Source organism: Rhizobium fabae (assembly GCF_003985135.1).
Classification (GTDB): domain Bacteria; phylum Pseudomonadota; class Alphaproteobacteria; order Rhizobiales; family Rhizobiaceae; genus Rhizobium; species Rhizobium pisi.
The window spans coordinates 166901-221198 of the sequence record NZ_ML133650.1 but is presented as its reverse complement, the minus strand read 5'-3'; the positions used below and the strand labels follow the sequence as shown (position 1 = coordinate 221198).

At 61.7% G+C, this 54298-nt stretch carries 57 protein-coding genes and 1 pseudogene (2 of these 58 cut by a window edge); 34 read left to right on the top strand and 24 right to left on the bottom strand.

Translation table 11 applies throughout. The annotated features are described in order from the left end of the window. Nucleotides 1–24: the 5' end (the start) of an NUDIX hydrolase gene (locus tag EFB14_RS14560; protein WP_126826317.1), read on the bottom strand. It extends 513 nt beyond the left edge of the window; only the first 24 of its 537 coding nucleotides appear in the window; its start codon is at nt 22–24; the stop codon falls past the left edge of the window. A gap of 95 nt (nt 25–119) precedes the next feature. Between EFB14_RS14560 and EFB14_RS14555 the strand changes: the two genes are divergently transcribed. Together EFB14_RS14555 and EFB14_RS14550 are read left to right on the top strand one after the other, a co-directional pair. Continuing rightward, nucleotides 120–764 carry a DUF47 domain-containing protein gene (locus EFB14_RS14555; protein WP_125846383.1) on the top strand — a complete coding sequence of 215 codons (645 nt, stop codon included), beginning with the start codon at nt 120–122 and terminating at the stop codon, nt 762–764. After that, nucleotides 764–1768: an inorganic phosphate transporter gene (locus EFB14_RS14550; RefSeq protein ID WP_126826314.1), complete on the top strand. Its 1005-nt coding sequence runs from the start codon at nt 764–766 to the stop codon at nt 1766–1768. Before EFB14_RS14555 ends, EFB14_RS14550 begins: the two co-directional genes overlap by 1 nt. A gap of 45 nt (nt 1769–1813) precedes the next feature. Here EFB14_RS14550 and EFB14_RS14545 read toward each other — a convergent pair whose 3' ends face one another. After that, nucleotides 1814–2479, bottom strand: a complete 666-nt coding sequence (locus tag EFB14_RS14545) for a glutathione S-transferase family protein (RefSeq protein WP_125846344.1) — start codon at nt 2477–2479, stop codon at nt 1814–1816. A 153-nt stretch (nt 2480–2632) separates the two neighbouring features. Beyond that, a complete protein-coding gene (locus EFB14_RS14540) occupies nt 2633–4003 on the bottom strand; it encodes a TIGR03808 family TAT-translocated repetitive protein (protein ID WP_126826311.1) in 1371 nt (456 codons plus the stop codon). A 246-nt stretch (nt 4004–4249) separates the two neighbouring features. Here EFB14_RS14540 and EFB14_RS14535 point away from each other — a divergent pair, with 246 nt between their 5' ends. Beyond that, nucleotides 4250–6547 (top strand): sensor domain-containing protein, encoded by a 2298-nt coding sequence (locus EFB14_RS14535; protein WP_126826308.1) that lies wholly within the window; start codon nt 4250–4252, stop codon nt 6545–6547. 3 nt (nt 6548–6550) lie between these two features. On the opposite strand, the gene EFB14_RS14530 is transcribed toward EFB14_RS14535, so the two are convergent. Beyond that, on the bottom strand, nt 6551–7522 hold the full coding sequence (locus EFB14_RS14530) for a glycerophosphodiester phosphodiesterase family protein (protein ID WP_126826305.1): 972 nt from the start codon (nt 7520–7522) through the stop codon (nt 6551–6553). 122 nt (nt 7523–7644) lie between these two features. Between EFB14_RS14530 and EFB14_RS14525 the strand changes: the two genes are divergently transcribed. The 11 genes from EFB14_RS14525 to EFB14_RS14475 all read left to right on the top strand — a co-directional run bounded on the left by EFB14_RS14525 (nt 7645) and on the right by EFB14_RS14475 (nt 17488). After that, nucleotides 7645–8475, top strand: coding sequence for an alpha/beta fold hydrolase (locus EFB14_RS14525; RefSeq protein ID WP_126826301.1), 831 nt, complete (start codon nt 7645–7647; stop codon nt 8473–8475). Nucleotides 8476–8684: 209 nt separating this feature from the next. After that, the gene (locus EFB14_RS14520; protein WP_126826298.1) at nt 8685–10043 is read left to right on the top strand and encodes a tetratricopeptide repeat protein; all 1359 of its coding nucleotides are present in this window, start codon (nt 8685–8687) and stop codon (nt 10041–10043) included. A 183-nt stretch (nt 10044–10226) separates the two neighbouring features. Continuing rightward, nucleotides 10227–11237 (top strand): ligase-associated DNA damage response exonuclease, encoded by a 1011-nt coding sequence (locus EFB14_RS14515; protein WP_126826295.1) that lies wholly within the window; start codon nt 10227–10229, stop codon nt 11235–11237. 46 nt (nt 11238–11283) lie between these two features. Further along, on the top strand, nt 11284–12906 hold the full coding sequence (locus tag EFB14_RS14510; protein ID WP_126826292.1) for a cisplatin damage response ATP-dependent DNA ligase: 1623 nt from the start codon (nt 11284–11286) through the stop codon (nt 12904–12906). 178 nt (nt 12907–13084) lie between these two features. Continuing rightward, complete coding sequence (locus EFB14_RS14505) at nt 13085–14008, top strand: alpha/beta hydrolase family protein (RefSeq protein ID WP_125846336.1); 924 nt, start codon at nt 13085–13087, stop codon at nt 14006–14008. 174 nt (nt 14009–14182) lie between these two features. Further along, a complete protein-coding gene (locus EFB14_RS14500; protein ID WP_125846335.1) occupies nt 14183–14989 on the top strand; it encodes a L,D-transpeptidase in 807 nt (268 codons plus the stop codon). 177 nt (nt 14990–15166) lie between these two features. After that, nucleotides 15167–15901: a L,D-transpeptidase family protein gene (locus tag EFB14_RS14495; protein ID WP_125846334.1), complete on the top strand. Its 735-nt coding sequence runs from the start codon at nt 15167–15169 to the stop codon at nt 15899–15901. 294 nt (nt 15902–16195) lie between these two features. After that, nucleotides 16196–16405, top strand: a complete 210-nt coding sequence (locus EFB14_RS14490; protein ID WP_008529019.1) for a cold-shock protein — start codon at nt 16196–16198, stop codon at nt 16403–16405. Nucleotides 16406–16564: 159 nt separating this feature from the next. Then, the gene (locus tag EFB14_RS14485; RefSeq protein ID WP_126826289.1) at nt 16565–16849 is read left to right on the top strand and encodes a cold-shock protein; all 285 of its coding nucleotides are present in this window, start codon (nt 16565–16567) and stop codon (nt 16847–16849) included. Between the two features lie 53 nt (nt 16850–16902). Then, on the top strand, nt 16903–17139 hold the full coding sequence (gene rpsU, locus EFB14_RS14480; protein ID WP_003569533.1) for a 30S ribosomal protein S21: 237 nt from the start codon (nt 16903–16905) through the stop codon (nt 17137–17139). Nucleotides 17140–17254: 115 nt separating this feature from the next. After that, a complete protein-coding gene (locus EFB14_RS14475; protein ID WP_125846332.1) occupies nt 17255–17488 on the top strand; it encodes a hypothetical protein in 234 nt (77 codons plus the stop codon). A 12-nt stretch (nt 17489–17500) separates the two neighbouring features. Here the strand turns inward: EFB14_RS14475 and EFB14_RS14470 are convergent, their stop codons facing one another. Further along, nucleotides 17501–17989, bottom strand: a complete 489-nt coding sequence (locus EFB14_RS14470; protein ID WP_125846331.1) for a MarR family winged helix-turn-helix transcriptional regulator — start codon at nt 17987–17989, stop codon at nt 17501–17503. 125 nt (nt 17990–18114) lie between these two features. Here EFB14_RS14470 and EFB14_RS14465 point away from each other — a divergent pair, with 125 nt between their 5' ends. Then, a complete protein-coding gene (locus tag EFB14_RS14465; protein WP_003546481.1) occupies nt 18115–18537 on the top strand; it encodes an organic hydroperoxide resistance protein in 423 nt (140 codons plus the stop codon). Between the two features lie 61 nt (nt 18538–18598). Here EFB14_RS14465 and EFB14_RS14460 read toward each other — a convergent pair whose 3' ends face one another. Further along, nucleotides 18599–19123 carry a MarR family winged helix-turn-helix transcriptional regulator gene (locus EFB14_RS14460; RefSeq protein WP_126826286.1) on the bottom strand — a complete coding sequence of 175 codons (525 nt, stop codon included), beginning with the start codon at nt 19121–19123 and terminating at the stop codon, nt 18599–18601. An 88-nt stretch (nt 19124–19211) separates the two neighbouring features. On the opposite strand from EFB14_RS14460, the gene EFB14_RS14455 reads away from it, so the two are divergent. From EFB14_RS14455 to EFB14_RS14445, 3 genes are read left to right on the top strand one after another with little or no spacing between them, the layout of a single operon-like run. Beyond that, the gene (locus EFB14_RS14455) at nt 19212–19940 is read left to right on the top strand and encodes a DUF899 domain-containing protein (RefSeq protein WP_125846329.1); all 729 of its coding nucleotides are present in this window, start codon (nt 19212–19214) and stop codon (nt 19938–19940) included. Between the two features lie 50 nt (nt 19941–19990). After that, nucleotides 19991–20458 carry a DUF1579 domain-containing protein gene (locus EFB14_RS14450; RefSeq protein WP_125846328.1) on the top strand — a complete coding sequence of 156 codons (468 nt, stop codon included), beginning with the start codon at nt 19991–19993 and terminating at the stop codon, nt 20456–20458. A gap of 51 nt (nt 20459–20509) precedes the next feature. Then, on the top strand, nt 20510–21289 hold the full coding sequence (locus tag EFB14_RS14445) for a VOC family protein (RefSeq protein ID WP_126826647.1): 780 nt from the start codon (nt 20510–20512) through the stop codon (nt 21287–21289). Nucleotides 21290–21363: 74 nt separating this feature from the next. Here EFB14_RS14445 and EFB14_RS14440 read toward each other — a convergent pair whose 3' ends face one another. Then, nucleotides 21364–22884, bottom strand: coding sequence for an ABC-F family ATP-binding cassette domain-containing protein (locus EFB14_RS14440; protein WP_126826284.1), 1521 nt, complete (start codon nt 22882–22884; stop codon nt 21364–21366). Between the two features lie 171 nt (nt 22885–23055). Next, nucleotides 23056–23280, bottom strand: coding sequence for a hypothetical protein (locus EFB14_RS14435; RefSeq protein WP_125846325.1), 225 nt, complete (start codon nt 23278–23280; stop codon nt 23056–23058). Between EFB14_RS14435 and EFB14_RS14430 the strand changes: the two genes are divergently transcribed. Continuing rightward, a complete protein-coding gene (locus tag EFB14_RS14430) occupies nt 23273–23770 on the top strand; it encodes a metal-dependent hydrolase (protein WP_125846324.1) in 498 nt (165 codons plus the stop codon). The two genes, EFB14_RS14435 and EFB14_RS14430, sit on opposite strands and share 8 nt — an antisense overlap. Before the next feature lie 7 nt (nt 23771–23777). Here EFB14_RS14430 and EFB14_RS14425 read toward each other — a convergent pair whose 3' ends face one another. Together EFB14_RS14425 and EFB14_RS14420 are read right to left on the bottom strand one after the other, a co-directional pair. Beyond that, nucleotides 23778–25373: an ABC-F family ATP-binding cassette domain-containing protein gene (locus tag EFB14_RS14425; RefSeq protein WP_125846323.1), complete on the bottom strand. Its 1596-nt coding sequence runs from the start codon at nt 25371–25373 to the stop codon at nt 23778–23780. 207 nt (nt 25374–25580) lie between these two features. Then, nucleotides 25581–27146, bottom strand: a complete 1566-nt coding sequence (locus EFB14_RS14420) for a helicase HerA-like C-terminal domain-containing protein (RefSeq protein ID WP_125846322.1) — start codon at nt 27144–27146, stop codon at nt 25581–25583. Nucleotides 27147–27373: 227 nt separating this feature from the next. On the opposite strand from EFB14_RS14420, the gene EFB14_RS14415 reads away from it, so the two are divergent. Beyond that, a complete protein-coding gene (locus EFB14_RS14415; RefSeq protein ID WP_125846321.1) occupies nt 27374–27766 on the top strand; it encodes a hypothetical protein in 393 nt (130 codons plus the stop codon). A gap of 128 nt (nt 27767–27894) precedes the next feature. Here EFB14_RS14415 and EFB14_RS14410 read toward each other — a convergent pair whose 3' ends face one another. Continuing rightward, nucleotides 27895–28209 (bottom strand): type II toxin-antitoxin system RelE/ParE family toxin, encoded by a 315-nt coding sequence (locus EFB14_RS14410; protein WP_125846320.1) that lies wholly within the window; start codon nt 28207–28209, stop codon nt 27895–27897. A gap of 3 nt (nt 28210–28212) precedes the next feature. Continuing rightward, nucleotides 28213–28479, bottom strand: coding sequence for a type II toxin-antitoxin system ParD family antitoxin (locus EFB14_RS14405; protein WP_125846319.1), 267 nt, complete (start codon nt 28477–28479; stop codon nt 28213–28215). Nucleotides 28480–28814: 335 nt separating this feature from the next. On the opposite strand from EFB14_RS14405, the gene EFB14_RS14400 reads away from it, so the two are divergent. Beyond that, nucleotides 28815–29108, top strand: a complete 294-nt coding sequence (locus tag EFB14_RS14400; protein ID WP_125846318.1) for a hypothetical protein — start codon at nt 28815–28817, stop codon at nt 29106–29108. An 18-nt stretch (nt 29109–29126) separates the two neighbouring features. Here EFB14_RS14400 and zwf read toward each other — a convergent pair whose 3' ends face one another. The 3 genes from zwf to EFB14_RS14385 all read right to left on the bottom strand — a co-directional run bounded on the left by zwf (nt 29127) and on the right by EFB14_RS14385 (nt 32805). Next, nucleotides 29127–30635: a glucose-6-phosphate dehydrogenase gene (gene zwf, locus EFB14_RS14395; protein WP_126826281.1), complete on the bottom strand. Its 1509-nt coding sequence runs from the start codon at nt 30633–30635 to the stop codon at nt 29127–29129. Nucleotides 30636–30741: 106 nt separating this feature from the next. Next, a complete protein-coding gene (gene tam, locus EFB14_RS14390; RefSeq protein WP_126826278.1) occupies nt 30742–31512 on the bottom strand; it encodes a trans-aconitate 2-methyltransferase in 771 nt (256 codons plus the stop codon). Nucleotides 31513–31530: 18 nt separating this feature from the next. Further along, nucleotides 31531–32805: a hemolysin family protein gene (locus EFB14_RS14385; RefSeq protein ID WP_125846315.1), complete on the bottom strand. Its 1275-nt coding sequence runs from the start codon at nt 32803–32805 to the stop codon at nt 31531–31533. 559 nt (nt 32806–33364) lie between these two features. On the opposite strand from EFB14_RS14385, the pseudogene EFB14_RS14380 reads away from it, so the two are divergent. Then, nucleotides 33365–34188, top strand: a pseudogene (locus EFB14_RS14380) (oxidoreductase). A 12-nt stretch (nt 34189–34200) separates the two neighbouring features. Further along, a complete protein-coding gene (locus tag EFB14_RS14375; RefSeq protein WP_126826275.1) occupies nt 34201–35247 on the top strand; it encodes an AraC family transcriptional regulator in 1047 nt (348 codons plus the stop codon). 5 nt (nt 35248–35252) lie between these two features. Here EFB14_RS14375 and EFB14_RS14370 read toward each other — a convergent pair whose 3' ends face one another. Beyond that, nucleotides 35253–35717 (bottom strand): cupin domain-containing protein, encoded by a 465-nt coding sequence (locus EFB14_RS14370; RefSeq protein ID WP_125846313.1) that lies wholly within the window; start codon nt 35715–35717, stop codon nt 35253–35255. 420 nt (nt 35718–36137) lie between these two features. On the opposite strand from EFB14_RS14370, the gene EFB14_RS14360 reads away from it, so the two are divergent. Further along, nucleotides 36138–36956 (top strand): sugar phosphate isomerase/epimerase family protein, encoded by an 819-nt coding sequence (locus tag EFB14_RS14360; protein WP_125846312.1) that lies wholly within the window; start codon nt 36138–36140, stop codon nt 36954–36956. 39 nt (nt 36957–36995) lie between these two features. On the opposite strand, the gene EFB14_RS14355 is transcribed toward EFB14_RS14360, so the two are convergent. Continuing rightward, nucleotides 36996–38039 (bottom strand): zinc-dependent alcohol dehydrogenase family protein, encoded by a 1044-nt coding sequence (locus EFB14_RS14355; RefSeq protein ID WP_126826272.1) that lies wholly within the window; start codon nt 38037–38039, stop codon nt 36996–36998. A gap of 334 nt (nt 38040–38373) precedes the next feature. Here EFB14_RS14355 and EFB14_RS14350 point away from each other — a divergent pair, with 334 nt between their 5' ends. Next, nucleotides 38374–39261, top strand: coding sequence for a branched-chain amino acid aminotransferase (locus EFB14_RS14350; protein ID WP_126826268.1), 888 nt, complete (start codon nt 38374–38376; stop codon nt 39259–39261). Between the two features lie 314 nt (nt 39262–39575). On the opposite strand, the gene EFB14_RS14345 is transcribed toward EFB14_RS14350, so the two are convergent. Beyond that, complete coding sequence (locus EFB14_RS14345) at nt 39576–40478, bottom strand: LysR family transcriptional regulator (protein WP_125846309.1); 903 nt, start codon at nt 40476–40478, stop codon at nt 39576–39578. 138 nt (nt 40479–40616) lie between these two features. On the opposite strand from EFB14_RS14345, the gene EFB14_RS14340 reads away from it, so the two are divergent. The 4 genes from EFB14_RS14340 to nadE all read left to right on the top strand — a co-directional run bounded on the left by EFB14_RS14340 (nt 40617) and on the right by nadE (nt 45769). Continuing rightward, nucleotides 40617–41858, top strand: a complete 1242-nt coding sequence (locus EFB14_RS14340) for an HlyD family secretion protein (protein WP_126826265.1) — start codon at nt 40617–40619, stop codon at nt 41856–41858. Nucleotides 41859–41932: 74 nt separating this feature from the next. Then, nucleotides 41933–43552 (top strand): MDR family MFS transporter, encoded by a 1620-nt coding sequence (locus EFB14_RS14335; protein WP_126826262.1) that lies wholly within the window; start codon nt 41933–41935, stop codon nt 43550–43552. A gap of 30 nt (nt 43553–43582) precedes the next feature. Continuing rightward, complete coding sequence (locus EFB14_RS14330) at nt 43583–44788, top strand: adenylate/guanylate cyclase domain-containing protein (RefSeq protein WP_126826259.1); 1206 nt, start codon at nt 43583–43585, stop codon at nt 44786–44788. A 147-nt stretch (nt 44789–44935) separates the two neighbouring features. Next, on the top strand, nt 44936–45769 hold the full coding sequence (nadE, locus tag EFB14_RS14325; protein ID WP_125846305.1) for an ammonia-dependent NAD(+) synthetase: 834 nt from the start codon (nt 44936–44938) through the stop codon (nt 45767–45769). A gap of 12 nt (nt 45770–45781) precedes the next feature. Here nadE and EFB14_RS14320 read toward each other — a convergent pair whose 3' ends face one another. Then, on the bottom strand, nt 45782–46453 hold the full coding sequence (locus EFB14_RS14320) for a glutathione S-transferase N-terminal domain-containing protein (RefSeq protein ID WP_126826256.1): 672 nt from the start codon (nt 46451–46453) through the stop codon (nt 45782–45784). A 116-nt stretch (nt 46454–46569) separates the two neighbouring features. Between EFB14_RS14320 and EFB14_RS14315 the strand changes: the two genes are divergently transcribed. Beyond that, nucleotides 46570–47184, top strand: coding sequence for a TetR/AcrR family transcriptional regulator (locus EFB14_RS14315; RefSeq protein ID WP_125846303.1), 615 nt, complete (start codon nt 46570–46572; stop codon nt 47182–47184). 21 nt (nt 47185–47205) lie between these two features. Here the strand turns inward: EFB14_RS14315 and EFB14_RS14310 are convergent, their stop codons facing one another. Beyond that, nucleotides 47206–48465 carry a multidrug efflux MFS transporter gene (locus EFB14_RS14310; RefSeq protein WP_126826252.1) on the bottom strand — a complete coding sequence of 420 codons (1260 nt, stop codon included), beginning with the start codon at nt 48463–48465 and terminating at the stop codon, nt 47206–47208. 326 nt (nt 48466–48791) lie between these two features. Between EFB14_RS14310 and EFB14_RS14305 the strand changes: the two genes are divergently transcribed. Next, nucleotides 48792–49136: a nuclear transport factor 2 family protein gene (locus EFB14_RS14305; protein ID WP_125846301.1), complete on the top strand. Its 345-nt coding sequence runs from the start codon at nt 48792–48794 to the stop codon at nt 49134–49136. A gap of 19 nt (nt 49137–49155) precedes the next feature. On the opposite strand, the gene EFB14_RS14300 is transcribed toward EFB14_RS14305, so the two are convergent. The 3 genes from EFB14_RS14300 to EFB14_RS14290 all read right to left on the bottom strand — a co-directional run bounded on the left by EFB14_RS14300 (nt 49156) and on the right by EFB14_RS14290 (nt 51111). Further along, nucleotides 49156–49884: a sulfite exporter TauE/SafE family protein gene (locus EFB14_RS14300; RefSeq protein WP_126826249.1), complete on the bottom strand. Its 729-nt coding sequence runs from the start codon at nt 49882–49884 to the stop codon at nt 49156–49158. Between the two features lie 50 nt (nt 49885–49934). Next, on the bottom strand, nt 49935–50588 hold the full coding sequence (locus EFB14_RS14295; RefSeq protein WP_126826246.1) for a class I SAM-dependent methyltransferase: 654 nt from the start codon (nt 50586–50588) through the stop codon (nt 49935–49937). A 196-nt stretch (nt 50589–50784) separates the two neighbouring features. Then, the gene (locus EFB14_RS14290; RefSeq protein WP_125846299.1) at nt 50785–51111 is read right to left on the bottom strand and encodes a hypothetical protein; all 327 of its coding nucleotides are present in this window, start codon (nt 51109–51111) and stop codon (nt 50785–50787) included. Nucleotides 51112–51323: 212 nt separating this feature from the next. Between EFB14_RS14290 and EFB14_RS14285 the strand changes: the two genes are divergently transcribed. Further along, a complete protein-coding gene (locus EFB14_RS14285; protein WP_125846298.1) occupies nt 51324–51926 on the top strand; it encodes a superoxide dismutase in 603 nt (200 codons plus the stop codon). Between the two features lie 139 nt (nt 51927–52065). Further along, on the top strand, nt 52066–52911 hold the full coding sequence (locus EFB14_RS14280; protein ID WP_126826244.1) for a metallophosphoesterase: 846 nt from the start codon (nt 52066–52068) through the stop codon (nt 52909–52911). Nucleotides 52912–52932: 21 nt separating this feature from the next. Here the strand turns inward: EFB14_RS14280 and EFB14_RS14275 are convergent, their stop codons facing one another. Continuing rightward, a complete protein-coding gene (locus tag EFB14_RS14275) occupies nt 52933–53628 on the bottom strand; it encodes a helix-turn-helix transcriptional regulator (RefSeq protein ID WP_126826241.1) in 696 nt (231 codons plus the stop codon). A 129-nt stretch (nt 53629–53757) separates the two neighbouring features. On the opposite strand from EFB14_RS14275, the gene EFB14_RS14270 reads away from it, so the two are divergent. Continuing rightward, on the top strand, nt 53758–54298 hold the 5' portion of the coding sequence (locus tag EFB14_RS14270; RefSeq protein ID WP_126826238.1) for a LysE family translocator. Its footprint extends 95 nt past the window's final position; 541 of the gene's 636 nt are visible here — the first part of the coding sequence; its start codon is at nt 53758–53760; the stop codon falls past the right edge of the window.

The window sequence follows — 54298 nt, the reverse complement described above, 5'->3', positions numbered from 1 at the left end:
CGGGCTTTTTTTCGTAGACTTCATAGTGATTGGCTTGTCGAATTTGCTTGTTGCTTCAATTGCCTGAGCGTGTTTATGACAGATTTATGACAGTTAGCCACGCTGAAGGGTCCGTTGGCATGATGAGTATTTTTCGCAAGCTGATGCCACGGGAGGACAGGTTCTTTGAAATGTTTTCCAAGCACTCCAAGACTGTGGTTGCCGCAGCGCACGCCCTTGACCAACTCCTGAAAGGCAATGACGTCCAGAAAAACTGCGAACGTATCGTCACATTGGAAGACGAGGCCGATGATGTGACGCGCGAGGTTCTTCTTGCCGTTCGGCGAAGCTTCATCACGCCCTTCGACCGCGGCGACATCAAGGATCTCATTCAGTCAATGGATGATGCGATCGACATGATGCATAAGACAGTCAAGACGATCCGCCTGTTCGAGCAAGTGAGCTTCGATCCGCTCATGCAGCAGATGGGCGGCGAAATCGTCAAGGCAGCGAACCTCATCGCGGAAGCGATCCCTCTCCTCGACAGATTGGGCGCCAATGCGCATCGTCTTGCGGCCATCGCGGAGGAAGTCACCCGGGTGGAGGGACGTTCCGACGAACTCCACGACCAGGGCCTGAAGGATCTGTTTTTACGTCATGGTGCCAGCGGCAATGCGATGGCCTACATGATCGGAAGTCAACTCTACGGAGAGCTGGAGAAAGTCGTCGACCGCTTCGAGGACGTCGCCAACGAAATCAGCGGCATTCTCATCGAGAACGTCTGATGGAAGCCTCCCTCGCTCTGCCGCTGCTCGTCGGCCTGGTTGTTGTCGCCCTGTTCTTTGACTTTCTCAATGGCCTGCATGATGCGGCCAATTCCATTGCGACGATCGTGTCGACCCGCGTCCTGCGGCCGCAATATGCGGTCGTCTGGGCGGCATTCTTCAATTTCATCGCATTTCTATTCTTCGGCCTGCATGTGGCCGAGACGCTGGGGACCGGCATCATCGATCCTGCGATCGTTTCGCCCCAAGTGATCTTTGCCGCACTCATGGGCGCTATCATCTGGAATATTCTCACCTGGATTTTCGGGATTCCATCCAGCTCGTCACATGCACTTGTCGGCGGGCTGGTGGGCGCCGGTTTGGCAAAGGTGGGCTTCAGCTCGATCGTCTGGAGTGGTCTCCTGAAGACTGTCGGCGCCATTTTCCTTTCTCCGGCCATCGGCTTCCTGCTTGCTCTGGTATTGGTGCTCGTCGTCTCCTGGTCCTTCGTCCGGCAAACGCCGTTTGCGGTGGATCAGACATTTCGCATCATGCAGTTTGTGTCCGCCTCGCTCTATTCGCTAGGCCACGGCGGAAACGATGCGCAGAAGACGATGGGCATCATCGCAGTGCTTTTGTTCAGCCAGGGATATCTCGGCTCGACATTCTATGTGCCTTTCTGGGTGGTCCTTTCCTGCCAGTCGGCAATGGCTCTCGGCACGCTGTTTGGCGGATGGCGGATCGTTCATACCATGGGGTCGAAGATCACTCGACTCAACCCCATGCAAGGATTCTGCGCCGAGACGGGCGGAGCATTGACACTATTCGCGGCGACTTGGCTCGGTATTCCCGTCTCGACGACCCATACCATCACCGGAGCAATCGTCGGAGTGGGCGCAGCCCGGCGCATTTCAGCCGTGCGCTGGGGATTAGCCGGCAACATCGTGATCGCCTGGATCGTAACGATGCCGGCGGCAGCAGTGATATCCGCGACGTTCTACGGCCTTGCATCTCTGCTGCAATAGAATCGGGTAAGGAGGCAGGGGTTTTTCGGCACCATGCTCTAACCCTCAGACCTCGATCGGCTCCTTGCTGCGTGTTGCCTGCATTGCCTTGTAGGCCGGGCGGGACTGGCAGCGTTCGATCCAGGCCTTGATGTTCGGATGCGCTTGGAAAAGCGCGTCCTCGCTCTGGGCGTAGCGCAGCACCTCCGCGAGGTTGAGATCGGCAACGGTCAAGCGGTCACCGACGATCCATTGCCGGCCGGCAAGGTGGCTCTCGAGGACCGCGAGCGGCCTGCGCAGCGAGCGGCAGGCGACCGCGATCGTTTGTTTGCCGTCTTCGCTGTTTTCAAGCCCGTTGTCATAGGTCAGAACGATTTTTACCGTATGGGGCTCGACCTCTGCAGCCGCCCAGACTGTCCACATCGTCAACAAACCGTCTTCTTCGACGGTTTTTCCGGAAAGCGGCCCTCCATATTTGCGTGCAAGGTAGAGATTGATCGCCAGCGACTCGTGCATGACGAGGTCGCCGTCCTTGATGCTGGGAATCTGCCCCATCGGATTGACGGCAATGAAATCCGGTGAGTGCGTGTTGAGCAGTGCATCCGGCGCCAGTGGATTTGCAAGCCGCCTTGCCTGCAGCACCGGCACCGACTGGAATTCGAGCCCAAGCTCCTCCGCCATCCAGTAGACGCGTGATGCGCGCGATCGATAGACTCCGTAGATTGTCAGCATGGACGTATCCCCTTAATGTGTCGGAGAGACCGTAAACGCCGGATCGCGCTCGGAAAAGTCCTTGCCGCTGATGGTACGATGAAAGCTTTTGATGCAAGCAACTCCAGCAAAAGTGCGCGACGGTTTTGCGTCCGGAAGTGCGCGAATGCAAAGTCAGGAGACGCGGTTTCGTTCGACGGTGAGCTGCGCATAAGGCGCGCCGCCGCCCGCCATCTCGCCGGACACTTTCTTTTCCCACTGGAATCCGAGAACCGCCCCTTCGGCAGTTTCCTGGAACACATTGTCGGTAATGACGGCAGTCCCGGCGCCATCGGCGACCGAGACGGCGCAGCCGACGGGCGCCTTACGCACCACATTGCCGCTGACGACGACGTTTCTAAGGTAGGGCCCCCAGCCGATCTGCAGCCCCCAGCGCGGTGCGCCCTCGATCACATTGCTTGATATCAGCGTGTCGGCCTCTGCCGCGATACCGATGCCGAAACCGACCTCGTGCTTGTAGGGGCCGCGCAGCGTCAGGTTGCGCACGACGTTGCCGGTGACGCTCGCCAGCCGGCCGCCCTCGTCGAAATTGGCGATCGAAATGCCGTTCGCGGCCCCGTCGATGAGATTGGCGGAAACGACGGCGCCCTCGAAGGCGAATTCGACATAGATCGCCGTCTCGCCGGAACGCCGGCATTGATTGCTGCTGATCTGGATATCCGAGGCCGAATTGGCGCGGATCGCCGTGAAGGCGCAATCGGAGATGTGGTTATTCACAACCATGACGCCGTCGGCGCGAAAGATATTGACGCCGTTGCCGTTTTCGCCGGTGCCGCCATCATTGGCGCGGATGTTGGAGATGCGGTTTCCTGAGACGACAGTGCCATCCTCCGCCTTCTTCCAGCGATGGACAAGGATGCCGCCATTGCCGCAATCCGACACGGTATTTCCCGATATCGAAAGGTTTGCCGATTCCACCGCGTAAAGCCCGGATTGGGCCGCACCCGAAATGCGGCTGCGCTCGATCCGCCCGCCGCAGCGCTCGAGCTGCAGCCCGTGCTTGCGGCTGCCGCCGATTTCGCAATTGTCGATGAGCACCTCGTCGACGCCGGTGAATTGCAGAAGCCCGCCGGCATAGTCGCCCAGCCAACGATTGCCGCCGTCGATGACGAGATTAGAAAGCTCGATGCGTCGTACGTTTTCGGCGGCAAAGAGATGGCCTTCGCCGGTATAGACGATGCGTGAAGCCCCCGGCACGCCTGAAATGCGCGTATTGTCGGGCAGGGTGAGATTGGAGATCCGGTAGGTGCCTGGCGGCAGAAAAACCGGCACATTTTCGCGCGCGGCCTGCTCGATCATCTGTTGCAGGTTTCGTGTCTTGCGGTCGCCGCTTTCAGGAACGGCGCGATAATCCACGGCGTCGATCGCGCCGCGCAAACCGGGCTCCGCGGCAGCCGTCAGGGGTGCGGCGAGCGCGCGTGGCGCCGTCCATCCCGCAACCGCCGAGGCGGCAAAGAACAGAAGCATGTCGCGGCGTGAAGGCATCCCAGGATCTCTTGTCATAGCGCACCCGTAGCAGGAAACATGCCAATCCGGCATGTATTGTTTTGGTACAGGCGGTCGGAATCGCAGTTGCCGCAGCAGACGAGGGCAGGATATCGCCGCGGATTTTGTCGTCTTGTTCACTCTTTCATTTAAGCAAGCCGAAGGAAATGCGGACTACTCTCATAAGAGAGTTTCAATGATGACTATTGCGGGATGCGGCCTTCGGCCGCCGGGGAGAATGGCATCATGCCGGAATTGAGTGCCAGGCGACGGGAACCGACCGACGCCCTGACGGCCGAAACGCGCCGTATCGTCGCCGCAACGGAGGCAATGATGGCATCGACCGCCCACCATCTGTCCGAGGGCATCGAGAACCTCCGGCTCAAGGCGATCGTCCATGAACTCCCTGATTTCCTCTTCGTCAAGGATCGCGACAGCCGCTTCGTCTTCGCCAACGCCGTCACCGCAAGTAGCCTCGGCCTGGAAAGCGCTGCCCAGATCACCGGCAAGCGCGATTTCGATCTGTTCGACTTCGAGACGGCGCGCCGCCACTTCGACATCGAGCAGCAGATCATGGCGACGGGCGAAGCTCGCATTGACATGGAGGAATCATACGTCCTTCCCGGCAGCAAGAGGCAGATATGTCGGCTGACCTCGAAGATACCGCTGCGCAATGACCGCGGCGAGGTCGTCGGCCTGATCGGCGTTTCCCGCGATATCACCGAGCGCAAGCTGCAGGAGGATCTTTATCGCGGCCAGGCGAAACTGCTCGAAATGATCGCCCGCAACGAGCCGTTGCCGATGATCCTCGAGGCGCTCGTGCTGATGATCGAGGCGCAGCTGACAGGCATTGACGGATCGGTGCTGCTGCTCGACAGCGAGGGCACCAGGCTCTATCACGGCGCCGCTCCCAATCTGCCCGGCGGCTATAGCCGTCTGATCGACGGCGTCACGATCGGTCCCAAGGTCGGCTCCTGCGGAACCGCCGCGTGGCGTGGCCAGACTGTCATCGTCGAGGACGTGACGGTCGATCCGTTGTGGGAGGATTTCCGCGCGCTGGTCGCGCCCTTCGGCTTCCGCTCCTGCTGGTCGACGCCGATCATGACCTCGCAGAACAACGTGCTCGGCACGTTTGCTCTCTATTCCAGGGAAGTCCGCCGTCCCAGCGAGCGCGAGATGACGCTGGTGGCACTTGCCACTCACATCGCCGGCATCGCCATCGAGCGCAAACGCGTCGACGACCGCATCCATTTCATGGCCCATCATGACGATCTGACGGGCCTGCCGAACCGCGCCTTCCTGAAGGAACGGCTGGCCAATATCCTCGACCAGGCCCGCCGCCATAATCGCAAGGTGACCGTCGCCTATATCGATCTCGACAATTTCAAGGACGTCAACGATGGCCGCGGCCATGCCGCCGGCGACGAGGTGCTGAAAGAGGTCGCCGCCCGCATGGCCAACAGCGTCAGGGCGTCCGATATGGTAGTGCGTCTCGGCGGCGACGAATTCCTCGTGGTGCTTGTCCACCAGTCGAGCCACGATGCCGGCATCACGCGTCGCCTTCGCGAGCTGCAGAAGGCGATCAACCGGCCGATCCGCGGTGAGGATGGCGAGATCACCGTCACCGCGAGCATCGGCGTTGCCGCCTTCCCCTTCGATGGCGTAACCTCGCAAGAGCTTCTCGCCAATGCCGACCGGGCCATGTACCGCGCCAAGGAGGGTGGCCGCAACACATTGCAGCATCACGAGGGCGGCGGCACGCCCGTCGGAATGCCGCTCGGCGAGCAGGAGGAACTACATCAGGCGATCACCGGCGACCAGCTCTTCCTGCAATACCAGCCGCAGGTCGATGTCGCCACAGGCCGCATCACCGGGCTCGAGGCGCTGGTGCGCTGGAACCATCCGGCCAAGGGCAGGGTGCCGCCGGTCAATTTCATTCCGCTTGCCGAAGAGACCGGCCTGATCGTGCCCCTCGGTCTCTGGGTGCTGAACGAGGCCTGCCGCCAGGCGCGCCACTGGCAGGATATGGGCCTGACGCCGCTGACGATTGCCGTTAACGTCTCCGCCAAACAGTTCGCCGATCCGGATTTCGCAACCCATGTCGCCGAGGCGCTGGAGCGGCATCGGCTGCAGTCCCGCTGGCTTGAGCTCGAGGTCACCGAAAGCGTGGTGATGCAGGATGCCGAACGCGCGCTTGCCATGATGGAAACGCTGCGTGCGCTTGGTGTGCGCCTGTCGATCGACGATTTCGGCTCGGGCTATTCCAGCCTTGCGGCGCTGAAGACCTTCCCCTTCGACCGCCTGAAGATGGATCGCTCGCTGGTCGAGGCCCTGCCGGGTGACAAGACCGCCGTCGCCATCGTCTCGGCCGTCATTTCCCTGGCACAGACGCTGAAGCTTTCGGTTCTCGCCGAGGGCGTGGAGACCGACGCGCAGCTGGATTTCCTGCGCGAGGCCAGTTGCGATGAGGCGCAAGGCTACCGCTTCTCCAGGCCTGTTTCTCCTGACGAGATCGCCGTGCTGCTGAAGGCCGGCAGTCTCTGAGCTTCATTTCACAAGCCGGCCGATCGCGTCGATCTCGTTCGTCCATATGCCGGCCGCATAATTCTCAGGCAGCCTCGCCAATTGCGAGGGATCGTCAATGCCGGTGGAAAAATCGGCACCGCGGTAAGGGCCGAGCACGAAGACCTCGGTTCCGGCATCTTCCATCCGGTTGAGGAAACGGTCCGGCCAGCCCCAGAGCCACGGGGCGATGTTGATCGGCACCAACATCATCGCATGTTTGCAGGCGTCGGGCAGCAGGCCGGTCCAGCCATAGCCGATATAGCCGAACAGAGAGCCCTTCAGGCTCTTGCGCGAGGCGGTCCTGATATCGGGCGTGAGCCGACGGATGACCTCGATCGGCTCGTCGCCGCCATAGACGATGATTTTTGCCCGTCGCTCGGTGGAAAGGCTGTTGAGCACGGCGGCAAGTTTTTCGCCCTCGGAAGGATCGCGGCTCTTGACGTTGATGAGGAAGCGCCGGTCCGGAAAGGTCGAGAGCGCCTCGGCAAGCGTCGGCATCATGCCGATGCCGCGGCCGCGAAAGGGAAAGGTCTTGCCGCCATCGGCGGTGTAGCCGTAGCCGATATCGAGCGCTCGCATGTCAGCCATCGAATGCTCGCGTGTGACGCCGTGCCCGTCGGTGCGGCAGTCGAGCGTCCAGTCGTGAAAGACGGCGAACTCGCCGTCCGTTGTCGGATGCACGTCGATCTCGACGATATCGGCGCCGGCGGCAAAGCCGGCCTGCATCGACCGGATGGTGTTTTCGAGATAGTCGTGTTTCGGCGCCAGCATGCGGCTCGCCGTGCAGGTGTCGTTCTTCAGATCGGTTTCGTCGAACCGCTGGGCGATGCCGCGATGGGCAAGCAGCACCGGCTTTCCCGGCCGATGTTCGGCAAGCAGGCTGGTATTGTTGAGATAGATGCCGGCGGCAGCGACGGCAATCACGGCGGCACAATAGAAAAGCTTCCTGCCCAAGATTTATCCCCCTCTGGTTGCATCGAATGATGCAAGGGCTAGAAAGCGATTCCGGTTGTTCTTGGGCTGTTTTCCGGCTTTTCTATGCTATCGGGTCATTTGCCGCACGGGGCTGTCATCGCATGGAAACACACGACGACGAACTCATCCACTTCGAGGCCCATGGCGCCGCTCCTTTGCCGCCCGCAACGATCGAAAGTCATGTCGAGCGCGACGGCGCCCGCATCTGGTATTCGAGCTATGGCGCCGGTCCTGCCGTCATCCTGCTGCATGGCGGCCTCGGTCACAGCGGCAACTGGGGCTATCAGGTGCCCGCGCTGTTGCGGAGCGGTCGTCGCGTCGTGCTGATCGACAGTCGCGGTCATGGCCGCAGTAGCCGCGATGCCCGTCCCTATAGCTATGAATTGATGGCAGCCGATGTGCTTGCCGTCATGGACGAACTGCGCCTCGACAAGGCGGCGATCGTCGGCTGGAGCGATGGCGCCTGCATTGCCCTGATCCTCGCGATGACGGTGCCGTCCCGTGTCGAAGGGGTCTTCTTTTTTGCCTGCAACATGGATCCGAGCGGCACGCTGGAATTTCATACGACCCCGGTGATCGACCGATGCTTCAGTCGACACGCCGCGGATTACGCTGCCTTGTCCGCCACGCCGGACGATTTTCATCCCTTCGTCGAGGCGGTCAGCCTGATGATGCGGACGGAGCCGAATTATGATGCGGCTGACCTCGGCCTGATCCACGTGCCGGTCGCAATCGTGTTCGGCGAGCATGACGAATTCATCAAGCCTGACCATGCCGAATATCTTGCCCGCAGCATTCCGGACGCACAGATGATTTATCTCCACGGTGTGAGCCATTTTGCGCCGCTGCAGCGGCCGGCCGAGTTCAATGCCGCGGTGGTCAACTTCCTCGACGGCATCGGAACACGAAAAAATGAAGGCTTGCGGCGTTGAGCCGCGGCAGCGGAATTTCTTAAGAATTCAGTAACTTTTTTGGAACGGCAAACGTAGGGTCTGCGGGAAGGATTCGTTTTGTCGTCCGCTCACGGAAACCTTCGAGCCGCCGCCCACTCATGTCAGTCCCAGGCATGGCAGGTTGCGCCCGAAGGCGTGTGCTCGTCCGCGGCTCCTCCGCTTGTCTCGAGAAGGCCCAGGGAGCCGGAATGATCAGCATTGATATGGAAGAGAGAATTTCGATCGCGCGCAAATCGCTGAGCGACGCGATGAGTTTTCAGGCGTCGGGCGATTTCGAAAACGCCGAAAAAGCCTATGTCAGAGTCCTGCACAAGGACTATCGCACGATAGACATCCTGCCGCTGCTGGCGGGCGTTGTCGCAAAGAGAGGCGATGCTGAAACCGCTCTCTACTACTGGAACAAGCTGCTCGGCCTCAATCCCGCCCATCTCGTCGCGCTCATGGAAAAGGGCGCGCTGCTGCGCCAGCTCGGCCGGTCGGCGGAAGCGGTCGGCTGCTATGAGATGGCACGTGGCCTGTCGCCCGAAAATCCTGTCGTGCGGAACAACCTTGCCGTTGCACTGGCCGACTCCGGCCGGCAGTCGGAGGCGCTGGCCGAATTTCGTCATGTTCTGCGGTTGCAGCCGGACAATATCAATGCCTGGCACCAGATAAGACGCATCTCCTCCGCGATCGTGCCCTTCTGGCACATCGCCATGATGAACGACACCAGACGCAACGACGCCTTCGAAGCGGCGATCCGCCGGGCCTTAGAGCTGCGCGGCGCCGATGCGCATATTCTCGATATCGGCGCCGGAAGCGGCCTGCTGTCTATGATGGCGGCGCGCGCCGGCGCCACCAATATCGCGACCTGCGAGAGCGTGCCGGCCATCGCCCAGACAGCGGAAAGGATCATTGCCGCCAATGGCTACCGCGAGCAGATCGACATCTTCGAAAAACCCTCGACCGAACTTTCTGTCGGCAAGGACATGAAAGCCCGTGCCGACATCCTGATTTCCGAGATCCTTTCAAGCGATCTTCTGGCCGAAGATGTGCTGAACACTTTCGAGGACGCCCATGCGCGGCTGATCCGCGAGGATGCCATCGTCATTCCGCGCGCTGCCTCCGCCATGGGCTGCCTCGTCGCCAGCGAAACACTCTCCAACTATGCCCATGTCGGCGAGGTCTCCGGTTTCGACATGTCGCAATTCAATGCGCTTGCCCCGTTGCGTCTGCCCGTTCACGGCACGATGACCGAATGGACCAGGCTTTCCGACGATTTCGAGATCGCTGCAGTCGACCTCACCGCCCGCAAACATGCCGCAGCGCTGCGCAAAGTATCGGTGCCGGTTCACGCGGATGGCACTGCGGTCGGGGTCGTCCAATGGATGAAGGTCGATCTGATCGAGGGCGTGGTTTTCGACAACCACCCCGACGGCTATCATGATGGCGGCTGGCTTCAGGTTCTTCACACCTTCCCGCAGCCGGTGGACGTCCGGGCCGGTACCTCACTTGATATGGTGGTTGGCCACGACAGAACGAGCCTGCTGATGACGCCGATAGTCTGAGCAACGGGCTTTTGTCGCAGCGCGGGAAGATCATCATGGCCGTCTTGAAAGGCAGCCATGGTCGATTCCACTCGGCCTGTGTCACGATGGCGACGAGCTTGCGCAGTCGTCGTGCTGGCGCTTTCTGTGGTCCCCTTCCTCAGGCCTCTGGCCACGCGTCCAATTCCCGCTATCTCTAGCTTCATGAGACCTGACGCGCTGCTTTATCCCGCCCCCGAAGGGCTCTATTGTCCCGAGGGCGGCTTTTATGTCGATCCGGTGCGACCGGTTGAGCAGGCGCTCGTCACCCACGGCCATTCGGATCATGCCCGGCCGGGCCATGTGAATGTGCTCGCCACCCGCCAGACGCTCGATATCATGCGCCTGCGCTACGGCGACGGCTTTTGCGCCAGTGAGCAGGCGGCGGCCTTCGGCGAGGAACTGCTGGTCAACGGCGTCAAGGTGAGTTTTCATCCCGCCGGCCACGTGCTCGGCTCCGCTCAGATCGCCATAGAGAAGAACGGCACCCGCATCGTCGTCTCCGGCGACTACAAGCGCCGCCCAGACCCGACCTGCGAGGCCTATGTGCCGGTTCCCTGCGATGTCTTCATCACCGAGGCGACCTTCGGCCTGCCGGTCTTCCATCATCCTGATCCGATGGATGAGACCGGCAAACTGCTGGCATCGTTGCGGCAATTTCCCGAGCGCACCCATCTCGTCGGCGCCTATGCGCTCGGCAAGGCCCAGCGCGTCATCCGGCTGCTGCGCGATGCCGGTTATGCCGAGCCGATCTATATCCACGGCGCTATGGAAAAACTCTGCGACTATTATGTCGGGCAGGGCATCGATCTCGGCGAGCTGCTGCCGGCAACGATCGAAAGCCGCGACAAATCCGCCTTCAAGGGCGCGGTCGTCGTCGGCCCGTCATCGGCCTTCGCCGATCGCTGGGCGAGGCGCTTCAACGAGCCGCTGCCGGCTTTCGCCTCCGGCTGGATGATGGTGCGACAGCGCGCCAAACAGCTCGGCGTCGAACTGCCGCTCGTCATATCGGATCATTGCGACTGGCCGGAACTGACGGAAACGATTCGAGAGTTGCACCCGGCCGAGGTTTGGGTGACGCATGGCCGCGAGGAGGCGCTGGTGCGGTGGTGCGAACTGCAGGGCATCAAGGCGAAGCCGCTGCATCTGGTGGGTTATGAGGACGAGGGGGATTGAGAGTGGAATTCTTTGCTGAAAACCCCTCCCCAGTCAGGAGGCCAACATGAAAGCCTTCGCCGACCTCCTTGATCGTCTGGTCTTGACTCCCAGCCGCAACGGCAAGCTCAAGCTGCTCACCGATTATTTCCGCGACACGCCGGACCCAGACCGCGGCTATGGCCTTGCCGCTATCGCCGGCACGCTGGAGGTACGCAACGTCAAACCCGCCATGCTGCGCGAACTGGTGCTGGAGCGCATGGATGAAGTGTTGTTTCGCTATTCCTACGATTATGTCGGCGATCTCGCCGAAACCATCTCGCTCGTCTGGGACAATGAGAGGGACGTAGACCGCTCGGCCTTTGCCCAGCCGCGCCTCGGCGAGGTCGTTACCCGCATGAATGCGCTCGGCCGCACCGAAGTGCGCGGCTTCGTGCGCGATCTGCTCGACCGGCTGGATTCGTCCGGCCGTTTCGCCTTCATCAAGCTTGCGACCGGCGCGCTGCGCATCGGCGTTTCCGCCCGTCTCGCCAAGCAGGCGCTGGCCGACCTCGGCGGGCGTGATGTCACCGAGATCGAAACCCTGTGGCATGGCCTGCAGCCGCCTTACGAGACATTGTTCGAATGGCTGGCAGGCGGCGAAAGACCGGTGCTGGCGACACCGGCGATCTTCCATTCCGTCATGCTTGCCAATCCGGTGGAGGAGGGGGATCTCGATGGTCTCGATCCGGCCGCCTATGCCGCCGAATGGAAGTGGGACGGTATCCGCGTCCAGCTCTCCCGCTCCGGTGACCGGCGCAAGATCTATTCCCGCTCCGGTGACGATATCTCCGGCGCCTTCCCTGATGTTCTCGAAGCGATCGATTTTTCAGGCGTCGTCGACGGCGAGTTGCTGGTCGGCGGCACCGCCCGCTCCAATAGCCCGACCCGCACCTTCTCCGACCTGCAGCAGCGCCTGAACCGCAAGACGGTGACGGCGAAGATGCTGGACGACTACCCGGCCTTCATCCGCGCCTACGACCTGCTCTTCGACGCAGAAGAGGATGTTCGCGGCCGCACCTATGTCGATCGCCGCGACCGGCTGGCCGAGATCATCGACCGCGCCCCCCACGACCGTTTCGACCTCTCGCCGCTCGTGCCTTTCTCCTCATGGGAGGAACTCGACGCCCTGCGCGCGGCCCCGCCCGACCCTGTCATCGAGGGCGTGATGATCAAGCGCCGCGACAGCATCTACCAGGCCGGCCGGATGAAAGGCCCCTGGTTCAAATGGAAGCGCAACCCCTATAATGTCGACGCAGTGCTGATGTATGCCCAGCGCGGCCACGGCAAGCGCTCCAGCTACTATTCCGATTTCACCTTCGGCGTCTGGGCCGATGACGAGGACGGCGAACAGCTGGTGCCCGTCGGCAAGGCCTATTTCGGTTTCACCGATGCCGAACTCGAGCTGCTCGACAAATTCGTGCGCAACAACACCACCGAGCGCTTCGGGCCGGTGCGCGCCGTGCGCGCCGACAAGGATTTCGGCTTCGTCGTTGAAGTGGCCTTCGAGGGCATCAATCGCTCGACCCGGCATAAATCGGGCGTGGCCATGCGCTTCCCCCGCATCGCCCGCCTTCGTCCCGACAAGCCCTCCTACGAGGCCGATCGGCTGCGCACGTTGATCGCCATGATCGACGCCAAGGCCGAGTGACCCCTGCGCAACAATGACGCAGGGCGATATTTTCAACAGGACGTGTATTGGCGGCAACGGTCTTCCGGTGCAGATTTTTCTGAGCATGACGCCGAAAAGTGTAAGCGGTTTTCGGATGACATCATGTTCTAACTGTTTAATTTAGATGGGCCGGGGGAGATGATTTGGGTGCTGCGCAATGAGCTCGCATGAACGAAATTCCTTTTTCCGCCAACGCCGCACCGTGCTGGCGGGTCTTGCCGGTGCACTCGTCCTGCCGCGCATGGCGGCGGCTTTCGATGTTCCGGACGAGCCGCGGCTTGCCAAGCACGATTACGTCAAGGTCCGCAGCCATTTCCGCACGAAGCTGCTGAAGAAGGGGCCGGCGCCCGACAAGTACGAACTGCTGAATGCGCCTGCAGACGCCGACAAGATCTTCTATCGCTCCGGCTATGGCGGCGAGCTGGAGCTTGCGGCCTGGGTCTCGAGATACAAGCGCGAGCGCACCTCCAAGCCCGCCGTGCTCTTTCTCCACGGTGGCAATGCCATGGGCATCGGCCACTGGCAGCTGTTGAAGCCCTATATGGATGCCGGTTACGTCGTGATGATGCCGTCGCTGCGCGGCGAAAACGGCCAGATGGGCAATTTCTCCGGCTTCTACGATGAGGTCGACGACGTTCTTGCCGCCAGCGAGCGTCTGGCGCATTTGCCGGGTGTCGATCCCCAGCGTCTCTTCATCGCCGGCCACAGCATCGGCGGCACGCTGACCATGCTGACGGCGATGAGCACCCACAAGTTCCGCGCCGCTGCGCCGATTTCGGGCAATCCCGATGCCTTCCGCTTCTTCAACCGCTATCCCGAGGACATCCGCTTCGACGACAGCAACACCCATGAATTCGAGGTGCGCTCGGCCTTGTGTTACGCCCACAGCTTCAAATGCCCGGTCCGCGTGGTCCACGGCACCGAAGAGGCCCATTTCAACGACCGCGCCGAACTACTTGCCCGCCGTGCCCGTGCCGCCGGCGCCCATATCGAGACCGAAACCGTTGCCGGCAATCACACTTCGGCGCTGCCGGCCGAGATCGAACAGAGCATCCGCTTCTTCCATGGGGTGGCGGCCTGAGTTTGGCCGCTGCCGGCAACGCCGGCCGAATGTGACGTCGGATAAACCCGAACCGGCCGGTTCACGGTTTCCTGATTTTGGTTTTTCCACCCCAACGCCAGCCTCGCGCCAGCCGCGGATGCCATCGTCCCGGCAGATATCGCTGTCTTGCCGATCGTTGATAAGGGTGGTTCCATGAATTTTCTGCGCCGGGTCTTCCCGATTGCCGGGCTCGTGATCGTTGTCGCGTCGCTGAGCGGCTGCAACATCCTCATTCCCGATGTCGCTGCCGATTCGCCCGCCCGCTTCGTGCAGGAAACCTCGCCGGTCTTCTATCAGCCGCCCGGTGTCGATCCGCGCCGGGTGCGGCCCATTCCCGATCAGCCGGTGCCGCAGACGCGCGAGCTTTACAAGACGCAGTTCCATCAGACCTTCGGCCTGCCGGTCACCAATCCGGTGCACATGGCGATGTATGGTGAGCTGCGCGACGAGGATTTCACCCTGCCGTCGATCCCCGTCAGTCGCGTGCAGCCGCAATTCCTGCGCCAGGAGGTCGATTATCAGACGACCGAGCGCCCCGGCACCGTGATCGTCGATACCAAGGCCCGTTTCCTGTATTTGGTCGAGGGTAACGGCAAGGCGATGCGCTATGGCGTCGGTCTCGGCCGCGATGGCTATGCATGGTCGGGCCGCGGCGTCATCCAGTGGAAACAGAAATGGCCGCGCTGGACGCCGCCGGTCGAGATGGTCTCGCGCCAGCCTGAGGTTCGCCCCTTTGCGGCGGAAAACGGCGGCATGAATCCGGGGCTGCAGAACCCGCTCGGCGCGCGCGCCATGTATATCTTCAAGGGCGGGCAGGATACGCTCTACCGCATCCACGGTACGCCCGACTGGCAGTCGATCGGCAAGGCCACCTCGTCGGGCTGCGTGCGCATGCTGAACCAGGATGTCATTGATCTCTACGACCGCGTTCCCGCCAAGGCCGTGATCGTTGTGATGTAGCGCTGCAACAGCGCTGCCCATATCGTCCGCTCCCGGCGGGACACGTCTGCGTGAAGCTATGGTTTATTTGGCGCAAGCCGATAGATTTTCTGATGTTGTTATCGGCATTGGACGAATCGTCGGCTTATAAGGCGCCTCGTTCGGCTTCCCGCATCAAAAGGAAATCAGTCCCGCGTCATGAGCTTCGATAGACATCTTTCCCGCCGCAGCTTTCTTTCCTTTTCGGCACTGACCGCCGCCTCCGCGCTCGGCGGCTGCGCCTCATCGGCCAATACGGTGACGTCGGGCGATTCGACGATCATCTACCGCTCGCCTGTGCGCCTGTTCCAGTCCATGGGAACGTCGAGCGTGCCCAGCGACGCAGAGCTTGCCGTCATCTATGGTCCCGTCGAGGACGGCGGCTTTCTCATTCCCGCCGTTCCCTACGAGCAGATCGACCCCCGCTATTATCGCCAGCGCGTCGTCGATCCGACCGGACAGCGCCCCGGCACCATCGTCGTCGATACGCCGTCGCGCTTCCTCTATCTTGTCGAAAATGACGGCATGGCGATGCGCTATGGCGTCGGCATCGGCCGTGAGGGTTTCGCCTGGCAGGGATCGGGCGTTATCCAGTGGCGCCAGAAATGGCCGCGCTGGAAGCCGCCGAACGAGATGGTCGCCCGCCAGCCTGAACTCGTCAAATATTCGATCGACAACGGCGGCATGGAGCCGGGCCTGAAAAACCCGCTCGGCGCCCGCGCGCTTTACATCTTCTCGAATGGAGAGGATACGCTCTACCGCCTGCACGGCAATCCCGACTGGCGCTCGATCGGCAAGGCCGTCTCATCGGGCTGTGTCAGACTGCTGAACCAGGATATTATCGATCTCTACGATCGCGTTCCCACGAAGGCGCCGATCGTCGTCTGGCAGTAATCGTCGCCGAGGCGGCTGCAAGCGGGCCGCCTCGCATCAATCTCAGGCGAGCTTCGCTTTGTCGGGCAGGCGTTTGCCTTGCCCCTGAGCAAAACGTTTCGCGTTTCCGTGCCCGGAAAAGTTTTATTTTCAAAATACCATTGCTTAATTCGATAAATATCCTACATGGTGCGTATCGAATTGCTTGTGACCTTTGTCCATGCGCTGAAGCGCTTCGTCAGATCTCCTCTCAACATCGATATTGCCCGCGGATATTTTCGCCGGGCTCCCTCCAACGGTTAAAAGGAAATCGTTATGAATTCAGGCGTCGTCAAGTGGTTCAATGGCACCAAAGGTTTTGGCTTCATTCAGCCCGATGATGGTTCCACGGACGTTTTTGTCCATATTTCGGCGGTTGAGCGCGCAGGTATGCGCGATCTCGCAGAAGGTCAGAAGATTCGCTACGATATCGTTCGCGACAAGCGTTCCGGCAAGAATTCGGCGGACAATCTTCAGGCCGCATGATTTGTCATTCGCCTGCGCTGACCATCTATTGGCGGCGAGCTGACCACGGACGTACTGGCAGCGGGCTGAGTGACGGGAAGAGGTCGGGTTTCAGCCCGGCCTTTTTGTTTTCGTTGCTTGGCTTTTCTTGATTGATCGAGTCGTCGAAGGGGCGCTGAAATGAGCAGAGCAAGCTATAAAGTCGGCGACATGATCGTGCTGAAATCCGGTCTCACCCGCACGGCGAAGACCGACAAGCGATGCCGGATTGCCAGCATACTGCCCAACGACCACGGGCATGTGCAATATCGCGTTCAATTCGCGGCGGAGAATTTCGAGCGTCGCATCACCGAAGCCGACATCGATGCCGGGGAATCTCCATCGAGCGCTTCCCCCGAGGCGGCGGCCAGGACCGATAGCGCCGAACCCTGGCTGAAGTTTTCTAGCATCAGGATCGGGAAGTAGACTCGCCTTATTATTGATAGTGCGGCCTCGCCGCCGACAGGAAGGATATCGTTTTGCAGGTACTCGTCAGGGATAACAACGTCGATCAGGCGCTCCGCGTGCTCAAGAAAAAGATGCAGCGGGAAGGCCTGTTCCGGGAAATGAAGGCGCGCAGCGCCTTCGAAAAGCCGTCCGAGAAGCGCGCGCGTGAAAAGGCCGAGGCCATCCGCCGCCAGCGCAAGCTCGCCCGCAAGAAGCTGCAGCGCGAAGGTCTGCTGCCGGCACCGAAGAAGGTTCTCCGCGCCCGCTAATCCCGCCGTGGAATCACGGCGTCAGCCATGGAGCCATGATTCCATTTGTGGGATTATGGCTTTTCAGCCGCCGCGGAGCTGTGGCTTGAGAACGCCATCACCTGAGAGAGGGCACATGACAGCCACCAAGGGAGAATTCTTCAATCCCGCCAAACTTTCGCCTCGCGACAAGGCGGAAGCGACCGATCATACGGCGCGCGCCATCATCGAGGCTGAGGCTTCGGCGCGCGACAAGAAGACGGAGAAGCTGAGAGCGCTGCGTCTGCAGCAGGCGGCCGAGGCCGGGCCTGAAGCGGCGCCTGCAAAGAAGCGTCGGTCGCCGGCCAAGTCCCCCGCACGGCGGCCCTGATCTCGGCGGCGGTCAACCGCCGCCCACGCCGGCCCGGCTGAGATTGCCCCGCAGCCGATGCAGCATGCCGCGCAGTTCGGCCATTTCCTCGAGCGTGCAGCCTGCGGCCTCACCGATTGCCGTCATGATCGTATTGATCTCCCCCTTCATCGCCTGACCTTTCGGTGTCAGCGAAACGATCACTTGCCGTTCGTCACGCAGGTCGCGCAGGCGCTTGATGAGCCCGCTCTGTTCCAGCCGTTTCAAGAGCGGCGACAGCGTGCCGGAATCGAGATCCAGCTGTTCGCCGATCGTCTTCACCGGCAACTCACTGCGCTCCCACAGCACCAGCATCACCAGATATTGCGGATAGGTAAGGCCGACTCTTTCCAGAATTGGTTTGTAGGCGCGGGTGAAGGCATGCGCCGTCGCATAGACCGCAAAGCACAGCTGCTTCTCGAGCCGCTTTTCCTCCTCCGGTATCTCCATCGTCTTTGTCGTCTGCGCTTTCATATCCATCATCCCCGAGGCGCCGATTGTCCTCTTTTCGAATTCCAAATGCAATTTGCAAAATTCGCTTGTGTGCGATTTAATTGTGCGATATTGAAAATCCAACCCGATCGAAGGGCCAACCAAAGGAGATCGTCATGCCTATTCTCTATACGACCAAAGCCTCTGCCACCGGCGGCCGTGCAGGCCGCGCCGTTTCCGAAAACGGCGTCCTGGACGTGACGCTGACCGTTCCGAAGGAACTCGGCGGCGACGGCGCAACCGGCACCAATCCTGAACAGCTCTTCGCTGCCGGTTACTCCGCGTGCTTCCTCGGTGCTCTGAAATTTGTTGCGGGCCAGCAGAAGGTCAAGATTCCCGAAGACACGACGGTCTCCGCCAAGGTTGGCATCGGCCCGCGTGAAGATGGCGGCGGCTTCGGCATCGAAGTGGCCCTGACCGTCAACATTCCGGGTCTCGACCGCGAAACGGCCGAAAAGCTCGCTGCCGCGGCTCACATCGTCTGCCCCTACAGCCACGCCATGCGCACCTCGACCGAAGTGCCGGTCACTGTTGCCTGATCTGCTTTAAAACGCGGCAGCCTTATCGGCTGCCGCGGCCTTCCTGGGGGGGGCGCGCCGGTTATTTGGCAGCTGCTTCCCCGCCGCGACGGGGCGGGCGCGGCGAACGCGCCGGTTTTGCCGTTTCTGTAGTCATCGATGACGACACCGCTTGCAGATCCTGTCGCAGCCGCGCGGGGCCGCCATCCGGCAATCTGCCGTCGATTGCCGCATGCGTGCTTTCCCAGATCGGCAGTGCTCTCGCCAGCGTCGCCTTGCCTTCGGCGGTGAGGCTCAGCAGCCGGCGGCGCCGGTCCTTCGGATTTTCCATTACATCTATCCAACCCCGGCGCTGCAGCGGCTTCAGGGCAGCCGTGAGCGTCGTCTGGTCCATGGCGAGCAGGGTGGCGACCGGCCCCATCGGCGGCGGCTCCGGCCGGTTCAGCGACATCATCAAGGAAAACTGCCCGTTGGTCAGCCCAACCGGCCTCAGCGCATCGTCGAACAGCCGGGCAAGCGCGCGCGCCGCTCGCTGCACATGCAGGCAGAGGCAGGTGTCGCGTACCAGCAGCGTCGTGGAAAAAGGAATCTCGATCGAGTTTGACATGTCTTATATCTATTGATATCAATGTATTTAGTCAAGGAGAAGGAACGGAGCCGGCTTCCGCCGGCGGCGCCGGAGGAGGGCGCAGGCCATGCAGAATGAGGTTGTGTCCCGCGAGGAATGGCTCGAAGCCCGCCGCGCCCTATTGGCGAGGGAAAAGGAGGCGACGCGGCTGCGCGACAGCCTCAATGCCGCCCGCCTGGCGCTGCCCTGGGTGAAGGTCGACAAGGATTACGTCTTCGAAACGCCGGAGGGAAAGAAGTCGCTTGCCGATCTTTTCGATGGCCGCAGCCAACTGCTGATCTACCATTTCATGCTCGGTCCCAATTGGGATGCCGGCTGCACGGGCTGCTCCTTCCTGTCAGACCATGTCGATGGCGCCCTGCCGCATCTGAACCACCACGATGTCACCTGGGTCACCGTTTCGCGCGCGCCGCTCGACAAGATCGCCGCCTACAAGCGGCGCATGGGGTGGACGTTTCCATGGGTCTCTTCCTTCGGCAGCGATTTCAATTTCGATTATCACGTCTCTTTCAGTCCGGAGGACCTTGCCAAAGACAAGGTCTTTTACAATTTCACTCCCATGGAACCGGCAAACGCTCATGACGAACTGCCGGGACTGAGCGCTTTCTATCGCAATGACAAGGGCGAGGTCTTCCATACCTATTCGAGTTATGCCCGCGGGCCGGAGGAACTGATCGGTACGCTGATGATCCTGGACCGTGCCCCGAAGGGCCGCAACGAGGACAGTACGATGAATTTCGTACGCCGCCATGACGAATATGAGGAGGCCCAGAAGACAGCATCCTGCTGTCATTGAGATGGAGCAGTTCCAGCAGGATAGGTCGCCCTTGCTCAAGGGAGGAGAGGATGATGAAGGCCGCTGAGGTGCCGAAGGAATATTTTTTCCTGGAAAGTCTGCTCGGAAAATGGACCGTCACCGCGCCCCAGATGACGGGCGATGACGACTGGACGGAGACAGTCCGGTCGCTGCACGGCATCTGGTTCGTCGCCGAAGGCAGCGGCCGCACGGCCGACGGCAAGGATGCCACCACCATCCTGACGCTCGGCTACAACGCTTCGAAAGGCAAGTACGTCGGCAGCTGGATCGGCAGCATGATGGACTATATGTGGGTCTATGAAGGTGAGGTCGATGCCTCGGGCAACGTGCTGGATCTCTATACGGCAGGTCCTGACTTCAATGGCGAAGGGCTCGCCGATTACCGGGAGCGGATAACCTTCACCGACGCCGATCACCGCACTTTCACCTCCAGCACCCGACAGCCTGACGGTTCGTGGAAGCAGTTCATGGAAGCGCATTACGCTCGCAAGATCTGACAATCATGGCGTCCCGGACATTGAAAGCGGGCGCGAAAAAGGGAGAGTATGATGTCCGAGACGCATGGAAAATTCATCTGGTGCGAACTGATGACCCCCGACACATCAGCTGCAGCTAAATTCTACTGTTCGGTCGTCGGCTGGACGACCTCCGATATGACGGTGGAAGGCATGCCACCCTATACGATCTTCGAGGCGAACGGCATCGGCGTCGCCGGCCTGATGGAATTCCCGGCCGAACTCGAAGGCAAGGGCATTCCACCGAACTGGACGGGTTATGTCGCTGTCGACGACGTCGACCAGTCGGCCAGGGATTTCGCCACCAATGGCGGTTCGGTCCGCCGGCCACCGGCAGACATCCCGAGCGTCGGCCGCTTTGCTGTCGTCGCCGATCCCCATGGCGCGGTGCTCTGCATCATGACACCGGCGCCGATGGAGAATCCCATGCCTGAACTGGCCGCCGACGCACCCGGCAATATCGGCTGGCACGAACTCTACGCCGGCAATGGCGAAGAGGCGCTGGCCTTCTATTCCAAGCTGTTCGGCTGGAAGCGGGACAGCGATTTCGACATGGGCGCGATGGGCGTCTACTATCTCTTCTCCCATAACGGGAAGCAGATCGGCGGCATGATGACCAAGCCGGAAAATATCCCGATGCCCTTCTGGAGCTATTATTTCATCGTGCCGGCCATCGATGCCGCGATCGACCGCGTCACATCAGGCGGCGGCAAGGTCGTCCACGGTCCCATGGAAGTTCCCGGCGGCAGCTGGATCATCCAGGCCATGGACCCGCAAGGCGCCTTCTTCTGTCTGGTTGCACCGAAGCGGTAAGAGTTTAGGCCCATGTTGGCGGCGTGCCGCGCGGCACGCCGTCAAAACAATCACGCTCCGGCCCTCACCATCCATCACCTCGCCACAGAAGCGAGGAACCCTTCCGGGCTGTCCACCTCCACCAATCGCTTCTTCTCGATCAGCCAGAACCGGTTGCCGACCGCTCGCACGAAACTGCGGTCGTGCGATACCAGCAGGCAGCTCGCCTCGTGCGCCATCAGCTCGCTCTCCAGCGCTTCCTGCCCCTCGATGTCGAGATGGTTGGTCGGCTCGTCGAGGAGGTAGAAGTTCGGTTCGGTGAGCCTCAGCACTAGCATGCCGAGCCGCGCCTTCTGGCCGCCGGAAAGCTGACCGATCGGCTTTGCCTGCATGTCGATCGTCATGCCGGACCCGGCGAGCAATGCCCGCCCCCGCTGGTCGCCGACATCGAAGCGGCGGATGATCGTGCCGATCGGCGTATCCTTGTCGGCCAGATCGGCAAGCGCCTGGTCGCCATAGCCGAGAACGAGCGACGGTGTCGCCTTGATGCCGTCTTGTCCTGCCTCCGGTCTTTCGATCGCCTGCTTCAGCATCGAGACCAGCCGTGACTTGCCGGCGCCATTGAGACCTAGCAGCACGATGCGGTCGCCCTGGCAGATGAACTGCCGGCCCGTCTTGAAGAGCAGCGTTCCATCGGGTGTCGTCACCGCCGCATCCTCCAGCGTCACCAGCACCTTGGCATGCGTGCCGCGATTGGCGAGCCTGATCGCGCCGGCCGAGCGCTCCAGATGCGCCGGTTTTGCCGCATCCTCGAGTTTCTCCGCCCGCTGTTTTAGCTGCTTCGTCTTGACGACGAGCAGGTCGCTGCCGGAATTGATGCCAATATTGTTGAGCTTCGCCGCCTGCTTGCGCAGCTGCTCTGCCACCTTCATATCGCGCTCGTAGCGCCGCGCCTCCGAAGCGTCGGCCTCGTCGAGGGCCACGCGCGCCCGCGTATAGGGCAGGGCGAAGACCGGGGATTGTTCCGGCCGCAGGAACAGCGTCCGGTTCGTGGTCGCATCGAGGAAGGCACGGTCGTGGCTGGACAGGATGACCGGCACGTCGCGTGGCAGCGTGTTCAGCCAACCTTCCAGCTGCGCGATCTTTTCGAGGTCGAGATGGTTGGTCGGTTCGTCGAGCAAAAGCACGTCGGGCTCTGCCACCCAGGTGCGGGCAAGCATGGCGAGCCGCTGCCAGCCACCGCTCAACTGCTTCAGCACCCGCTGGCGCATCGCCTCCGGCACATCCAGCGATTCCAGCACCACATCGACGCGCCAGCACTCGCTTTCGACCTGATCGGCCGGCAGTGCCTGTAGCACCGCGTCGTAGAATGGCGTGTCGAAGAGGGCAGGCGGCACATTCTGCGCGACATGGCCGACGGTGAGCCCGCGCGACCGGGTGATCTCGCCCTCGGTCGGTTCCAGTGCGCCGGTGATGCAGGCAAGCAGTGTCGACTTTCCCCGCCCGTTGGCAGCGACAAGGCCGATCCGATCGCCGGCATTGACGACAAGATTGAGTTTGGAAAACAAGGGATTGCCCAGCGTTACGCCGAGATTGCGGATATTGATGAGGGTCATGATCGTTCTCTGGTCTTGACCGGCTGGTCGGCGCGATCCGGGGCGTTCAGCCATCACAGGATTGCACGTATCAGGCCCGGGAAATTGCAGGAATGCGCGCTGAAATCTTCTACAGCGCCGCATCGGCCACGAAGGGCAGACCAGGAAGAGATGTCGAGAAACGGTCTCTGGTCAGCCCTGCAAACGCATTTGCAGGGCGTTGACGGGACCACGCTGGCGATTAAACCGGAAATAATATTGCATTGCGTGATCCTCCTTTCTCGAAAGGGTTGCGAGAAAGCAAATAACATTGCCCGCAAAAGGACGCAAGGGAGCCGGACGTGCGCCGATTTCCAGCCACAAACCGTGCATAGAGGATTCCTCGGGGTCGACCGGGAGCAGAAGACGCATGCTCATTGCTCATTTGCCTGCAGGCTACATTCTGGCGAGCGCCGCGCGGCAGCGATCCGCTGCGCCCCGCATCATGACTGCGGCATTGGTCGGCAGCGTGCTTCCGGATTTCGACATGGTCTATTTCTTTCTGACCGGCGGCAAGGTCCATCATCACGACTATGTCTCCCACTGGCCGCTCTTCTGGCTTGCTCTCGCCGTCGTGGCTCTGCCGATGGTCGGGCGGCTGGCGCCGCGCTGGTTTCCCGCAGCCGCCGTCTTTTTCGCAGCCGTCATGCTCCACATGATCATGGATACGGTCGCCGCGCCGATGCTCTGGCTGGCGCCATTCGATTGGTCCAGATTCGAGCTGACGACGGTGCCGGCGACCTACAGCAACTGGGTCGTCAGTTTCATGCTGCACTGGACCTTCGGTCTGGAACTTCTGATCTGTACGACGGCGTTGATCGTTGCCGTTTGCCGCAACCGCCGCGTTCGAAGCGCAGAGCGAGCATGAGCCGGAATTATCCGGCCGGATCGGCGGCAGGCAGTTTCAGCCGCCGCGTTATCCCGATGCTTTCGAGGAACGCCTTGTCGTGGCTGACGACGAGCAGCGCTCCGTCATAGGCACGCAGCCCGGCCTCGACCGCGGCGATCGAGTCGATATCGAGATGATTGGTCGGCTCGTCGAGGATCAGGAGCGGCGGCGGCGCCGAACCCAGAACACAAGCAAGGCCCGCCCGCAGCAATTGTCCGCCGCTGAGCGTCGATACGATCTGCAGCGCTGCATCTGCCCTGAACATGAAGCGGGCAAGGGCGGCCCGACAGGTGTTTTCGTCGGCTTGCGGGTTGATGCGGCGAAAATTATCGCGAATCGAAACCGACGGATCGAGAAGGCTCACCTTCTGGTCGAGCATGGAGAAGGCAGTCATGACGGCGATGGTGCCGGCCCAGGGCTTCAGATCGCCGGTGACAAGCGAAAGCAATGTCGTCTTGCCCGATCCGTTCCGGCCGGTGACGGCGATGCGTTCCGGTCCCGTCACGTCGAAGGAGAGGTCACGGATGATGGGATCGCCCGGCCGATAGCCGGATGTGACGCCGTCCATCTTCAGCACGATCTTGCTGGCGGGCAGCCCGGTCGGCGGCAAGGTTACCGACAGCGGCTGGAGGATCTCGATTTTTTCGCGTGCTGCCGTTGCATCTTCCAGTGCCTGAGCCCGCCGGCGCTCGGCGAGGCGGGCATTGTCGCCGCTTGTTGTTTCGCTCCGCTCCTTCATTCCGCCGAGCATAATGCGGGGGATGCCGCCCTTGGCTGCCATCTTTCGTCCCGCACGGTCCCTGTGCGCCTGCCGCTCCACCGTCGCCTGCGCGCTCCTCGCAACCTCGGCGATGCGCTTTTCAGCGTCGGCGAGATCGTGCTGTGCGGCCGCGAGCGCAAGTGCCCTGCGCTCGCGATAATGGCTCCAGTTGCCGCCGTAGCGCGTGGCGCCGAGCGATGTCAACTCCACGATCGCATCCACGCTTTCGAGCAATTCCCGATCATGGCTGACGATGATCGCGCCTGCCTGCCAGCTCCCAATCAGCGCAATCACCGCCTCGCGGCCCTCGCGATCGAGATTGTTGGTCGGTTCGTCGAGCAGCAGGAAATCCGGTTCCGCAAAGATTAGAGCGGCAAGCCCGGCACGCGTGCGTTGCCCGCCGGAGAGTACGGCAAGTGGCGTCTCCGCCGGCACGTCGAGCCCGGTCCGATTGAGCGCCAAGGCAATGCGGGCCTCCAGCATCCAGTCCGCGGATGCAAGCTCGTCGGCAGTCGCGTCACCCGCTTCGGCAAGGCGAAGAATGGCAAGCGCCCCGGTTGCGCCGAAGAGATCGGCCACCGTTTCCTGAGGGGCCACCTGAACGCTCTGGCGCAGGACGCCGAGGCCGCCGTTGACGGATATCGTCCCAGAAACAGGACGAATCTCGCCTGATATGAGCTTTAGCAGCGTCGTCTTACCGACGCCGTTGCGCCCGACGAGACCGGTGCGCTCCGCCCCGAAGCTCAGATCGAGATTGGAAAAAAGCAGCCGCCCGTCAGGCGCGGACCACGAAAGATGGGAGAGAGTGATGGATGCAGGCATGGATATGGATTTCCCCGTTGGCAAGGCGAATTGGCGTTGCGATCGGGTTGAAATCCATTGCGGCACACATCCTGTTGAAATGGTAGATGGCTATAACTTAGGCGAAGAATACTGACGGTTCAAGGCGCGCCTGACGCTCCAGCGCAAGGGCGGCGGCGTTATGCGCTCCGGTGTCACCGGAGCGAAGTCGCTGAGACGGATCGAAGCTTACCGCTTCAGGCTTCCCAATATCCCGCGCACCAGCGCCCGCCCGACTTGCGTCGCCACCGTGCGCGCCACGCTCTTCATCGCAGCCTCCACCACCGTCTCCCGCTGGTAGCCGGAGGCCCGGCCGCGTGATTGGCTGCGGCCTTGATCATCGTCATTGCTGCCGCCGAAGCCCGGCAGGGTCCAGCCGGAGCTCGTGGTACCCGGTTGCTGCTGAGGCGCTTCCTCCGGGGCTCGTTTGGCGGCATCGGCATCCGCCGCCTTCTTCGCCCGTGCGGCCAGGATCTCGAAAGCGGATTCGCGGTCGACGTCCTCGTCATAGACGCCGAGAACCGGGCTCTTGTCCATGATCTGCTGGCGCTCGGCATCCGTCACCGGGCCGACGCGGCCGGATGGCGGGCGGATCAGCGTGCGCTCGACGATCGAGGGCGCGCCCTTGGCTTCCAGCGTCGAGACCAAGGCCTCGCCGGTGCCGAGATTGGTGATCACGGTGGCGCAATCGAAGGCCGGGTTCGGGCGGAAGGTATCGGCCGCCGTCCTCACCGCCTTCTGCTCGCGCGGCGAATAGGCGCGCAGCGCATGCTGCGCCCGGTTGCCGAGCTGGGCGAGCACCGTTTCCGGCACGTCGAGCGGATTCTGCGTCACGAAATAGACGCCGACACCCTTGGAGCGGATGAGGCGCACCACCTGCTCGACACGTTCGGTCAGCACCTTCGGGGCATCGTTGAAAAGCAGATGTGCTTCGTCGAAGAAGAAGACCAGCTTCGGCTTCTCGGGATCGCCCACTTCGGGCAATTCCTCGAAGAGTTCCGAGAGCAGCCAGAGCAGGAAGGTGGCGTAGAGGCGCGGGTTCATCATCAGCTTGTCGGCAGCAAGCACCGAGATCTGGCCGTAGCCGTTGTTGCTCGTGCGCATGATGTCGGAGATCTTCAGCGCCGGTTCGCCGAAGAAGTGTTCGGCGCCCTGCTGTTCGAGAACGAGCAGCGCTCGCTGGATCGAGCCGACCGAAGCCTTGGAGATCAGGCCGTACTGGTTGGAAAGCTCGGTGGCGTTTTCGCCCATATAGTTCAGCAGCGAGGTGAAATCCTTGAGATCGAGCAGCGGCAGCCCGGCCTGGTCGGCGATCTTGAAGGCAATGTTGATGACGCCTTCCTGCGGCTCGGAGGCATCCATCAGCCGTGCAAGCAGCAGCGGTCCCATCTCGGCGACGGTGGTGCGCACCCGGTGGCCCTTCTCGCCGAAGAGATCCCAGAAGATCACCGGAAACTGGTCGAATTCGTAGTCGGTGAAACCGATCTGCTCGGCGCGTTTGGTGAGGAAATCCTTGGGCTCGCCCTTCGCGGCGATACCGGAAAGATCGCCCTTGATGTCGGCCGCAAAGACCGGAACGCCGGCGCGTGAAAAGCCTTCGGCCAACACCTGCAGGGTCACCGTCTTGCCGGTGCCGGTGGCTCCGGTGACAAGGCCGTGGCGGTTACCGAACTTCAGGTCGAGATATTCCGGCTTGTTGATGCTATCATCGGGATTGCGGCTCGCGCCGATGAAAATTTTGCCTTCCTCGATCATTCGGAGTATCTCCCTTCGGCCATGCCGCCGTTTGTGCCTGAAGGCATGGCTCTTTTCCGCCGCCTTCATCGAACCATCGTTTCCCTGTTATAAGCAGGGAGGCGGATGCGGACAACTGGTTGCAGTGAAAGCAAAACCGGACAAAGCGCGCCGGAAACGGGCCGGCTTGAGTCGCGGCCGAATCTCGATTAACGTTGACGTTAACGTCAAAAAACAGGAGGCTGACGATGAATGAAATTGTAACCCAGATCGCCGATCGCGTGGGGATCTCTCCGGAGCTGGCCGAAAAGGCGCTCGGCATGATGCTCGGCTTCCTGCAGCGCGAAGCTGCCGACGGCCCGGTTGCCAAGATGATCGAAGCGATCCCCGGCGGCGCCGACCTCGTCGCCCAGTTCAACGGCGAGGGCGCCGGCGGCGGCGGTCTGCTCGGCGGGCTGATGAGCTCGCTCGGCGGCGGCGGCATCATGGGGCTCGGCCAGCAACTGATGAGCGAAGGCCTCGGCATGGGCGAGATCACCTCGCTCGCCAAGGAGACCATTGTGATCGCCAAGCAATATGCCGGCGAGGAGGTTGTCGACGAGGTCGTGGGCTCTGTTCCGGGGCTCAGCCAGTTCGTCTGAGCGATGACGACCAGCAAGGGCCTTCGCGGCGTCGCCGCGAGGCTCATCATGTTTTGCCCTGGTTCCACTTGAGCCGAATCGAAAGGGCCTGCAACCTAGCGTTCATTCGGAAGAGGCTGTCTGTCGGCTTACCGTTGTCGCTCTTCCAGGATTTCGTCAGTGATATCGCGCCCACGGGCGAACACACCTAATATGTTGACGACATCGCCACTCACCGAGAACGCTACGCTGACACTGCGCCGGTAACCGATAACCCGCAGGCCCGGGATCCGGCTTTCCCGCACCGTTCCCCGTTCCGGGAACGTCTCCAAGGCTTCGATGAAGGTGATTACTGCGTCGACGAAGTCGCCGGCGATGCCGGTTCCCGCCTCAACGGCGATATCGGCATAGAGCTTGTCGAGTTCGGCTTCTGCCTTCGGATGGTAGATAATGCGGTAGGCCATGCCCTACTTGGCTTTCGCAGCGTCATTCCGGCGCTTGGTTTCAAAGCGGGCGCGCACTGTCTCGGCCGGGATACCGAGGCCTGGATTGTTCACCATGTCGTTGTAGCGCGCCGGGATCTCCTCATTGAGCCAGCGCTCGCGCGCCGCTTCATGATCCTCCAGCAGCCGCAGGCCTGCGCGGACGACTTCGCTGGCATTGTTATAGCGGCCGGACTCCAGCTGCTTCCGGACAAATTCCTCGTAGTGGTTCCCGAGCGCGACGTTGGGCATGACTTTCCTTCCGTTGTCATCAGTATGCGACAGCCACTCGCCTATGGCAATAGATGTCAATCTTTGACCTCAAGAGGCCAAAATCTAGAGAGTGGAGGGACATCATCTCGGTGCGCCGTCCTGAGGCGGCAAAGGCCGATCACCAAACTTTGATCGTCAACGCGTCGATCGACTTCCAAGGTCTGGCCAATCCAATCCGGCTGCGTGCGTCGCAAGATGGAAATCGGCATCGACCGACCCTACCTTAAGTCATGCCGGTTTTCACTGATGGCCGGATCGGCTGGAACGGTGCATCCCGCTCGTTTCATATCGGCCATATCAGAAGGAATATGGTCATGCGTACGTTGATTGCAGCAGCCTCGATCATTCTCCTCGGCTTCGCCGCTCCTGCCTTCTCCCAGGCCCTCGCCGATATGGACTACAGCGGACGTTTCGGCGGTATGCCGCCCGGCACCGTGCCGGATGCGGAATCGAGCGGCGGACTCAGGATTCCTCTCGATTTCGCTCCCATTGAAAGCGATAATATCAACGTTGTCATCCCGTCCGACCGGACGGCTTGCCCGCGCCCGGGAACACGCCAGTATCGCGCGGCCGAGCGCGACGGCACGCTGAAAGCCGCCTGCCGCTGACGCGAAGACCGGGAACGGTTATTTGCCGTCTTTGTGCAGCAAAACGCCGAGTTCATGCCATTGCCGCCCGTCGCGCTCGATGAGCTCAGCGGCGCAGGCCGGCCCCATGCTGCCCGGCGCATAGCTCTCGGGCGTGGCCGGGTCCTTCGCCCAGATATCGAGGAAGGGCTGCACTGCCGCCCAGCCGGCCTCGATGCCATCGGCGCGCTGGAACAGCGTCTGGTCGCCGATGAAGAGATCGTAGAGCAGCGATTCATAGCCGGTCGTCTTGCCGATATCGAATTTGTCAGCATAACGGAAGTCGAGTGAAACAGGCACCGTATCGACCGAAAGCCCCGGCGACTTGATCGAGATTTCCATGCTCATGCCTTCGTCCGGCTGCACCTGGATGACCAGCCGGTTTGGCGGCAGGCGGCGATTGACTTCCGTCTCGCGAAACTGCGCGAAGGGCACCTGTTGGAAGGTGATGACGATCTCGGTATCGCGGGCTGTCAGCACCTTGCCCGTCCTGAGATAGAAGGGCACGCCAGCCCAGCGCCAGGTATCGGCATAGAGCTTCAGCGCCACGAAAGTTTCGGTCCTGCTATCAGGTGAAACATCCTTGCTGTCGCGATAGGCCGGAAGGTCGACGCCGTTGAGCGGACCGCCGGCATAAGCGCCCCGCACGCCATGCGTCTTGGCTTCCTCGGGCGTATAGATACGCAGCGCCTTCAGCACCTTGCTCTTCTCGTTGCGGATCGCCTCGGCGTCGAAGCTGTTCGGCGGTTCCATGGCGATCATCGCCAGCAGTTGGAAGAGATGGTTCGGCACCATGTCGCGCAGTGCGCCCGTTGCATCGTAGAACTTGCCGCGGCTGCCGACATCGACGATCTCGGCGGCAGTGATCTGCACATGGTCGATGTAGCGGCTGTTCCAAAGCGATTCGATGATCATGTTGGCGAAACGCGCCGTCATCAGGTTTTGCACCGTCTCCTTGCCGAGGAAATGGTCGAGTCGGTAGACTTGGCTTTCTTCGACCTGGGCGAGGATCTGCGCATTGAGGGCCCGCGCAGAGGCGAGGTCGGTGCCGAACGGCTTCTCGATGGCGATACGGCGGAAGACGCCGTCGCTTTCATCGGTCAGCCCATGCGCGGCGAGCTTCTCGACGATGGTGCCGAAGAACATCGGCGGCACCGCGAGATAGAAGGCGGCATTGGCATGCGGCCCCAGTCGCTTGCCGATCTCGATGAAAATATCGTCCTTGGTGAAATCGCCCGACGTATAGGAAATGCGCTGGCGCAGGCTCTCCCACGCCTCGTCCTCTGCCGTCTGCTCTTCGCCGCCGAGATGATTCAGGAATTCGTCGAGCCGCTTGCGCAGGAATTCGTCGTCACCCGGCTCTATGCCGACACCGAGAATGTGCATATCCTCGCCGACGAGGCGGCTGCGCGTCAGGTTGATGATCGCCGGTACCAGCAGACGGCGCGTCAGGTCTCCTGTGGCGCCGAAGATGACGAGGGTGACTGGTGGAGTGGGGGCAGCGTCCATGTGTGTCATCTCCCTTGATTTCCGGCCGACTATAATCCGTGCCGATTTTGCCGCAAGCACCATGCCGCCGAGGGATAACAGGCATTTGACACCCTTGCGGCCGGCGTTACCCCTTCACCGCCACGATGAATATCCTCGGAAACCTGAGCAGCACCCGCCCGTCCGACAGCTTGGGATAGGCCTTTTCCACTCGCTTGAGGTAATCCGCCAGAAAGGCCTCGCGGTGCTCCTCGCCGGCATGGGCGAGATAAGGCATCAGCCCGGTTCCCTTCACCCATTCGACGATCGCTGCCGCATCCGCCATCGGATGATTGTAGACGGTATGCCAGATATCGACGCGCGAAGATTTGGCGATCAGCCTGTCATAATAGGCCGACGGTGGCGGCAGTCCTTTGCGGCGCACGCTCTTCGCCTCGAAGGCGGCTTTCCAGGGCCCGGCATGCGCGGTCTCCTCCAACGCCAGATGCGAGGGTTCGCCCAGATTGTCGGGCATCTGCACGGCGAGCGCGCCACCTGCGGAAAGCCCGTCCATCAACCGGTCGAAGATATCGAGATGCTCAGGAAGCCATTGAAAGACGGCATTGGCAAACAGCAGGTCGGCCGGTTCAGTTGGCTGCCAGCTCGCGAGATCGCCCTCGACAAAAGCTGTGCCCGGAAGCCGCTTGCGGGCCGCCTCCAGCATGTTCACATCGCTGTCGACACCGGAGACGCCGGCCGCCCCATAGCGGTCGATGATGAGCTCGGTCGAATTGCCCGGTCCGCAGCCGAGATCGACGGCGTGGCGCACGCTTTGAAGCGGCACTTGCGCCAGAAGGTCACGCGCCGGTCGCGTGCGTTCGTTCTCGAATTTCACATACTGGCTGGCAGACCATGCCATGGCGATCACTCCTTACCTTCAATCAGCAGATACAAGTATTTTGTCCACGCGCCTTCCGTCGAGATCGACGACTTCGAAACGCCATCCATCTCTCGTGAAGCTCTCACCCAATTCCGGCAGATGTTTCAACTCTTCCAACACCAGCCCAGCCACGGTCTGATATTCGAGATCGTCATCGAGCTTGAGATTTAAGAACTCAGCGAATTCGTCAATCGGCGTCCAGCCCGATACCAGATACGAACCGTCGTCTCGACGAGCGATGGCCTGCTCATCGACAGGTCCCTCCTGGAGAGCCCCCATGATCGCTTCCAAAATGTCGCCTGACGAAACAATTCCCTCGAAGTGGCCGTATTCGTCGAAAACCAGCACCATGTGAACAGGCGATTTCCTGATTGCTTCAATAACATTGATTGCCGTTGAAAGATCCGAAACCACCGGGACGTCCTGCGTCAGAGCCTTGATATCGGCACTGCCGTGTTCGGACATCGCGTCGTAGAAGTCTTTGACCGGAAGGATGCCGATCACCTCGTCCGAGCTGCCTTTCCGAACGGGCAACCGCGACCGTTTCGTCCGGTGCAACTGGATCCGAATTTCTTCAAGGCTGTCGTCAATATCGATAATTTCGACGTCTCGTCGGGGCGTCATGAGCGCTCGGGCGGTGCGGTCCGCCAGCCGCATGACGCCTGATATCATCGCGGACTCTTCGCTTTCGATAACTCCAGCCGACTGGGCTTCGGCCAGAACGGTTTTGATCTCCTCGTCGGAGACATTGTCGCCACCTTTTCCCGCTTGGCCCAGGAGCTTGAGGACAAGATTTCCGGAAGCGTTCAGAAGCCACACGAGGGGTAGCGCAATTTTTGAAAGTACGGTCATGGCCGGCGCGACCTTCGCCGCAACCGCTTCGGGTTCCCGCAATGCGATCTGCTTGGGAACGAGCTCGCCGACGATCAACGAAAGATATGTGATTGCCATGACGACGGAACCCACGCCAATGGCATCCGCGGCCGTCGATGACATCCCCTGGGCTTCCAGCCATCCGGTCAGGCGGCTCCCAAGCGTGGCCCCTGAGAAGGCGCCCGAGAGAACACCGACCAGCGTGATGCCGATCTGCACCGTGGAGAGAAAACGACCGGGGTTTTCGGCAAGTTTGATCGCTTGAGCTGCACCCTTGCTTCCATTGTCAGAGAGGACCTTTAGGCGGGCCGTTCGAGAAGACACAACGGCCAGCTCCGACATGGCGAGCACACCATTCAGGATGGTGAGAAACGCCACAATTCCAATTTCCAGAAACACAGGGACCCTATTCGTTGAGGTTGTAATGCCGCATTCATCAGGCGACGCGGCGAGGCATTCGAAGGGACGCGATACACATGCGCATCGCCTGTCGTCTTTCCATCATTCGCAGTGATCTGGAAAGCGGCTGCCTTTGGCGCAGCCCCGAAATAGCTGAAGCGAGGCGGACGTCATCGCGCCTTCTACAATAATCGCCACCTTCCTCGGCCGGGAGATCCCGGCTGGAACGGGCGGAGCTTGTACTGGATGGGTCGCTGTCAGGCATGTCGCAATTTTGGCGGTGAAACGCTTCCGGCGCAAGGGGCGCCAAGCGAAAATCCTTATAGCGTCTTGATGTGACGGTTTCGAGAATGGCGGCAGTACCACGTCCTGGTTGAGGATTTGCATGGAATTCTCCGTATTTCTACAACGAAAGATTTGCGTGGGTCGGAGGTGGGAGGGTGTTGCCAAGGACGGATGGGGGCATATTTGGCGTATTATGCAAGTGCCCTGGCATTTCTCGTCAGTGATCGAGGCCCGCACGAGCCCTAAGAGCATCTCATCACGAAAAGAGGTCGAGATGATTGACAAGAAAACCGCGCTCGTCACGGGCGCATCCTCCGGAATGGGCAAGGCGATCGCCAAGCGCCTGCTCGCCGATGGCTACAAGGTCTACGTCGCCGCACGCCAGGTCGAGAAGATGGAGGATCTCGCCCGGCTGGGTGCCATACCCTTGCGTATGGACATGTCGAACGAAGAGGAGATCAGAGCCGCTGTCGGCGCTATTCTGGCGGATGTCGGGACCATCGACGTGCTGGTCAACAATGCCGGCTTCGGGCTCTATGGTCCGGTCGAGGAGATCGGTATTGACGAAGCCCGCTACCAGTTCGAGGTGAACATCTTCGGCCTCGCGCGACTGACGCAGCTTCTGCTTCCGGCGATGCGCGGGAAAGGCGCCGGCACAATCGTCAACATCACCTCCATGGGCGGCAAGATCTACACCCTGCTCGGTGCTTGGTACCACGCCACCAAGCATGCAGTTGAAGGTTGGTCGGACTGTCTCCGGTTGGAACTTGCCCCGTTCGGCATCCGGGTCGTGATTGTCGAACCCGGCCTGATCGAGACGGGATTTGGCGATGTTGTCGCCGACGGACTGCTCAAGCGTTCGGGGAACGGTCCCTATGCTAAGGTGACGCAGGCTGTCGCCATGTCGCCGCGCGCGGCTTACGGCCCCGGTCGCGGCACCGATCCCGGCGTGATCGCGGATATCTCTCCAAGGCGGTCAAGGCGAGGAGACCGCGCACGCGATACGTCGCCGGCAAATATGCGAAGCCGATGATCATGATCCGCAACTGGTTTGGCGACCGCGTGTTCGACCGCGCGATCATGATTCAGATGCGATAGGAGCGGGCAGCCATGAGCGGATCGCCGGCAGACAGGTGCAAGATACCGCGGGCTTTCTGGCTCGCGGTCGAACATGTCGGCGTGCGTCCGGCAGCGCTGCTCCGCCAGGCGCGCCTGCCGGTGACACTGCATCTGAATGGCCAGGGTCTGGTCAGCACGACACAGTTCTTCGCTCTATGGCGGGCACTGGAAGAGTTGACGGCGGATCCAGGGCTCGGGATCAAACTGGTTGAATCGGCTGAAACCGCCGTGTACCCGCCCTCCAGCCTCGCGGCCTTTCATGCCCGCGACTATCGAGATGGCCTGTCGCGGCTAGCCCGGTTCAAGCGGCTTTGCACACCGGAGCAACTGCACCTTTCCGAGCAGGGCGGGGAGTGCTCGATCACGTGGGAGCGGATTTATGCCACCGAGGCGGAGCCGCCAATCGCCGTGGACGTGGATTTCGCTACGCTGGTCGAACTGGGTCGGCGCGGTACTGGACAGCGGCTGACGCCGGTTCGCGTGGAATTCCAGCGAGCCGATCCGAAGAGTAACGCGCATCGGTCTTATTTCGAATGCCCGGTCCGCTACGGGCAATCCCGCAACGTCCTGATCCTCAAATCCGCCGATCTCGACCGACCTTTTCCCGGGCATAATCCGGAACTGCTCGAACTCCTCACGCCCGCCCTTGCCTCGGCGCTCGGCGAAATCCAGGCGCGCAGTTCGATCCGCGAGCAGGTCAAGATCGTTCTGAAGAGAAGCCTGGCCAGCGGCCGACCGGAACTGTGCGACGTGGCTTTCGACCTGGGCATGAGTGAGCGCACACTCCAGCGCCGGATCACGGACGAGGGCTCGACCTTCCGCGAGTTGCTCGTCGAAGCACGTCAGGAATTGGGGAGGCAGTTGCTCTCCGATCCCTCAGCCGAGATTGACGAGGTCGCATGCTTGCTCGGCTATCAAGATACAAGCTCCTTCTACCGCGCTTTTCGGGATTGGGAAGGCGTTACGCCCAAGCAGTGGCGCGAACGCAATCTGGGACACGTCGGACGCCAGGTGGTCCCCGGCGTCTCCGTGCATTAGCCTCATCAGGCCGCGAGGATAGTGATCCCGTAAGCGTTGGCGGCTGCCGTCATGCGGGCGATGGTCTCAGTCGAAGGGCTGGCCTTTGGCGGCTCCGTCGTGCCTTCCGCTTCGATGAATTCCGCCATTTCGCGATCGACAATCGCAGAAAAGACCGCAGGGACGGTTCCCCGGTTGGAGTAGCCGTGCACCATGAACGGCGCAATGGTGACGATGTCGCCGGCGCTGGCCTCGATCTCCTCGGGACCGCTGTCGCTCAGACGCCAGATCGTCAGGTTTCCTTCGAGAATGCGGAACACCTCGGGGCTCGCATGCGCATGTTTCGGCGTCCGGCTGCCGGGCGGCACTGTGACGTCGAAGATATTGAGCCAGTTTCCGCGGATCCGAAGCTGACGCTCGATACGGTCGCCAAGGACGAAAAATCGCTTCGGGTCCTCGGCATGCACTTTCACAAATGAGTTGGACATCATGTCTCTTTCTTCTTCTTACAAGGCTTCTTCTGACGAGCTTTTTCTTGCGGGCGCAGCCGTTAGACCTTTGCGCCGCCTTTGACAACCGCCTTGTTGTCGGGGGCAACATCGCCGAACACCTTCAAAGCGGCGCGCTACGGCAGCTGAAGCGATGAACAACGCGCTCCGTTGCCAGGGGTTCAACGCCGCTCGTGCGCCATTGCGTCACGAGGCCGATATCGGAACGGCGGGTCGTTTTTGCAAGGTCCGACGATGTCGCACCAGCTGTGCTGATATGACTGGGGTCAGAGGGTTTTGAAAGATTCCCAGTCCGTAATACCGCCGACACAGAAGGGGCGCATAGAACGCCGCGGCTGTTCTCGGCCGTTCTTGAGCCATCCCTTCACGCCGTCTCGGCATTCACATTTACGGAGCGCATCCATGTCTTCTCTTCCCGTCGTCGGCGCCGCCATGACGCTCGATGAAGTCGAGCTCTATCGAGATTGGCTTTTCGAAAAGTCCCGTGATCTCGAATTGCAGAGCTTCGTCGATGCCGACATCCTGAACGGCGACTGGGCGCCGCTTGCCGACCGCGCCCGGCGGCTTCTCGACGGTCATGGCGGCCGCCTCGGCATTCACGGCCCGTTCTGGGGCTTTACCATCGCCTCGGAAGATCCCGATATCCGCACCATCGTTAACAGGCGCCTGCTGCAGGGTCTCGACGTCTGCGCCGCCATCGGGGCAACGCAGATGGTCATCCATAGCCCTTACACCTCCTGGTCCTACAACAATCTCGACAACAATGACGGCGCTCGCGAAGCGTTCGTCGAACGCACACATCTGACCCTGCGCGAGGCCGTCAGGCGCGCCGAGGACGTGGGCTGCACCATGGTCATAGAGAATATCGAGGACAAGGATCCGCATATCCGTGTCGCGCTTGCCGAAAGCTTCAATTCATCCGCTGTCGCGGTTTCGATCGATACCGGCCACGCCCATTATGCCCACGGCTATACCGGCGCTCCGCCGGTCGATTATTACGTCAAGGCCGCCGGCAACCGCCTGCAGCATGTCCATCTGCAAGATGCCGACGGATATGCGGACCGCCACTGGAGCCTCGGCGAAGGTTCGATCCACTGGCACGCCGTCTTCGCGGCCCTTGCTCAGCTCGAATGCAACCCGCGCCTGATCATCGAAATCAAGGACAAGTCGAAGATCCCGGCGTCTGCTGCCTATCTCGCTTCGATCGGCGTGGCTGAATAAGGGGCGCTGCTCGCCACCGCTGGGGCCGGTGGAGTTGCCTTAAGAAAACCGCGTGATGACGCTGATCCCGGTCGTCTCGGCCTTGTCAAGCGCCATCAGCGCGGGCACGGCCTCTTCGAGGCTGATCTGCCGTCCGATCAGCTTCTGCGGCGCGATCTTGCCGGCCGCGAGCATCGAGAGCATGGCGTCGTAACGCCAGGCCTGCATGCCGTGGCTGCCGTAGATCTCCAGTTCATGGCCGATCACCTGCGCCATCGGGATTTGAGGCGTCGCATGCTCGGCGAGCATCAGCCCGACCTGCACGTGCCGCCCCCGCCGGCGCAGGTTCTTGATCGAGTTGAAGCAGGTGGCGGGGTGTCCGAGCGCGTCGATCGAGACATGCGCGCCGCCCTTGGTGATCTCCCGCACCGCCTCCGCGACATCTGAGACGCTTGAGGCATTGACCGTCGCCACTGCGCCGCAGCTTCGCGCGAAGGCGAGTTTCTCCTCTGATATGTCGATGCCTATCGCATTGGCTCCGAGTGCCGTTGCGATCATGATCGCCGACAGGCCGACGCCGCCGCAGCCGTGCACGGCGATCCATTCGCCGGGCCCGGTGCGGGCCTGGTCGGCGACGGCGCGAAACGAAGTGGCGAAACGGCAGCCGAGGCTTGCCGCCGTCGCATCGTCGATTGTATCGGGCAGGTGCACGAGATTGGTGTCGGCATAATCGATCGCCACATATTCGGCGAACGAACCCCAGTGGGTGAAACCCGGCTGAAACTGGTTCGGGCAGACCTGCTGGTTGCCGGAATGGCACTCGGCGCAATGGCCGCAGCCGGAAACGAACGGCACCGTCACTCGGTCGCCCACCTTGAAACGCATGACGCCGCGGCCGGTGGCGACGATCCGTCCGGCAAGCTCGTGTCCCGGCACATGCGGCAGGCGAATATCGGGGTCATGCCCCATCCATCCGTGCCAGTCGCTGCGGCAGAGCCCGCTTGCGCCGACCGATATGACGACGCCGTCTTCAGTGGGCGTCGGATCGGGCAGGGTGCGGATGTCGGGCGCCTGTTCGAAGGCTTCGTAGAACATGGCTTTCATCGGCGTCTTCCCTTGCTGGCTATCCGAGAGTACGCGCATGATGACATGCGGTGGGCAGCCGTTCCAATATTCCATTCCATCATTTTTGCTGATGCACCCATCGATTGAGCGCTTGCTGCCGCGCACGAATATTGCGGTCCGGTGCCGTCCTCCGGTATTTTCTTGCTTCCGCGTTTCCCGGCCGGATTTGTCCTTGACCCGGGTTGCCGCGGTGGGTTTTGCTTTGCAGAGCAATTCCAGCAAAGTGCCAAGCAACTTTCCCAGGGAATGCGCTGAAAACAAAGAGATAGAGCATTTCCGTGCGGAAATGCCCGTCTTCATAAGGGAGGGCAAAATGGCCGTCGATACATCACCGCGCTCGACCACCTGGACCCATGTCGATGGGGAATGGCTTCCGGGCAATCCGCCGCTGATCGGGCCGACCTCGCATGCCATGTGGCTCGGCTCGTCGGTCTTTGACGGCGCCCGTTGGTTCGATGGCGTCGCTCCGGATCTCGACCTGCACTGCCAGCGGATCAATCGCTCGGCGCTTGCGATGGGCCTGAAGCCGGTGAAGACTGCCGAGGAAATCGCGGCGCTCGCCTGGGAAGGCATTGAGAAATTCGATGGCGCAACCGCGATCTACATCAAGCCGATGTATTGGGGCGAACATGGTTCGCCCGGCAGCGTCGTCTCCGTCGATGCGGAATCGACCCGCTTTGCGCTCTGCCTGTTCGAGGCTCCGATGGGCGGTCATGGCGGCACCAGCCTCACGGTCTCGCCCTATCGCCGTCCGTCGCCGGAAACGGCGATGACCGAGGCGAAGACCGGCTCGCTCTATCCGAACAGCGGCCGCATGATCGCCGAGGCGCGTAGCCGCGGCTTCGACAATGCGTTGGTGCGCGACCTGAATGGCAATGTCGTCGAGACCGCCTCATCGAACGTCTTCATGGTGCGCGACGGCGTGGTGATGACGCCTGCGGCCAACCGCACCTTCCTTGCCGGCATCACTCGCGCCCGCGTCATCGGCCTGTTGCGCAAGGCCGGGTTCGACGTCGTTGAAGCAACGCTTTCCGTCGAGGATTTCCTTCAAGCCGACGAGATCTTCACCACCGGCAACTATTCCAAGGTCGTCGGCGTCATCCGCCTCGACGGCCGCGATCTCCAGGAAGGTCCGGTCACCCGCAAGGCGCTGGAACTCTACATGGACTGGGCCTACGGCAGAAGCGAGAGCGAGGAGTGAGAGTGAGGGTGAGGGTGAGGGTGAGGAGCGGTCCCGCGAAGCGGGAGCAATCGATCCAGTGAGTCGATTGCAGCGAAGAACGCCCGAAGCGCAAGCGCAGGGCCGGGGCGGTCGCCTCTACCAAAATCCACGCATCCGCCCCTCATCCGCCTGCCGGCACCTTCTCCCCGCTTGCGGGGCGAAGGGATATGCCGCGACCTTTCCGTACCCAACCTGCGTCTCGCATGGCACGTCCCCTCGCCCCGTTTACGGGGAGAGGGTTAGGGTGAGGGGCAGCGTCTTGCGCTGAGGTCAGGCGATCATCCCTCGCGCACTCACGTCATCCACTTCCGATGTTCCGCAAATCGCTCCACCAGCAAATCGATGAACAACCGCACCTTCGTCGGCAGATGGCTGCGGTTGGGGTAGACCGCGTTGATGTTGAGTTCCACCGGCCGGTAGTCCGGCATCATCTTCACCAGCCGTCCTTCGGCGATGTCGTCGAACACCACGAAGCTCGGCGCCAGGAAGATGCCCCGCCCATTCAGCGTCAGGAAACGCAGCATCTCGGCGCTGTTCGAGACGACGTTGCCGCCGATCTTGATGCTCTCCTGCTTGCCTTCGCCATCCTCGAAGCGCCATTCGTCTCCGTAGGGGTAATAGGCATATTGCAGGCAATTGTGATCGGCGACCTCGGCCGGCGTCTTCGGGTTCGGATGGGTTTCGAGATAGGCCGGCGAGCAGACGAGCATATGGCGCCAGGGCGTCAGCTTGCGCGCGACGAGCGATGAATCCGGCGGTGGCACGGTGCGCATCACCAGATCGTAGCCGTCCTCGATCATGTCGACCATCCGCTCGCCGACGCTGAAATCGAGTGAGATCGCTGGATAGAGTTCCATATATTCGCTGACGACGGGCAGCAGGAAACGCACAATGGCGCTGCTGGTATAGACCTTCAGCGTGCCGCGCGGCGTCGAGCTTAGCGCGCCCGCCGTCCGGTCTGCCTCTTCCAGTTCGGCAAGGATCTGCGACGAGCGCTCATAGTAATATTTGCCGGTTTCCGTCAGGCTGACCTTGCGCGTCGTGCGGTTGAGGAGCCGCACGCCGAGCCGATCCTCCAGCGATTGCACATGATTGCCGACCATGGTGACGGACATGTTGAGCCGGCGCGCGGCGGCGGAAAAACCGCCGCATTCCACCACGCGGCCAAAGACTGTGAGACTTGTCAGCCGATCCATATTGCCCTCGGATTATCCGCTGAGAGTTGATGATCCTTCTCGATATAAGCAGATTATCAAAATGAATGGCAGGGTCCATTTTCCGTCTCATTGAACACGGCCTCTCACAGACGAGGCCAATTGCGAAGGAGAAGGACGATGGTCGAGTTACCCCGCAAGGATGTTTTCGAAGGTGCGAGGGAGGTCGAGCAGATTTTGGCCGAGGATGCCGCCAGGGCGCCCGCCGCCGAGGCGCCTGCCATGCCTGTTGCCGAAGCAGCAGTTGCGAATGCGCCCAAAAAGACCGGCCGCAGCATCGTCAAGCGCGCCGTCATTGCCGCAGCCCTCCTTGCCGGCGTCGCTTTCGCAGGCGATTTCGGCTACCGTTACTGGACGGTCGGCCGCTTCATTGAATCTACCGACGATGCCTACGTGAAGGCTGACTACACCACCGTCGCCCCGAAGGTCGCCGGCTATATCAGGCAAGTGCTCGTCAGCGACAATGACGCCGTCAAGGCCGGCCAGGTTCTCGCCCGCATCGACGACCGCGACTTCCAGGCTGCCCTGTCGCAGGCGAGAGCCGATGTGAAGGCGGCAGAGGCCGCGATTGCCAATATCGACGCCCAGATCGCCCTGCAGCAGTCGGTGATCGAGCAGGCGAGGGCGACGATCGATGCTTCGCAGGCGTCGCTGGATTTCGCAGTGTCCGATGCCGCCCGCTCGGCCCGCCTCATCAGCAATGGCGCCGGCACGCAGTCCCGCGCCGAGCAGACCCAGTCGGCCCGCGACCAGGCTTCCGCCGCCGTCGAGCGCGACCGGGCAGCCCTCGTCGCGGCTGAGAATAAGGTGCCGGTGCTCCAAACTCAGCGCGAACAGACGGTTGCCCAGCGTGACCGCGCCACCGCCGCCGCCCACCAGGCGGAGCTCAATCTCTCCTATACCGATATCGTCGCCGCCGTTGATGGTACGGTCGGCGCCCGGTCGATCCGCGTCGGCCAGTATGTCACTTCGGGCACGCAGTTGATGGCCGTCGTGCCGCTGCATGCGGTCTATGTCGTCGCCAATTTCAAGGAAACGCAGCTGACCTATATCAGCCCCGGCCAACCGGTCGAGATCAAGGTCGACAGCTTTCCCGACATATCGATCAAGGGCCATGTCGACAGCGTTTCGCCGGCAAGCGGCCTGGAATTCTCGCTGCTGCCGCCTGATAATGCCACCGGCAACTTCACCAAGATCGTCCAGCGCATTCCGGTCAAGATCGTCATCGACGACGAGGCTCTGAGGGGCCTGCTGCGCTCGGGCATGTCGGTCGAGCCCGAAATCGATACCAAAGCTGCCCAGGCTAAGGCTGCCCAGACCTCCGCGGCAGCCGAGGAGGGATCATCCAGTCCCGCTGGATGATCCCTCCATTTCCCGAATGATCACCCGAACCCCGTCATGAGAAGTTTTCCGTGAAAGCCGGAAGGAGATATGTCATGGCCACTCTTCAGATCGCCGCAAATAGCAATTCGAGCGCACGCCCCACCGCTGCCGCGCCGGCAAAACCTGCCGCCATGAGCCTGCTTCGCATGTGGGCGGCCGTTGTCGGCTCGACGCTCGGCGCCTTCATGGCAGTCCTCAATATCCAGATCGTCAATGCCTCGCTTGCCGATATCCAGGGCGCCATCGGCGCCGGCACGGATGACGGCGGCTGGATCTCGACTTCCTATCTGATCGCCGAGATCGTCGTCATTCCGCTCAGCGCCTGGCTGGCGCGGGTCTTCTCGGTCCGCAACTATCTGCTTGTTAACGCCATCCTCTTTCTCGTCTTCTCCGTCGCCTGCGCCTTCGCGGCCAATCTGCAGCAGATGATCATTCTGCGCGCCATTCAGGGTTTTTCCGGCGGCGTGCTGATCCCGATGGCATTCACCATCATCATCACGCTGCTGCCCAAGCCCAAGCAGCCGATCGGCCTTGCCCTCTTTGCGCTTTCGGCCACCTTTGCACCGGCCATCGGCCCGACGATCGGCGGTTACCTCACCGAAAACTGGGGCTGGGAATATATCTTCTACGTCAACCTCGTGCCCGGCGCGCTGATGGTCGGCATGCTCTGGGCCTCGCTCGATCGTGGACCGATGAACCTGAAGCTGCTCGCCAAGGGCGACTGGCCGGGTATCATCACCATGGCGATCGGCCTCGCAGCCCTTCAGACCGTACTGGAGGAGGGCAACAAGGAAGACTGGTTCGGCTCCGATTTCATCCTCCGCCTGTCGGTCATCGCCGCCGTCTCGCTGACGCTGTTCCTGATCATCGAGCTGAAGACTGCCCATCCGCTGCTGAACCTTCGCCTGCTGGTCCGCCGGAACTTCGGCTTCGGCATCGTCGCGAACTTCCTGCTCGGCATTGCGCTTTATGGTTCGGTCTTCGTACTGCCGATCTATCTGACCCGTATCCAGGGCTATAATTCCGAGCAGATCGGCATGGTTCTCGCCTGGACCGGCATCCCGCAACTGCTGCTGATTCCGCTGGTGCCGCGTTTGATGAAGCGCTTCGACGTCCGCCTGCTGATCGTCGTCGGCTTTGCCCTCTTCGCCGCTTCGAACTTCATGAACGTGCACATGACCGGCGACTATGCGAGCGACCAGCTCTTCTGGCCGAATATCGTCCGCGCCATCGGCCAGGCACTGGTCTTCACGCCCCTCTCGGCAATCGCCACTGCGGGCATCGAGCAGGAGAATGCCGGTTCGGCTTCGGCACTCTTCAACATGATGCGCAATCTCGGCGGCGCGGTCGGCATCGCTTCGCTTCAGACTTTCCTGTCGAAGCGCGAGCAGTTCCACTCGAACATCCTGACCAACTCGGTTTCCCTCTTCGAGGAAGCCACCCGCGATCGTGTCGCCAGGCTCACCGCCTACTTCATCAGCCACGGCGTCAGCGACCAGGCGCTCGCGAGCCACAAGGCCGTCGTCGCCATCGCGCTGAAGCTGCGCAAGCAGGCCAATATCATGGCCTTTAGCGACACCTTCTTCCTGCTCGGCGTCGCCCTCGTCGTCGCCCTGCTTGCAAGCCTGCTTCTCAGGAAACCCGGTCAACTCTCCGGCGGCGGCGCTCACTAGCGCCTCGTCCGACTCAAGGAGGAGAAAGCCATGACATCCGCGATCTATGCCGCCGATACCGACAGGCTCCAGCCCAAGACTGCCCGTGATGCCGTCAGCGTCGGTGCACTGCTCTCGATCATCGAATGGCTCTCCGGCGACGAATGCCACGCGCTCGACGAAGCGGGCCTCGTCTCCGGCCTCGGCCGCAGGCTTCAGGCGCTCGGCCTGCCAGTCGACCGGTTGACCCTGCATCTGATGACGCTGCATCCGGAGTTCATCGGACGCACCATCGCCTGGGCGCCGGGCGAGCCGGTCGAGATCCACGACCGCGAACACGGCGCGCGGGTCGCCATATCAAACACGCCGCTGCGCAAGGTCATGGAAACCCGCGAACCGCTTGTCGTCGGCCCAGGCGAAAGCGTGCACGGCCGCTGGCAGCATATCGATGTCTTTGCCGATCGCGGCCTGATGCAGCTCGTCATTGCGCCGCTCAGCAATGCCGATGGGCCGGTCAGCGCCGCCGTCTTCGGCACGAAGCGGCCGGGCGGCTTCACCGCCTCCGACCGTCACGTGATCGAACGCATCCTGCCGGCGCTGCGCAATGCCAGCGAGCTGCGCATTCTGCGCCAGGTCGAGCTCAGCCTGCTCGATACCTATATTGGCCCGCTGACGGCAAGCCGCATCCTGGCCGGCCGCATCCGCCGGGACCAGATCGAATCGATCGAGGCGGCTCTGCTGCTCTGCGATCTGCGCGGCTTTACCGAACTGTCCAACCGGCTGCCGGGCAGCACCGTGCTCGGCCTGCTGAATGCCTATTTCGACAGGATCGTGCCAGCCATTACTCGTGAGGGCGGCGAGGTGCTGAAATTCATGGGCGACGCCGTGCTCGCCTTCTTTCCGGGCTACGATGCCGCCCATTCCTGTGGCGCCGCGCTGGCATCGGCCCGCGCCATCCTCGATGAGGTCGACCATTTCCAGTACGAAGGCATCGGCGTGAAAGCCGGCATCGCCCTTCATTACGGCGAAGTCAGCTACGGCAACGTCGGCTCCGGCCGCCGCCTCGACTTCACCCTGATCGGCGGCGACGTCAACCTGGTCAGCCGCATCCAGACCGCTTGCAGTGAACTCGGCGAGGCCGTGCTGATGTCGGAGCCGTTTCGCGACGAGGCCGGGGCAGGGGATGTGGTGTCGGTCGGGACGCACATGTTGAAGGGCTTTGCGGAGCCGGTGGAGCTATTTACGATCGTGCGGTAGGTGCGAGCTCACCCTCTCTACCTAGAGATATTGCGTCCCGGCGCCACTTGCACCAAATGCATGGCAGGTCTGCCCGAAACGGCTTCGCCTTCCCCCATCTTTTCGCCATAGTGGCGCCGAAATTCCGTAAGTGGGAGGAAGAGGCTTATGACTGTGCTGTTCGACGAACAAGGCGATATCATCCGTGAACTGGGCGTTGCCGCCGATATCGATGCTGAGCATGAGATCGAACGCCGAACCGCCTTCCTCAAGGATTATCTCGTCGCGTCGGGCATGCGCAATTACGTCCTCGGCATCAGTGGCGGCGTCGATTCGCTAACGGCGGCGCTGCTGGCCCAAAAGGCGGTGCGCGAGCTGCGGGACGGCGGCCATACCGCCGAATTCATCGCCGTTCGTCTTCCTTATGGTGTCCAAGCCGACGAAGCCGATGCGAGTCGGGCGCTCGAAACGATCGGCGCGGACCGCTCGATGGTGGTCAATATCAAGGAGCCGGCCGATGCGATGCTTGCGGCGGCCCGTAGCGGCGGCCTCGCTTTTGCCGATGCCGGCCGGCAGGACTTCATCCTCGGCAATATCAAGGCTCGTCAGCGCATGATCGCACAGTTCGCTCTTGCCGGCGCATTGGGTGGTCTCGTCATCGGCACCGATCATGCCGCCGAGGCGGTGATGGGCTTCTTCACCAAGTTCGGCGACGGTGCGGCCGATATTCTGCCGCTCGCCGGTCTCAACAAACGCCGCGTCCGCCTGCTGGCAAAGAGGCTCGGCGCCCCAGATGAACTGGTGTTCAAAGTGCCGACCGCCGATCTCGAAGACCAGCGCCCCTTGCGTCCTGATGAGGAGGCCTATGGCGTCACCTATGACGAGATCGACGATTTCCTCGAAGGCAAGCCGGTCGGCGAGATCTCCCGCCGCCGGATTCTTGCGGCCTATCGGGCGACCGCTCACAAGCGCGCCCTGCCGGTGGCCGTAAACGCGCTCTGACAATCGTCGGCGTTACGGCCTGACCGGCTCACCCGTCCGTCCGGCCGAGGCGAGATAGGCATGCGGTGCGAAATAAACGCCGTCGGCGTCGAAGGCTTCGAGGTCTTCAGCCTGCAGCGCTTCGCGCACCTTCGGCCGCGCCGCAACCTGAGCCATGAAGCCGTGCAGCGCCGGCCATTGCTGAAGATCGATGTCGGTCCAGGGCGACCAGTTCAGGCAGACGAAAAGATAGGCGTCCGCCACGGTGAAGGCATCGCCGGTGAGATAGGGTCCGGCAAGACGGCCATTCAGCCAGGCGAGCCGCTTCGAGATCAGTGCGCGGATCTCCCCATGTACGCTGGAATAAATCGGATTGAACAGCAGCACCATCGGCTTATGCAGCTCGGCGGTGATGAAATTGAGGTAGGATTGCACCTCGTTGCGGCTGAGGTTGCCGACGTCGGGCAGCAGGGCCGAGCCTTCGGCGAGAAACTGCACGATGGCCGGCCCCTCGGTCAGCACCTTGCCGTCGTCGAGCATCAGCGCCGGCACATAGCCATTGCCGTTGATGGCGAGGTAATCCTCGCCTTTGCTCGTCCTGTGGGTTTGCCGGTCGACCTGGACGAGCTCGATATCGAGCCCCAGCTCCCGGCAGATGATGTGCGGCGAAAGCGAACATGCTGCAGCGTGCATATAGAGTTTCATTATGGATCTCCTCTCTTGCGCAGACAGCTGACGCCGACCGCCGATATCGTTGGACATTTGTACTGTTTCGCATAAAATAGTTCTCGTCAAGAATTGAATGCGAAACGGTACAGAATATGAAGGATGAGAAGAAGCGCGGCCGCCCGAGGGCCTTTGACGCGAAGGCGGCAATCGGCAAGGCGCGGGATGTCTTCTGGGACAAGGGGTTTGCGTCCGCCTCGCTCGACACTCTGAGTGCGGCGACCAACCTCAATCGCCCGAGCCTCTACGGCGCCTTCGGCGACAAGGAAGATCTCTATCTCGATACGCTGGAAGGGTATCGGCAGGATGGGATGGACGTGCTGACCGAGGCGCTCGATCCGTCACTGCCGCTTCGCGACAATATTGCCCGCGTCTATGCTGGGGCGCTGGAAATCTATCTGCATGGTGAAACCGCCGCCCGCGGCTGCTTTCTGATCGGCACGGCGACTGCCGAGGCAGTCCAGCATGAGCGCGTGCGCGAGGTGCTCGGCCGCAGTCTCAACGATTTCGACGGCGAGATCGAAAAGCGCATGCGCCTTGCCGTGGAAAGAGGCGAGCTTCCCGAGCGCGCCGATCCCCGGATGCTTGCAAGGCTTGCCTCCGCCGTCATGCATTCGCTCGCCGTCCGCGCTCGTGCCGGCGACAGCCGCGAGGTGCTGGAAGCGATAGCCCGCTCGGGCGTCGAGCTGATCTGCGCGAGTGCCGCGTGAAGCTGATCCCGGACCCGGCTATCACAGGTCATCGGCATCATCTTCAGCCGGAGCTTGATGTTTCCTCATCGGCCGCACCATCCAGGCATAGGCAGCACCGGCCAGAAGCAGTAGCGAGGTGCCGAGGAACACCGCACGCATGCCGATATGTCCGCCGACAAAACCGCCGAGGATGGGACCGGCCACCTGGCCGATATATTGCGAGGAGATGGATAGCCCGAGAATGCTGCCGGCCGCGCTATCCGGCACGCTGTGGCGGATGACCGCGGTGATGCAGGGCAGCAGCCCGCCGAGCGCCATGCCCATCATGAAACGCAGGATGATCAGCTGCCAGGAACTGGTGACGAAGGCCTGCGGGATCAGCAACAGCCCGGCGACGGCGAGTGCGCCTGCTATGACGGGCCAATGGCCGATCCTGTCGGCGAGTTTGCCGAGCCATGAGGCCGAAAGGATGCTGCCGAGGGCAGCGCCCGACATGACGATGCCCGATATGATTGTCACCTGGGCTTCGACGGGCACGAGCTGCGCGACATAGACGGTGATGATCGGCTCGATCGACATATTGGCGAACATCAGCAGCATGCCCGTTACCAGCATGGCGATGACTGGCCGCTTGTCGGCAATGGATTTCCAGCCGCCGCTCGCCTTCGCTGCCTGCTTGCGGGCGGGCGATTTCTCTTCCTTGATCAGGAAGGCCGTGGCGAGAAAGGCGAGGAAGATCATGCCGCCGGCGGCGAGAAACGTACCGCGGATGCCGATGACGGGAGGCAGCGCCCCGCCGAGCAGTGGCCCGACGAGATTGCCGGCCATGATGCCGGATGAGAGAACGCCGAGCGCCCAGGCCGAACGGTCCTTCGGCGTCTGCGTCGCCACCAGCACCATCGAGCCGGAGGAGTAACCGCCGGCAAGCCCGACGAAGAGGCGCAGCGCCACCAGCTGCCAGACATTGCCGGCCATGCCCATCAGCGAGATCGCCACCGTCATGCCGAGACTGGCGCGCACCAGCATCAGCTTGCGGCCATAGATATCGCCGAGCCGCCCCCAGAGCGGCGCGACCAGAGCCGCGGCGAAGAAGGTGGCGCCATAGGCGATGCCCGACCATTGCACGATCGCCGCATGGTCGCTGACGCCGAGTTCCTCGACATAGAGCGGCAGGAAGGGTAGCAGCAGCGTCATCGCCACGATCGTGGTGAAGGAACCGATCAGCGAGACGGCGAGGTTGCGCTTCCAGTAGATCGAGCCCGGCCTGGCGCTGGCGGCATCCCATTGCGTATCGGTCATTCGTTGCCTCGGCATTGATCAGAGAGCGCAGCTCTTGCGCGCCTGATGAAATGATGTGCCCCTTTGCCGCGGCGAGCGGATCGGCGCGGATGAAACTGTCCTGAGATCAAGCTTTCTACGTCGGGCGCATGGGACCGTAGCGTCTCACGCGCTCGTCGTTCCAGGGTGGGCACGCGCCCATATAACCGCCGTTTGGCCAGTCCTTCAAGACGGCGCTCCCGGCAGCGATGGCCTGTTTTCAGAAATTGCCGAAGCGATCTGGACCGTCTCAGGCGAAACTGTTAGGCTGATTGCAATATGCAATCAGTAATTCGGAGGACATTGCTATGAGCGACATGCGCATATCGCGCGAGCAGACCGTCCGCGATCTCTACGCCGCCTATCTCGATGACCGCAAGGATATCGCCGGCGCAATGTTGACGGAGGATTTTACCTTCTCCAGTCCGCGTGACGACCACATCGCCCGCGCCGTGTATTTCGAGCGCTGCTGGTCGAAGGAGCCGATCTTCCGTGGCCTTCACATCGAGTTCCTGGCGATCGACGGCGACGAGGCAATCGTCCGCTACCGTGCCGAGAAGCTCGACGGCACCAGTTTCCGCAATATGGAAAGTCTCCGCTTCCGCGATGACAAGATCGCATCCGTGGAGGTCTATTTCGGCCGGAATCTGTGATCTCATGCAATAGTGCGGTCTACAGGATCCGTATCGCCGACGTTGCGATGATGATCATCGAGACCGCCGCCATCAGCGGCCGCACCGGCAGGCGGTTGACGAGAATCGCGCCCAAGGGTGCTGCAATGACGCCGCCGATGATGAGGCCGATCGCGGAATTGAGTTGGGACCAGCCGAGTGTGGCAACGAAGGTCAGGGAAATCGTCAGCGTCACCGCAAATTCGGTGAAGTTGGTCGAGCCGATCACCCGCTTCAGGTCATGGCCGCGGCCGAGGAGCGTGCTGGTGACGATCGGTCCCCATCCGCCGCCGCCGATCGCATCGAGCACGCCGCCGCAGAGGCCGACGGGCGGTACGGCCCAGTCGCGCACCTCACGCTGCACCGGCGGCCGGAAGGCCTTGTAGAGGATCAGCAGCCCGATCGCGATCAGATAAGCCGACACATAGGGCTCGATCGTCTTGCCGTCGATGTTGGCGAGCAGATAGGCGCCGATCGCGCCGCCGATCATGCCGGCGGGCGCAAGCCGCACCACCAGACGCCAGTCGACATTGCGATGATAGGCATGCGAGAGACCCGACGCCGCGGTCGTGAACATTTCCGCCACATGCGTCATGGCGCTGGCGTTTGCCGCCGGCACCCCGAAAGCCAGAAGGCTCGTCGTCGACAGCACGCCGAAGGCCATGCCGAGTGCGCCATCCACGATCTGCGCGCAGAAGCCGACGGCGATGAAGAAGATATCCGATGTCATGCGGTCCCTCGAACGAACGATAGAGGCGACGCGGGATGAAACTCTCCGCCTCAGGCGGCAAATCCGCGCTGTTTCAGCCGGACGATCTTGAAGAAGCCGTTCGGAAAGACCGGCAGGATATCGGCAGGCGCAAAATCGCCGCGGCGCTCGGCCCAGGCGATGATGCGATGGATTCGGAAGGCGGAGGACCAGCCGATGTGGCGCACCAGCGGCGCCACCGCCACCTCGATCGCGCCCTGCAGACCGGCGCCGTCGCCGAGCTTGCTTGCGAGGATGATCTCGCCGCCCGGACGCAGCACCCTGGCGCATTCGTCGAGCGCCCGTTCGGGCTCGGGGATGAGCGTGATGACGAAGGGCAGGCAGACCGCATCGAACGACCGGTCGGCAAAGGTGAGCGCATGCGCATCCATGACCTCAAGCGCCTGCACATGTAACAGGTTTTCGCGCCTCGTCTTTTCGCGGGCACGCGCGATCATGTGTTCGGAAATGTCGATGCCGGTCACCCGGCAGCGGCGCGGGTAGTGCCCGAGCGTCAGGCCTGTGCCGACGCCGATCTCCAATATATCCGTACCGGCCGCCGCCGCGAGCGCCGCAAGCTTGCGGTGACCGTCACGCAGGATGCCGCGATAAATGCGGTCATAGACCGGCGCCCAGCGCTGATAGATTTTCTGCTGATCTTCCGCCCTGTTGCGAAGCTCTGACATGCCGGCGCCTCCCCAAAGCAAATCCGGCAAAATTGCAGAGCGGTTTTGCGTTCGGAATTGCGTAAAATAAAACAGTTAGAGCGGTTCTGTGTTTTCACAAAAAAAGCTGAGCCGTAAGGCCCAGCCTCTAAACTCTTGAGGGCTGCCTCGGGTTCCTCACGGGTAAGGCGCAAAAGCCGGCCGGCGCCGTGGCGGCCTATTTTGCCGGCATGAGCCCGAGCTTCTTGCCGTCCAATTCGCTGCCGATCTCGACTGTTTTCTTCTGCTTGTCGTAGACGCAGATCTGGGCGATCAGTCCTTTGGCGCCCTTCGGCTTGCCGGTCAGCAGGGCGAGCCCGTAGTGGGTGGAGCCGAAGGGATCGATGGTGGCGGTAGGCTTTTCGATCGTGACCGCCGCCTTCTTGCATTTGGCTTCCACATCAGCGGCGAACTGCTGCCAGGCCGCGTCGGAGGAGGCGTGCGCCGCACCTGCGAGGGAAAGAAGCGTGGCTGCGGCCAGAAGCCGGATTATATTCCTGTTCATATCGGTTCTTCCTTGATTGGTGTCGCCGGCGAAGCGGTTTTCGGGGCAAGCATCCTCGGTGATTTGCAGGCGCGATTACAGCCCTGCAACTGAGGCAAATTTTCCTCCGGCCGGTCGTTTTTTGATATTTCGCCGGTTGCCTCTCCCCCTTTCCCCTCCTATGTTCCGCCTCACCGCCGATGACGCAATCTATTGCCAAGAGGAGATCTGACATGGCTTTCGAATTGCCTGAACTTCCCTATGATTACGAAGCGCTTGCTCCCTTCATGTCGAAGGAAACGCTGGAGTTTCACCACGACAAGCACCATAAGGCCTATGTCGACAACGGCAACAAGCTCGCCGCCGAAGCCGGTCTTTCGGATCTCTCGCTCGAAGACGTCGTGAAGAAGTCGTTCGGCACCAATGCCGGCCTCTTCAACAACGCTGCCCAGCACTACAACCACATCCATTTCTGGAAGTGGATGAAGAAGGGCGGCGGCGGAAGCAAGCTGCCCGGCAAGCTCGAAGCAGCCTTCGCCTCCGATCTCGGCGGCTATGACAAGTTCAAGGCCGATTTCGCCACCGCCGGCGCCACCCAGTTCGGTTCCGGCTGGGCCTGGGTTTCCGTCAAGAACGGCAAGCTTGAAATCTCCAAGACCCCGAACGGCGAAAACCCGCTCGTTCACGGCGCCACCCCGATCCTCGGCGTCGACGTCTGGGAACACTCCTATTACATCGACTATCGCAACGCCCGCCCGAAATATCTCGAAGCCTTCGTCGATAGCCTGATCAACTGGGACTACGTCCTGGAGCGCTACGAAGAAGCCACGAAGTAAGCGGTACAAGACTCGCCGCCACGGCGGCGATGTCATCCGCCTCTTTGAATTCTGCACCCGGCGCTTTCCAAGCGCCGGGTGTTTTGTTTCCGGCGGAAGCCGTCACATCCCTGTCACCACCCGCTCCTAATCACGCTCCATGTCTTCTTCCAGTCTTCCTCTGTTCCGTTTCGGCATCATTGCCGACCCGCAATATGCAGCGATCGCGCCGCATGCGGCCATGGACCGCTATTACGCCAACAGCCTTGCCAAGGTTGCCGAGGCGATCGAGGTCTTTAATGGCGAGGAGCTAAGCTTTGTCATGACGCTCGGCGATGTCATCGACCGCAGCTTCGCAAGCTTCGACGATATCCTGCCGGTCTATGAGAAACTGCGCCACGAGGCGCTCTTTCTGCTTGGAAACCATGATTTCTCGATCTCTTCAGGCCATCTCTCCGAAGTCGCCGCGCGCCTCGGCATGCCGTCGCCCTATTACAGCTTCTCCCGCCACGGCTGGCGTTTCGTCGTGCTCGACGGCAACGAGGTCAGCACCTTCGCGCCGCCTGAAGGCCATCCTCATCGCACGCTTGCCGCCGAGATGCTGGCGGAACTGCAGGCTAGGGGCGCGAGGAACGCTCATCCGTGGAATGCCGCGCTGAGCGATGAGCAGTTCGCATGGCTTGGCGATGAAATCACTAGCGCCGCTGCGGCCGGCGAGAAGGTGATCGTCATGAATCACTATCCGGTGCATCCGCCCAGCGAGCACGACATGTGGGACTGCGAACGCATCGTCGAGTTGCTGGCCTCGCGTGACAATGTCGTCGCCTACCTCAACGGTCACAACCATGTCGGCAATTACGGCATGGCGGGCGCCTGCCACTACTTCAATTTCAAGGGCGTGGTCGACACCGAGAGCGAAAACGCCTTCGCGATCGTCGAGGTTCATGCCGACCGTATCGAAATCCGCGGCTTCGGCCGGGAAGCGAGCCGCACGCTGCCCTATTAGGCGTGCAACGCGTGGTCGGCGTCACGCCGGGACAGTCGTCTCCGTCCAGCCGCTCGTCCAGATTTCCCGCAGTCTGTCGCCTTCGCCCTTGAAGAAATCCTCCGCTGCGGCACAACGCTCCACCCGGTCGCTGCGGAAATTGCGGATCGCCTGGCGCAACTCGCACCAGGCGACGATATTGGCGGTCTGCGAGTAATAGATCAGCGCGATCGGCCGGATCGTCCGCTCGCTCGCGCGGCCGAGCTCGTCGCGGTAGCCGAGTATGAGTTTGCGTTCGTCACGGATTGCGCGCCGCACGATCGCAAGGTCGAATCCAACAGGCGGCTGCGCGATCGTGCCCCAGGCATAAAGCGCCTTGTTGTCCATCGCCTGGCGCAGCGGAGCCGGCACCGCGCCAGCAATCTTTTGGTTGACCCGGCGTGCGGCCTGTTTCAACTCCTCGTCCGCAGTTCGTTCGAGCAGTGCCAGCGACAGCACGATCGCCTCCATCTCCTCGATCGAGAACATCAACGGCGGCAGATCGAAACCCGGCCGCAGGATGTAGCCGATGCCGCGCCCGCCTTCGATCGGCACCCGCATCGCCTGAAGCGCTGCGATGTCGCGATAGATCGAGCGCACGGTCACTTCAAGCGTCTCTGCTATCACAGCGGCCGTCATCGGCTTTTTTGCCAGCCGAAGGATCTGAATGATCTCGAAAAGCCGTGAGGCCTTGCGCATTTTCCTGCCCTCGTTCTCAACGCTCCTGACAATACGCTGTCAGTTGGGTTTGCCTATAGATCCGCCTATCGAATTGAAATCAATCAAGGTCTCTCGAAAGGCCGATAAAACCGACGGCGGATAACTGACATGAACTACCATGAAAACCTCTGGCTCTTCTTCACCCTTCTCTTCGGCATCATCATCGTGCCGGGCATGGACATGCTGTTCGTGCTCGCCAATTCGCTGACCGGCGGCACCAAGCGCGGCCTAGCTGCGACCGGCGGCATCATGGCCGGCGGCGCCGTGCATTCGGCCTATGGCGCGGCCGGCGTCGGCGTGCTCGTCACCATGCTGCCGCAGCTCTTCAACCTGTTGCTCTTTGCCGGCGTCGCCTACATGATCTGGATCGGCATTTCGCTGGTCCGCAGCTCGATCACCGTCGAGGCCGTCGGGCCGGGAACGGCGCGCTCCAGCTGGCGCGCCTTCCGCCAGGGCGCCGTCACCTGTCTGGTCAACCCGAAGGCCTATATTTTCATGTTTGCCGTCTATCCGCAGTTCCTGAGACCGGAGTATGGCCCGATCTGGAGGCAGGGCCTGATCATGGGCATCATGACCGTCGTCACCCAGCTCGCCGTCTACGGCACGCTGGCGATGACGGCCGGCCGCAGCCGCGACCTTTTGGTCGCAA

Coding starts and splice junctions, on each gene's coding strand:
- EFB14_RS14555 (WP_125846383.1), top strand. CDS start 120: ATGATGAGTATTTTTCGCAAGCTGATGCCACGGGAGGACAGGTTCTTT.
- EFB14_RS14550 (WP_126826314.1), top strand. CDS start 764: ATGGAAGCCTCCCTCGCTCTGCCGCTGCTCGTCGGCCTGGTTGTTGTC.
- EFB14_RS14545 (WP_125846344.1), bottom strand. CDS start 2,479: ATGCTGACAATCTACGGAGTCTATCGATCGCGCGCATCACGCGTCTAC.
- EFB14_RS14540 (WP_126826311.1), bottom strand. CDS start 4,003: ATGCCTTCACGCCGCGACATGCTTCTGTTCTTTGCCGCCTCGGCGGTT.
- EFB14_RS14535 (WP_126826308.1), top strand. CDS start 4,250: ATGCCGGAATTGAGTGCCAGGCGACGGGAACCGACCGACGCCCTGACG.
- EFB14_RS14525 (WP_126826301.1), top strand. CDS start 7,645: ATGGAAACACACGACGACGAACTCATCCACTTCGAGGCCCATGGCGCC.
- EFB14_RS14520 (WP_126826298.1), top strand. CDS start 8,685: ATGATCAGCATTGATATGGAAGAGAGAATTTCGATCGCGCGCAAATCG.
- EFB14_RS14515 (WP_126826295.1), top strand. CDS start 10,227: ATGAGACCTGACGCGCTGCTTTATCCCGCCCCCGAAGGGCTCTATTGT.
- EFB14_RS14510 (WP_126826292.1), top strand. CDS start 11,284: ATGAAAGCCTTCGCCGACCTCCTTGATCGTCTGGTCTTGACTCCCAGC.
- EFB14_RS14505 (WP_125846336.1), top strand. CDS start 13,085: ATGAGCTCGCATGAACGAAATTCCTTTTTCCGCCAACGCCGCACCGTG.
- EFB14_RS14500 (WP_125846335.1), top strand. CDS start 14,183: ATGAATTTTCTGCGCCGGGTCTTCCCGATTGCCGGGCTCGTGATCGTT.
- EFB14_RS14495 (WP_125846334.1), top strand. CDS start 15,167: ATGAGCTTCGATAGACATCTTTCCCGCCGCAGCTTTCTTTCCTTTTCG.
- EFB14_RS14490 (WP_008529019.1), top strand. CDS start 16,196: ATGAATTCAGGCGTCGTCAAGTGGTTCAATGGCACCAAAGGTTTTGGC.
- EFB14_RS14485 (WP_126826289.1), top strand. CDS start 16,565: ATGAGCAGAGCAAGCTATAAAGTCGGCGACATGATCGTGCTGAAATCC.
- EFB14_RS14475 (WP_125846332.1), top strand. CDS start 17,255: ATGACAGCCACCAAGGGAGAATTCTTCAATCCCGCCAAACTTTCGCCT.
- EFB14_RS14470 (WP_125846331.1), bottom strand. CDS start 17,989: ATGATGGATATGAAAGCGCAGACGACAAAGACGATGGAGATACCGGAG.
- EFB14_RS14465 (WP_003546481.1), top strand. CDS start 18,115: ATGCCTATTCTCTATACGACCAAAGCCTCTGCCACCGGCGGCCGTGCA.
- EFB14_RS14460 (WP_126826286.1), bottom strand. CDS start 19,123: ATGTCAAACTCGATCGAGATTCCTTTTTCCACGACGCTGCTGGTACGC.
- EFB14_RS14455 (WP_125846329.1), top strand. CDS start 19,212: ATGCAGAATGAGGTTGTGTCCCGCGAGGAATGGCTCGAAGCCCGCCGC.
- EFB14_RS14450 (WP_125846328.1), top strand. CDS start 19,991: ATGATGAAGGCCGCTGAGGTGCCGAAGGAATATTTTTTCCTGGAAAGT.
- EFB14_RS14445 (WP_126826647.1), top strand. CDS start 20,510: ATGTCCGAGACGCATGGAAAATTCATCTGGTGCGAACTGATGACCCCC.
- EFB14_RS14440 (WP_126826284.1), bottom strand. CDS start 22,884: ATGACCCTCATCAATATCCGCAATCTCGGCGTAACGCTGGGCAATCCC.
- EFB14_RS14430 (WP_125846324.1), top strand. CDS start 23,273: ATGCTCATTGCTCATTTGCCTGCAGGCTACATTCTGGCGAGCGCCGCG.
- EFB14_RS14435 (WP_125846325.1), bottom strand. CDS start 23,280: ATGAGCATGCGTCTTCTGCTCCCGGTCGACCCCGAGGAATCCTCTATG.
- EFB14_RS14425 (WP_125846323.1), bottom strand. CDS start 25,373: ATGCCTGCATCCATCACTCTCTCCCATCTTTCGTGGTCCGCGCCTGAC.
- EFB14_RS14420 (WP_125846322.1), bottom strand. CDS start 27,146: ATGATCGAGGAAGGCAAAATTTTCATCGGCGCGAGCCGCAATCCCGAT.
- EFB14_RS14415 (WP_125846321.1), top strand. CDS start 27,374: ATGAATGAAATTGTAACCCAGATCGCCGATCGCGTGGGGATCTCTCCG.
- EFB14_RS14410 (WP_125846320.1), bottom strand. CDS start 28,209: ATGGCCTACCGCATTATCTACCATCCGAAGGCAGAAGCCGAACTCGAC.
- EFB14_RS14405 (WP_125846319.1), bottom strand. CDS start 28,479: ATGCCCAACGTCGCGCTCGGGAACCACTACGAGGAATTTGTCCGGAAG.
- EFB14_RS14400 (WP_125846318.1), top strand. CDS start 28,815: ATGCGTACGTTGATTGCAGCAGCCTCGATCATTCTCCTCGGCTTCGCC.
- zwf (WP_126826281.1), bottom strand. CDS start 30,635: ATGGACGCTGCCCCCACTCCACCAGTCACCCTCGTCATCTTCGGCGCC.
- tam (WP_126826278.1), bottom strand. CDS start 31,512: ATGGCATGGTCTGCCAGCCAGTATGTGAAATTCGAGAACGAACGCACG.
- EFB14_RS14375 (WP_126826275.1), top strand. CDS start 34,201: ATGAGCGGATCGCCGGCAGACAGGTGCAAGATACCGCGGGCTTTCTGG.
- EFB14_RS14370 (WP_125846313.1), bottom strand. CDS start 35,717: ATGATGTCCAACTCATTTGTGAAAGTGCATGCCGAGGACCCGAAGCGA.
- EFB14_RS14360 (WP_125846312.1), top strand. CDS start 36,138: ATGTCTTCTCTTCCCGTCGTCGGCGCCGCCATGACGCTCGATGAAGTC.
- EFB14_RS14355 (WP_126826272.1), bottom strand. CDS start 38,039: ATGAAAGCCATGTTCTACGAAGCCTTCGAACAGGCGCCCGACATCCGC.
- EFB14_RS14350 (WP_126826268.1), top strand. CDS start 38,374: ATGGCCGTCGATACATCACCGCGCTCGACCACCTGGACCCATGTCGAT.
- EFB14_RS14345 (WP_125846309.1), bottom strand. CDS start 40,478: ATGGATCGGCTGACAAGTCTCACAGTCTTTGGCCGCGTGGTGGAATGC.
- EFB14_RS14340 (WP_126826265.1), top strand. CDS start 40,617: ATGGTCGAGTTACCCCGCAAGGATGTTTTCGAAGGTGCGAGGGAGGTC.
- EFB14_RS14335 (WP_126826262.1), top strand. CDS start 41,933: ATGGCCACTCTTCAGATCGCCGCAAATAGCAATTCGAGCGCACGCCCC.
- EFB14_RS14330 (WP_126826259.1), top strand. CDS start 43,583: ATGACATCCGCGATCTATGCCGCCGATACCGACAGGCTCCAGCCCAAG.
- nadE (WP_125846305.1), top strand. CDS start 44,936: ATGACTGTGCTGTTCGACGAACAAGGCGATATCATCCGTGAACTGGGC.
- EFB14_RS14320 (WP_126826256.1), bottom strand. CDS start 46,453: ATGAAACTCTATATGCACGCTGCAGCATGTTCGCTTTCGCCGCACATC.
- EFB14_RS14315 (WP_125846303.1), top strand. CDS start 46,570: ATGAAGGATGAGAAGAAGCGCGGCCGCCCGAGGGCCTTTGACGCGAAG.
- EFB14_RS14310 (WP_126826252.1), bottom strand. CDS start 48,465: ATGACCGATACGCAATGGGATGCCGCCAGCGCCAGGCCGGGCTCGATC.
- EFB14_RS14305 (WP_125846301.1), top strand. CDS start 48,792: ATGAGCGACATGCGCATATCGCGCGAGCAGACCGTCCGCGATCTCTAC.
- EFB14_RS14300 (WP_126826249.1), bottom strand. CDS start 49,884: ATGACATCGGATATCTTCTTCATCGCCGTCGGCTTCTGCGCGCAGATC.
- EFB14_RS14295 (WP_126826246.1), bottom strand. CDS start 50,588: ATGTCAGAGCTTCGCAACAGGGCGGAAGATCAGCAGAAAATCTATCAG.
- EFB14_RS14290 (WP_125846299.1), bottom strand. CDS start 51,111: ATGAACAGGAATATAATCCGGCTTCTGGCCGCAGCCACGCTTCTTTCC.
- EFB14_RS14285 (WP_125846298.1), top strand. CDS start 51,324: ATGGCTTTCGAATTGCCTGAACTTCCCTATGATTACGAAGCGCTTGCT.
- EFB14_RS14280 (WP_126826244.1), top strand. CDS start 52,066: ATGTCTTCTTCCAGTCTTCCTCTGTTCCGTTTCGGCATCATTGCCGAC.
- EFB14_RS14275 (WP_126826241.1), bottom strand. CDS start 53,628: ATGCGCAAGGCCTCACGGCTTTTCGAGATCATTCAGATCCTTCGGCTG.